The sequence below is a fragment of the Paenibacillus agricola genome (assembly GCF_011440305.1).
Lineage (GTDB): Bacteria > Bacillota > Bacilli > Paenibacillales > NBRC-103111 > Paenibacillus_S > Paenibacillus_S agricola.
The window spans coordinates 230,132-287,802 of the sequence record NZ_JAAOIW010000010.1 but is presented as its reverse complement, the minus strand read 5'-3'; the positions used below and the strand labels follow the sequence as shown (position 1 = coordinate 287,802).

Below are 57,671 nucleotides of genomic sequence, written 5' to 3'. Positions count from 1 at the left end.
GCCGTGGCTGAGCCTAACGAAGCTGTTTTCGAAGCATCAGCGTACACTTTGATGAGATCTCCTGCTTGCAGCCCGAGTACCGCAACGGTATCATTGGTGCCTGTTGGCTTGTTGGTAACACGGATGGATGACGCAGCTGGAGCTACAGATAAGGGCTCTGCCAAATAGGATTTAACAATACGCCGGCTCTCCGAATATGTCGGCTGGGTGGCTGTAACATAAATATGGCCCGCTGCTACACCCAATTGATTGATCGCAATGGCCACACTATGGGCTCCACCGCTAACCACAGCGCTTCCTAATGCTACTGCTGTACCTCCGTCGGTGTACACCCTCACGGTATCTCCAGGGGCAAGCCCGGTTACAGTCACGACATCCGCGGTTCCCAACAGCTTATTATCGACATGAATCATGCTAGGGGCAGGCGGAACCGATGCGGCTGCGAAAGCCGGGTGCACCATCGTTGTCAGCAAAGCGGCGACAATGGCGCTAACTATGCAGCATTTTGCAAAGCTTATTTTTAGTAGCCTAAACGTTTGCAATATACACACACCTTTCTTAAAATTCAGTTCACTTTTTTTGAAATTCAATTCATATATAGCGGATATTCATAAATAACCGTTTTATACACATACCCGTCATAGGATAACTGGCTACTGCGCGGCATTTTTACCTTAACCCTGTAAATCACCGCCGGTCCCTTCAGCACCTGGAAAATAGACTCATTTTCCCTAATATAGCTATAAGGAAACAGGACGCCAGGTGTGCTGTCATCCACATAATCCTCAAATACGATGATCGGCTTGTCCGACAGCAGGCTCCCCTCATAAGGCGATCCATCTACACGCAGCTGCAAATTGTGCCTAAGCCCCGCTTCAAAAGCAGCCCATGCATTCGGGCGATCAAACACCACCAGCCCCTCCGCCAGCCAATCCTTGCTAATTTGCAAAGCCGCATCATGGCCGCCCCGGTTTAAAGCAAATTTCAAACGGTTGTGCGTCGTGCTCGCCACATAACGGTCTGCCTCGAAGCTCGTTGTATACATAAACATCAACACCACAAACAACAACAGCAACGCCCGATTCATAGACCATTCACCGCACCATCGCCTCGCTCATCTGCTTGGCATAACGCACAATCTGCGGAGGCTCACGGTCAGCACTTCCAAACATGTTGTGGAACAACCAACGGGGTGTGCTTTTTACAAACAGCTTGCCTTCAATATATTCACCTCTTGGAGTAAGCACAGTCGTTCCGGTAAATCCGATATCACTGCTATCCAGCAAAAACGTATGCTCCAATGTGTATCTCATCTCATCAATAATCTCCGGTGTAAACCGCCCATTATCTGCATTTGCAGCTTTCTGGATGGCGCTGTCGAGCACCATCTCCACAGCATTGGCGCGAGTTGAATAGATATCATGCAAAATCGGTTGGAACAACAACAGCAGCAAAACATAGACGCTCAGCATCTCGACCAAAGCTGCCTTCATGAGGGTATAGAATAGATGATGCCTGTATGGCTTTGCCTATCGAAGCCCCCCTGCACCCCACCCACAAATGCAGGTGTATGGATAATTGAAGTGGGAACCGAAGTATTGTTAAAAAGATCATCCATTTGCATCTTTTTATCCTTGATCGAGCTCCACATTGCCACAAAAATAAACAATCCGATTGCCGCTAACGTAGCAGCGATAAGTAAAAATTTTTCCAAAGCTGGTTTCACCGTGCATCCACTCCCCATTTTTTTCCACTTATCCAACTATCCAGCTTTCCAACTTTCCAACTTTCCAGCTTTCCAATTTACCCAAAATGATTTGTGCTTCGAGCCAAATCCGTTACATATTGCTGGGCAATATTAAGTGCATTCCACAAGTAGATCAACAACGGGCTAAAAGCTGCCGCATAGGCAAGGCTCCCAAAAAACTTCCGCCTTCGCCGCCGATTCTCACGCAGCAGCTGAGTATAGCTCTCTTCCCTCGCTTCTACGAGCGCCGAAATATCCTCAGGTGGCGCCATCTCCAAATCAGCCAGCAGCTTGCACAGCTCCTTCGCTTCTTTAGTGCCAATATCTTCGCCTATCGCTTGCAGGGCAACCGCAGCCCCTTCATCAAAAATCCGCAAGCCTTTATTCAAGGAAGGCTTAATCCTCACCGTATAATCGCGCAGCTTGGTCAGCATGGTATGCAGGTTCAATCGGCGGCGGCCAATGCCCTTGAGCTCGTCAGCAATCATGCTGTAAATCATGAACAGCTCCCGATTTTTCTCGCCATCGTCGATCTCCCGCCATTTTTTCAGGAAGTAAGTGAGCAGCGATGCCTTTGTATTGGTCGCGAGCAATAGTACAACCGGCCCCCATAATTGCAGCAATACAGCTGGGAGGGACTGCATGTCCCAGTGAAAAGAAAACTCATAGAGGCTATTAAGCAGCCAAAGCAGGGCACCCCCGTAACGGATAGACTGGATTTTCAATGCATTTAAGCCCAATGGATATCCCGTTCGCCCTAATTGCTGATCCAGCTCAGGATGCTGCAGCCATGTCTTCAATCGGATATATTGCAGCCGGGACATATATTTTACCGATAGCGGGGTACGCAATCGACGGTGGACAAGATAAGCAGCACCAGCATAGAGAAGACATATAAAAATACCAAGAAACCCGCCAAGCACGGCATATAAATCGAAATATTTCCCTATAGTGCCTTCAGCTCCTTCCATTAATAATCATTAGGCGGCCGACGAAACCAGGTTGCCAGAAGCAAGGAGCCAACAATAAAAATTACAGTAACCGTCAGCCAAAAGCGCCCCTGCTCCGTTCCTAGCTGATAATGTACTGTGCTGGTGTAACCCATAAATACGACCATCATTAACAGCAGTAATGGAAACAGCAGCACATGCAGCCAGCTTAGCTGCAGCACCTCGGAGCTGGAATCCCCTTCATCCCGCAACATATCAATCTGTTTATGAATATTTTTATCAATCGCCATCAAAGTACTCTCTACATTCTCGTTGCGAAGCAGCCCTTTTAGCACAGTTAAGCCAAGCTGCTTGGCAAACGATGTTTGTATACTGTAAATAAATTCCTCAACCGCCTTCTCCATTTCACGCGAGTCAATATAATTCAGCTCCTCCCTAATTAGATTCATAAAATGGCTGCGGATCGTGCTGGATGTGATTTCATGGCAGGAAAGCTGCAGTGCTAACCGCATATTACCGCGAGTAACCTTATATTTACTGCTCAATATCCCAATCGTTTCGGCGAGGTCATAGCCGCTTTGAATTTGTAGGCTGCGCAGCTTCAGGCGCTGGTAAGCAACAAAAGCCATAAAGGATACTACGGCCATAAATAGGCTGAACCGTGCATCATACGCCATCACATAGGAAACCATTCCTGTCGATAAGGAGCTGGACGCTGATAATAAAAGAAAACGCTGCACGGATAATTCGTTAAAATGCTCCCCCTGCGTCGCTTTTAACAGCAGCTCCAGCTCCCGGCGAAGCCGCTGGTAAACAACAGCAAGCTGGCTTGCCTTCCCGTATCCGGCTTGTTTGCGGGTAAGCTGCTTCATGCTTGACCGATGCCGGCGTTCTGTCTGCAAAAGCTTGCCCAAATAGCGAAGCGTAGGCTTTAGCCCCAAATACAAACCCTGCGTAAACAAATACGCCGAAAGGAACAACAGCAGAATCATAAGGATTGGATACAAGGACAATGGTTACCCCTCCTAAGAGTTTGCGAGGCAAATTAGCTTCGCAAGTGTCTGCTTTAGAGTTTGCGAAGCAAACTGGCTTCGCAAGCCTCTGCTTGATTCTATCCAGGCGAGTGCGCCATAGCTTCCAGAGACACACTCATTCGGTGTAATGGGTTGGCTTGGACAGGATTGTAAACGACAATCCCCTCTCCTTCTTGGATAGGTGCAGCTTTCGCAAGCTGCTTCAATGTATGGAATACCCGCTCTGCCTCCTCGCCGTTCACCTCCCGCATTTCCTTACGTAAGCTCTCGCTTATATCATCACGATATGACCAAGTATCGGTGGCCTCCTCCCAATGCATCAGCTCATGGGTACTGATTTCTTTGGTGCTGCGGTTGTATCTAAGCTCCATCACGCTTTTAATTCGTTTGCGCGTGCGGCTTGCGTCCTGCGTTTGTACGATCAGGATATCGATATTTTCAGCCACCCGCTTTTCTTCCTCCTCAAAACGGGCGCCAGCATTCAGGTTGCACAGCAGCCTTGCGAACTGGGATGGAACCGTTTCGGGCTTCCATGTGTGATATGTGCTGCCAAAGCCTTTAAGCAGCCTCTCGCAAGCAAGCATCGCCCCTTCCGCTTCAACCCTACGCACCTCCCCGATAATCGCGTAGTCCACATCAAAGCGGAGCACTTGGTCCATTGCATGATGAAAGGTGCCTTCATGCGTAATACGCTCAATCAGCTTTTTCTCTGGAAAATCGCGGCTTGCTGCCAACTCATAATGCTTTTCAATAATGGCACCTGTATAATGGTTTGCCCGCTCAGACAAAAGCGCCTTGAGTGTCGTAGACTTTCCTGTGCCCGGCGGTCCAATAATTAAGTGATTGCAATGTGTTTTGGAGATGCCTTGCAGCAAGGCGACCGCTTCTACCGGAATGGTCCGCCGCCTATCATCTGCCAAGTCCTCCACCGTAACACGTCCAATCAAAAAACGCCGGAACGTGATCACATCATGCCTTACATCAGGCTTTACTGTAAGGGTGACTCGTTCTCCAGTATATAAATCCACCTCCAGCGTTGTGTTGTATAGATTCACGATAGCGTCCTCCTTTTGCCTGGTGAGCGCCCGTATCATTTTATCAACCTCCTGTGTAGAGGAAAATTGGAAGGGCATCCGTTCGTGGCGCCCATTATGGTGTATCCATATAGAGGTTCCGATGATTTGTGCTGCATAGCTATCCGGATACGTTTGCCAGCAAGCTAATGCCTTAAAGCCGTAAATTTCATGGAACATCGCATGTGTAGCATCACCATAGCATCGCTGCTCCTCTTTGGCATAATGCCTGAGATTCACATAATAATCAGGAAGCTCCATCTGGTGAAGCCCATGCCGATCAACATGGGATTGGATTTGCTCCATGATGGCTGTTACCGTGTCCGGCACCCCAATAATCGCTTTATTTTCCATTTCTACAAAAGCTTCCGCATCATCTCCACCGACTCCATTTGCCAGCGCCCTCCCCGATCCCTGATGCATCGCTCCGGCAAACCGCACAGTAACCATCTCCTTATAGTCACGACAGGCTTGCTCGAACAACATCCTGCTCCCGTTAGCTACGGGCAAGTATTCATGTATGCCTGCGGCTGGAAACGGGCTGGATCGTTCATGAACCTCCGGCTTCGAATGGAACTTCCCAATATGAAATTTTGGCTGGCTGCCCATAACCAATCAAGCCTCCTTGACGGCGGGCTTCATCCAACGTAACCATGAGCCCCTAAAAGATCCGGTTCCACTCTCGGACACTCTTGCTTCTTCCATCAAAGTAACACTTGTTACTGGTAGGTTATAGTAATGTAAAATCGCCTTGGACACTTTCTGCAGCTCCTTATTATATTCTTGGCTTTGTGGGTTGGCCCATCCTCCCTCTGCCTCCCCACGGTAAAAAGTTGGTACATAGGGGAAGCTTCCCACATAGGGCATGCCCAGCTGGCGGGATAATTGTTTTTCATTCTCTACATCTGGGGAATGGTACATTTTATTAAACAATAGCATCGATTGCCGCTGCTCCCACTGGAACACAGGCTGTAAAATATGGTCGCACATCCGCCTCCACTGAATCTTGGCTTGCTGGCTTTGATTCATATGGACGAGCAATAAATCCGAGGCATAAATGCTTTGCGCTGCCAATGCATGGTCGGGGTAGCTACCCGCATCCAGCAAAATCAGGTCGAAGCATTCACGGGCCTTCTCAATCAGCCAGGAGACGCCATCTGTCTGGTAATAGTAAAGCTTCTTCAAGTCACGGTTGCCAGCCATATAGTAAACGTTTGGTGCCAGCAGCTGCATTTTATTAGGAAGCTCTGTAGCTTGGAGCTGCTTTCCTTGCAGGCTACCCCACAGCTCATCTACATATTTACCGGTATATGCTAAACCACTGTCCCCTGGATTCCACCCATTTAAACCAAAAATCCCTACCCTAACGCCAGACAAAGCTGCCAAGCTGGAACCAATTGCCAATAAGCTCGACGTAACTCCTAGCTGCGGAAGTGCTCCTATCGACGCAATGACTTTGCTGGTTGGACTTTCTTTGGCTAAGCAAATTCTACCTGCCTGCTCTGCTACTTGTTCGGGTGTATGGTACGGAGAAACATAGTCAATACCTTGAGCCGCACAAAGGCTTTGGGTCGTCCTCATAGTCTGGGGATCAAGCTCATTGCTGAGCAAATAAATAATTCTGTTACTTGGATATCGGCTGCGCAATGCGAACACCTCATAGAGATCAAGCAGCCCATCACTTACAATCCAAGCATCCCCAGGCAAAAGTAGAACCTCTGGATGATAAGCAGACGGAAATGCCGTCCCTTCTATCGAGAGTATCGATACCATATCCTTGGAAACAGAAGCTACAGATCCATAATCACCTGACAACCTGAGTGCTTCAAGCAGTCGCCTGTCATTCGATACCACATAAACATTCAAAAATGAATTCCCTCCCATAATAAGTGATATTTCAAAATTTCCATATTCCCTGCCTGCTTAACACTGACTAACGATATACAACAAGGAATTGATAGCCCTTTGTTCCGTATTTTCGGATAAGCTCCTTTTGGTTATTGTCTACAATCAACTCAATGGTGCTGACCATACCCGTTGGTTTTTTGCGGTCATCTGAGGAACCGATCTCTTGGTTATTCGTGCCTTTCGCATAGCTGACTACAATTTCCTGCAGCATTCCTTCCTCCTCGTAGGGAATATTCAATTGATCCAGATTATCACGCGTCAGTTCTTGGTTAGCCGTCTTTTCATCGGCTTTTTTGCCTTCCTCCTTCTGGACAAGCAGCAGTGAAACCCGGTCGCCCCGCAGTAAGCTGCCGGGTGGCTTGCCGAACATCCATTCCGCAGGAAGCGGCATATTCCATTCATTAGGCGAGGGAATCAAATGCGCTGTATTCAGCATATCCTCCGTTATTTGTTCATTTAAACGCACCGTTCTTGTCGTTTCCTGACGAAGCGCATCTGGCAAATTCACCAGAGCGCCAGCTACAAGCTGCTCCTTTTTCACTTTGACAGTTTTAAGATCCGCAGCCGCCAACCGTGCCCCACGTTCTATCGGTCGTGATGCTTGAACAACATCCACGGTGCCCCAATTGGGCTCCACCACCCATTTCCAGCCTACTAATAAGGCAGGACCTGACAAGCACAAACCAATAACTAACAAATAGTACATGCATTTATACCAAACATTCATCGAACTGGCACCTCCGGTTTTCTGGTTAGCCAGCCACGCAACCAATTCCCCATCGACTTTTCCAATTGAGACTTCACTCTGGGACGATCCTGCACGAGCACACCCAACCAGCTAGCCTCGGCAATCCTTGTGTAATCAACGGCAGGAAGCATGCATACAGGCGGTTCGGGCAGTACACTTAGCCACTGTCCAGTATGGCTGGATGCTACCGCTTTATTCGCGATGCCAAACACAGGCTTGCCAGCTGAGCGAAGTTCCTCAAGAAGCTTCATATTATGTCTTGCCGAAGCTGATTCCAGCTTATGGAGCAAAGGATCGATTACATATACAAGCTCGGATGCAAGCTCTATCAGCTCACGGGCAAGCGGAGCTTGCCACTCAGAGCCAATGTCTACCAATACAAACGGTCTCTCTATTTCCTCCAGCAGCTGCCACCATAAATTGGCACGGTGATTCTGGTGGTTATGGTGGTTATGGCTGCCACCGCTGCCGATGTGACCCAACCCTGAAGGCTTTGGAGGATGCCTGCCTCCCGCAGCACCAGCTTGCAAAGAATGGGAGGCCTGCCAAGCCTCGTAGAGCTCATATCCCGTTCCCGACTCCAACAAATTTGCAAAGGCTTGTGGTGTTCCAGCTATCGGCAACGAGGAGCCATACTGTAAAGATACATCGCTTGCTCTTGAGGAAGGTATCGTCGGAAAAGCTGTACCGACCAGGCTGTTATCATAAGCCGCCGCCGTGTCGCCTGGATAGGGCGATGCAGGCAGCCATAACGTGCAGCCATCCTCCCATGCCGTCGGCATCTGTCCCCGTTGGGCTACCGCCGCTTCGTTGTAGCAACGGTAGCCTGCTGGCGCGTGCTTCTCGCCAAACAGCAGCGCATGCAGCTCCGGCTGCTGCGTCGGCGCCTCCAGCACAGCATGCTTCACACCCAGCCCGTGCAGCACACGGGCCAGCGCTAGCGCGGCGAATGTCGCGCCCGCTCCGGCGTAAAGCCCCGCCACCGCGACTACGCGTGGCATTGGCTTCGCCATGCCCTCGCCCGTGGCGGCTGCGCCTGCCCCTACACTCGCGCCGCTTCGCCTCCGTCCTGCGCTGCTCCCCACGTCGCCCGGCTCCATACCTGCGGCTGCACTCGCGCCGCCTCGCCTCGGCTCCGCTGCGCTGCCGTAAGCTTCGCTATTACCTGCGCCCGCCGCTCCGCTCCACGTCCCGCCCGGCTCTGCTCGCTGCGGCTTCGCCAGCACGCGCTGCAGCTCGCCGTGCGCTTCCACCGCGCTCTGGCAGCGCGCGGCGGGCTCCGCATGCAGCAGCTTCTCCACGAGCGCCGACAGGCTCTCGGGAAGCGACGCGCTATGCTCGCGCAAAGACCGGCGGCTCGCGTAATAATAATGACCGCCGCTGAGCAAAAAATACAACAGCGCACCCAGCCCGAATAAATCGGTGCGCGCATCTGTCTGCCTCCCCTCGAATTGCTCAGGTGCAGCAAAACCAATCGTGCCGATGCGCACCGTATCTGCCGCTTGTCCCACCTTAAAGCTGCGCGCTATGCCAAAATCGATCAGCCTGATCCGCTCTTGCGTATCGATCATCAGATTGGCCGGCTTCACATCCCGGTATATAATAGGCTCCGGCTTTTGACTATGCAAATAATGAAAAACATCGCAAAGCTGCAGCGCATAATCAACAGCTTGCCTAACCGGCATTCTCCTCCCCTGCCTTTCAAAACGTTGCAGCAACGTCTCCCCATCAATATAATCCATCACCAAATAGCTGAAGCCTTGCTGGTTCCCTGGAAAATAATCGACGATATCCGGCAAATTCGGATGATTAAGCCTGACAAGCATCTCCGCCTCCGCCAGAAAGTCATATTCGGCTTGGATGCCCTGCCTTATCTCTTTTAACGCCCATCGCTTCCCTGAGAGCCGCAAATCCTCAGTCAAATATACAGTCGCCATGCCTCCGCTACCCAACACCGACACAATCCGATAACGCCCTCCTACTACATCACCAACATGCCTGCCCTGCTGCTCTTGCATGCTTGAACACCTCACCTTCTTGATCCCTTCCCCAACAAAAACAAAAAAACCGCCCCATCTACGCAATTAAGCGTAAAAGAGGCGGTTCTTCCGCAACTATTACCAAATATTTACTATAAATTACCACATATTTCATGATATTGCAACAAAAATTGCAACAAATTTTGGCAGCTATAAAATCTTAAGAAAAGAAACCACTGGTTCATGCTTGCCCTCACGATAGTCAGTCGGCGTATAACCAACGGTTCTCTTGAATACTTTTGTGAAATAACCAGCGTTATCGAAACTGGTCAAACGGGCAATTTCTGAAATCGGCAGCTCTGTGGCCGTCAGCAGCCTTGCTGCTTCCTCAACTCTTAGCCTGCTTAAGTATGCCATGGGAGAGAGACCTTTCTTTTTATGGAAATATTTGCAGAAATGATACTTCGATAAACCTTCACTATCCGCAAGCTCCTCCAAAGTAAGAGGCCTATGCAACTGGCTGCGCATAAATCGGATCGCTTGTTCATAGGATTGTGCCTTTGATTCCCCTGGTGCAACAGCTAGCTCATCCTTTACAGACTGGCTCCATACCGCTACCAGCCACTCGTAAATCCGTACAGACTGCTCCTGTACATCGTTAAGTTTTTGTCCCAGCACATCTCTGTACATTTTCCACAATAACTGGATCGGTGCAGAAGCGGCTTCGAAAGGCAGCACAGGACCATGCCCACCTATTTGTGCCCACAACGAATCAGATATATCGCCGCTAAAACGAAGCCAAATTAATTCCCAGGGCTCCTCGCTTGCTGGATCATAATAGTAGCGGTGCGTGCCTGGAATCGTCACCATAAAAGCACTATGCTTCGGTACCGCAAATAAACGGCCATTCACTTCGATATAGCCTTTTCCCGAAAGCGTGTATTGAAATAAATGCCCATGTGTATCCCGGTTCATACCATCATAGGTATAGCCTTCACCGGTTACCGTTTGGTAACCGATTGTTTGAATAACCAGCCATGACGAATCTTGCTTCGAGTAACGAAAGCCGTAAGAGCTGAGCACAATATTTTACCACTCCATCCCAAAATATTGTTGTATTGATTGTCTTTACTGCTTTATTTACAATTTGATTATAAGTGAAAGTAACAATATTGTAATATTAATTGATAGGGATGTGTGAAAAATGATTTTATCAGATTGTTATGCTTCATTAGAAAACCAGATTTTGACGGCTGGAAACACATTAATCGAACGTCAATGGAAGCTCACTCATGAAGGCTTATTCCCCTTATCTTTATTGGATAAACGCAAAGACACAGAGTGGTTGGAGCCAGGCGATGAAACTGCCGCCGCCTTTGCACACCCTATTGTCCCCGGAATAAACGCAGACTTTACCCTATCCGAAAGCATCGTAGAAAACGAAAATGGTTTTGCCCCTGCTCATCTGAAGGTTATTATCCATTGGAGCAGTCCAACTATAGATCTGGAGGCTACCATCCGCCTTTACCCCAATAAACCGGTTATTCGCCAATCCTTAAGCTACCGCATGAATAGTATTTTTGCGGAAAATGCCACTAATGCTAAACCATTCTCCCAAGCAGAGGCCTCCCCTTTGCCTCCAGCAGCCATACATATACCAAGCGTTACGCAGTTGCAGTTAGATAACAACCACAATAAGCTTACCTTGCCAAAGGATTTTCTTGATTTCATTCCGCTTGCGCCCTTGCATTGCAAATGGACATCGGTCAAGCTGCTCGATGTAACGGATACAAACAATAATCTGGTCAATCTTGAAGAAGGACTACTTTACCCTAATGAAAAACGAATGGTAGCAGGCAATTTCCTGATGCTGCACAACCAGCTTACTCGCGATGGTATCATTCTGGTCAAAGAGGGTCCAACCCCTCTCGCACATTTGCAGTATCCAGGTGGTGACTTTCAATTTATCGGCAAAAAGCTGTGGCTGTTAGGCTCGGGTATCGCCGAGAGCGATCTGCAAAGCAATGAATGGATCCATGCCTATGGAACAGCGGTAGGGGTATACCACGGCGAGGAGCTGGGACAAAATCAGTGGATTCATCAATATTACCAAAGCTTAAAGGTAACTGATCCTGCGAGGGACTTGTACATCATGAGCAACACTTGGGGGGATCGTTCCCGAGATGGCCGCGTTTCGGAAGCTTTTATAAGGATTGAGCTGGAGCATGCGGCGCGGCTAGGCATTACCCATGTACAAATTGATGACGGCTGGCAAAATGGGGCAACCATGAATTCCATCATTCCCGGCGGAACATGGGGGGACTACTATTCAAATGGGGATCAATTTTGGGACGTACATCCAGAACGATTTCCGAATGGGTTTGCCCCTATTGTCCAATATGCCCAAGAGCTCCACATCGAGCTGGGCTTATGGTTTTCTCCAGACTCCACAGATGATTTTACATATTGGGAGCAGGATGCAGCCACGTTGCTGCGATTGTGGAAGGAGCATGGTGTCCGCTACTTTAAGCTTGATGGGATTACACTTAGAAGCAAAATTGGCGAGAAAAGGTTTCTGCAAATGATGTCTATACTTGCTGAACTATCGGCAGGGAGTATCTATTTCAACCTTGATACTACGGCGCAAGTGAGGTTAGGCTATTTGTACCATACCGCTTATGGTGGTTTATTTTTGGAAAATCGTTATACCGATCGCGGCAGCTACTATCCGCACTGGACCTTGCGCAATTTGTGGAGGCTTTGCCCTTATGTTCCGGCTAATAAGCTGCAAATGGAATTTTTGAATGTAGACCGGAATCAACATATGTACGGGCAAGATCCACTTTCGCCAGCAGCTTGCGGAATTGCTTATGCCTTTGCGACAACCTTATTCGCTAGTCCTTTGGCATGGATGGAGCTCTCAGGGCTGGCCCAGCAGCACAGGGAGCCATTAGCCAAATTGATTGGCCTATACCAGCGGATTAAGGACGAGTTGGGATTGGGGCTTGTGCTTCCCATTGGTCAGGAGCCAAGTGGAGCCGGATGGACCGGGTTACAATGTATAACCAATGAAAAAAGCGGTTATTTATTGCTTTTCCGCGAATGGACGCATCAGCCTACAGGAGCATTCCGTTTATGGGGAGAACCAGGAGAAGCGTTGGGGGCAGAGCTGGAGATTGTCTGCCTTGTCAGATCACATGGACAGCATGGACTTGAAGTGCCTGAAGGCAATGTGGCTTTGTTGCCAATAGCAGGCTCCGATTCCTATGAATTCTCGCTACCGGAACGGCTTAGCTTTGGCTTATATCAGTACAAAAAATCTTCGAGAATATAGAAACTCTCTTACGGAGCGGAGACAGTGCCGGAATCAATACCGAAATCAGTACTTGACGATTATGGGTTTACTAAAGGATTAGAGCCTAGCCGTAACAAGGAAACGGACTGTAGAGCCCTTAAAGACGATTCCTACGGCTGTTTGGAAGGTTGGGAGGGGCCTCTCTGTCCACGAGTTGTCGATAACAGGCGATTTCAGACAAAATAGCGACCCCTGAGTCCGCTTAATCGCAGAACCTTTAACAACATCATGCCAGGTGCTGAGGCTGAGAATAGCAAGCCATAATCGCCTTTAGCACTTTTATCCTATTTTTGTCTGAACTGCTGAACTGCTGACCGTCAAGCGCTAACTTTGATTTTGATCCTCTTTTACTTTTACTTTTTCTTTTACTTTTACCTTTATTCTATTCTAATTTTATCTTTCTAATTTCTTCTTTTATTCATCTTATCATCCGGTCATCTGATGACTTTATTTATTAAAGTATAAGGATACCATCCATTTCTTGCATCCTACTTCCTGTATCCTGTATCCTATATCCTATATCCTATATCCTATATCTTGTATCTTACTTCCTGCCAGCTGTACCCTACTTCCTGCATCCTATATCTTGTATCTTACTTCCTGCCAGCTGTACCCTACTGCTATGTCTACTCCTGCCTACTATGTCTACTTCTCTACTTCTGCATCCCTATATCAGCCAAACGTGCTTCCCATCCTAAATTGCTGTATAATGAAAATAATTTGCAAGCAGCTTACTATTAGGAAGCTGAAGATGAACCTAGGATGGAGGCAGAAATCTATGAAGCTATTTTCGCCCTTTACTCTAAAAGGAATGACACTCAAAAACCGTATCGTGATGTCACCAATGTGCATGTACTCCTGCCCGGATCAATCAGGAAAGGTTAACGACTGGCATAAAGTCCATTACCCTACAAGGGCGGTCGGGCAGGTTGGCTTAATTATTGTCGAGGCTTCAGCCGTTACGGGGCAAGGGAGGATTTCCGCGCAGGATCTAGGTATTTGGAGTGATGCACATACCGATGGCCATAAAGAGCTGGTCAAGCTTGTTCAAGGGCAAGGAGCCAAGATTGGCATTCAGCTTGCCCACGCTGGACGTAAAGCCATGATAGAAGGTCCGATTATTGCTCCTTCAGCGATCCCATTTGACCAGAAATCGAAAACGCCGGAAGCGATGACACTCCAGCAGATCGAAGCCACCCAGCAAGCTTTTATCCAAGCTGCACGCAGAGCGGTAGAAGCTGGCTATGATTGCATCGAGTTGCATGGTGCCCATGGTTATTTAATTAACGAGTTCCTCTCTCCACTCAGCAACCATCGCAGCGATGCTTATGGCGGTGACCGTGATCGCAGGTATCATTTTTTGGAGGAAATTATCGATGGCATCCGCGCATTTTGGGAGGGTCCGTTGTTCGTCCGTATCTCTGCTGACGAGTATCACCCTGATGGCAATAAAATGGATGATTTTATTTATTATTCCGAAAAAATGAAAAACCAAGGCATTGATCTAATCGACTGCAGCTCCGGCGGTGTCGTGCCTGCCGCAATCGACTTATATCCTGGCTACCAAGTATCTTACGCCCACACGATCAAAACTACAGCACGTATCGCCACAGGTGCTGTAGGTAAAATCACTTCTCCTGAGCAAGCCGAGGATATACTGCGTAGTGATCGTGCCGACCTTATTTTTCTCGCCAGGGAGCTATTAAAAAATCCTTACTGGCCGAGAATCGCAGCCAAAGAATTAAATTATCCATTAGACCCTCCAAAGCAGTATGAACGCGGCTGGTAAGCCATAAAACTGTGCACCTCGTCCACATTACTATGTGGGTGAAGGTGCTTTTTTTATGCTTAAACGGGTAATCCTTGGGCAAATGGGAAAACTATCAGCGTCCAACTACATAAAAGGAGGCTGTGATCAACCATGCGGACTGTCTCCATCCCCATTTTGCTGGCAGCAGCGCTTTTACTTGCCGGATCTTCTCAGACTGATCTATCGACCACACCGAAAAAAGGACGCCCCTATTTTGAAAAGCGGGGAGAAGTCGTCTGGGAGGTACCTACCGAAGAAAAGGTTATCGCCTTTACCTTCGATGATGGCCCTGACCCTGAGGATACACCGCAAATACTTGATCTCTTGCAGCTATATGGAGCAAAAGCCACATTCTTCATTATTGGTGAAAAGGCTGCCCGTTATCCAGAGCTTGTAAAGCGGGAAGCCGCAGAAGGACATGAATTAGCTAATCATACCTACAAGCATACTTACTTTAACGGTTCCATTGATGAGAGCAATGTTCGAGATGAACTGACCCGTACGGAGGATATTATCTATACGCTTACGGGGCAAAAGTCCCTTTTGTTTCGTCCACCAGGTGGATACTACAGCGAACCATTGGTTCGAATTGCTAGGCAGGAGGGCTATTTGGTAGTAATGTGGTCTTGGCATATCAATACCATGGATTGGAATACGCCTGGCGTGGACCGCATCACAAAAAAAGTGCTGGATAATGCACGTAACGGGGATATTGTATTATTCCACGATTATGTAGAGGGCAAGACTCAAACCATTGAAGCGTTAAAGCGTATTTTACCCGAGCTCCAAAGCCGCGGCTACCGATTCGTTAGTGTTAGCGACCTGCTTACCTATCGTAGAGCCAGACCTGTTAAACAATTGCATGAGCTCCCAAGCCAATAAGCCCTTGCTCTTAGTTCCTTTTTCAAAAAAAAAGCAGCCTACCGTCTCCTTAGAGACTGTAGGCTGCTTTTTTAAGACGCCAAAGAAACCTACGCCGCTAATGATGACCGGCAATATAAAAAGCACCAGAATGGCACCAGTTGTTGTGCCTAACCCTACGCCTGCTGCGCTCAATAGAATCATACTGAGCCTATTTTACGCCTCTTCCAAAATCCAGACACCCTTAGCGGCAATTTGTATATTGCCACTAATTAACTGACCACTTAACAGATCCTTATGAGTGCTTGAGCCAAGCTCCACGTACGCTTCCATATCGTTGTGATTTAGCACCATGGTGTACGACTTGCCGTCCTTTACACGCTTGGTAGCTTCAACTCCAGGAGGAGCGGACAATACGGACTCAAGACCTGCTTGTTTGGCTAGCAGCTTGACGAAATCAGCAAGGAATTCCCCATCTGGACTTGACGCCAGGTACCAGGCCTCGCCTTGGCCATAGGCATTACAAGTAACCACAGGCATCCCCCGATAAAATTCATCGCCATATTCCGCCCATACCTCAGCACCTTCCACATGCAGAAGATCACATAATAAATTGCAGGTGTACTTCTTCTTGAAGCCTTCCAGCTCTCGCCCTTCAGCCATAACGATTCGATTGACCATATGCGGGAATAGCGCATCGGTTTCTTCGACCCAAATACCAAGCAGCTTGCGAAGCTCTCCTGGATAGCCACCTAGTGTAACCAAATCGTTTTCATTGACAATACCACTAAAGAAAGTAGTAACAAAGCGACCGCCGCGTTCTACAAACTGCTCGATTTTCCGGGCAAATCCCGGCTTTACCATGTAAAGGACTGGGGCGATTACGACATCGTAGCCGGTTAAATCCGCTTCAACCGAAACCATATCCACGGCAATATTTTGCCCATAAAAAGCATCATAGAACTTGGCGAGCTCATTCATATAGGATAAATCGATGGTTGGTCCCGAGGAAAACTCCATTGCCCACCAGTTGTCCCAATCAATAATCATCGCCACTTTGGCATGGATCCGCGAGCCTAACAGCTTGTCCCCCAGCTCTTGAAGCTCACTGCCTAATGCTGCACATTCTCTAAAAACACGGGTATGCTCATGTCCAACATGCTCAATAACAGCACCATGGTACTTCTCGCAAGCACCGATTGATCGCCGCAGCTGGAAGAACATCACCGTATCTGCGCCATGGGCTACCGCCTGATAGCTCCAAAGACGCATAACGCCTGGGCGCTTTAGACCATTGTAGGGCTGCCAGTTTTGTTGACTTGGCGTCTGCTCCATGAGCATGAATGGCTGGCCATCCTTCAGCCCGCGCATAACATCATGCCACATCGCCACATGGCTAAGCGGTGTCTCATTGGATGGATAGCTATCCCATGACACGACATCGACGTATTGAGCCCATTTGGCGTAATCCAGCTGCTTGAACATAAACATCATATTCGTTGTGACCGGGATATCAGGTGTTGCCGCCTTCAGTTCATTATATTCCAGCAAATAACAATCCAGCAGTCCATCCGAGTTGAAGCGCTGGTAATCCAGTGAAATCCCTTGGAAGCTCGTCCGTGTCTCTGCCGAGTGCTCACTTAAAATATTGGGCGGCACGATCTCATCCCAATCATAAAATGTGTGCCCCCAGAAGCGAGTGTTCCATGCCTTATTCAGCTTATCCAATGTCCCGTAGCGCTCCTGTAGCCATACCCGGAAAGCTTTGGCACAATTATCGCAATAACAGATGCCGCCATATTCATTGTTAACATGCCAGATAGCGAGTGCAGGATGATCCTTGTACCGTTCTGCCAATTTGCGTGCCAATCGCGCTGCATGAAGCCTGTAGGTTGGGCTATTGGGACATGAATTGTGGCGTTGCCCGAAGGTATGCTTGCGCCCCTCAAAATCAACCCGCAGCACATCCGGGTACCGAGTCGCCATCCATGCCGGGTGCGCACCTGTGCTTGTAGCCAAACATGCGTAAACACCGTTTTCGTGGAGCTTATCCATAATCTCATCAAGCCATTCGAATTGGTAGGTTTCCTCATCCGGCTGCATCAGCGACCAGGAAAAAACAGCTACCGTAGCTATATCGATACCCGCCAGCTTAAACATTCTCATATCCTCAGTCATAATTTCCTCTGGCCATTGCTCTGGGCTGTAATCGCCCCCATAAGCCATTTTATTCAATTTGGGACTAACCAATGGTGGGACCTCCTCTGTTAGGATAAAACAGAACACAGAGGCTATTTGCTTCTGTGTTCTGTTTATGTAGCTTATTTGACATCAATAGAAGGCTTACTGTGAAAGCATTCTTCTTATTTATAACCCATTTTGTGCAGGTTAGCTAAACTGATGGCCAAGCTGTCAAACGGATTACGATCATAGCAATTATCCTGTTCAACGGCTCCCCATTCAACACCAATATCATCGCAAGCCTTTAAGATTTCAGGAAAATTCATCGTGCCTTCTCCAACCTCGGCAAAACGGCGTTCTCTATCGCTAGTAACCGCCCAGTCCTTCAGATGTACAACCTTCATACGACCCTCGACTTTACGAATCCACTCCACAGGATTAGCACCGCCAGCTTGAACCCAATGCAAGTCCAACTCGAAATCAAAAACTTCCGGATCAGACTCTTCGAATAATATATCCATCCCCGTACGCCCATCAAATTTAACAAATTCAAATTCATGGTTATGGTAAATGAATTTCAAGCCTGCTGCCTGCAGCTTGCGTCCGATTTCAGAAAATTCCTTAGCGAACGCCGCATAGCCTTCCTTGCTCGTCCGATATTCCGGTGGCAAGCCACCTAAGCCGACATATTTACAATCCCAAATCTGGTGTTTTTTAATAACTTCATCGATATTAGCAAATTCCGGATACCCAATGTGAGTAGCGCAAATTGTTAGTTGCTCTTGATCTGCAAGCGCCTTCAAATCTGCACTGTCAATCGGTCCTACGCCAGATACTTGAACGGAATCATAACCCATTTGCTTAACCTTTTTTAAGGTAGCTGCTATATCCTCTGGGGTTTTCAAAAAATCCCTAAGTGTATAAAGCTGTGCTGCAATTTTCAACGTCAATCGCTCCTTTGTTTCAAGTTTGGTTCACCTTCATTTTACACGAATCGGAGATATACAGCTACGCCGTCTTTCAAAACATCTTAAAAAGACGGTGGCCTGGTTTTATGATGAGGCTGGAGCGAACAGCTTAAACTCACTGTAACCCTCTAATTCAAATGGCTTGCTCGCAATTGCCCAAGGAACATCCAGTTCCGAGAATAGCAAACCTTTAGCCGCGGCTTCAGCAATAGTGTTTTTAATATCCTTAATCCCTGTGAATGTCGTGCTGCTCTCATCCGTCTTAGTCAAATGTGGTTCAGCAATTTGATGTGTCTCTTGGCTTGACTCGAATGCCCCGTTGACAGCCAAGACAAAGTTTCGGCACATTTCGAGCGAGCTGTACAGAGCTACATTTTGATCACGAATAGCAGCGAATAGATTCAGGTACATATTCCTGACATAATCTTCAGTAGGAGAAGTATGTAGACTATGCTCTGAACCGATTCGAATGTCCAGCGTATTGTCATATTTCCAAATAAGCTCGCCAAGCGTGCCTTTGACCGTGATGCCCGGAGTCTCTTCTTTTTCATTGCATAAGCTAGCATAAAAATGAACGATGGCTCCGCTTTGAGTATAAATACGCAAGCAGGAGGTATCATCCCCTTCAATAGGGTTCGCATGGTAAAGCTCTGCTTGCACATTGAGCGGCTTTCCTTGTTCGACGACCCCGCCGCCTGCCGCCAATAGGCAGTTATTGAGTAAATGGGCCAACGGATTGTTGATTGTGCCGTCCAGCACATAATTGCCTTTGAACACAAGCTTGCCTGCCCAACCGGTTCGATTATAATATGCTTGAGTTCTTTTCCAAAGCCCGGTTCCCGTCACATGAAGGACATCACCGATCTGGCCGCTGTGAATGGTATCCAGCAGCTTCCGGAAGGCTCCACCTGAGGTGTTTTGAAAATCCACTTGGCATAAGGAGGTTGTCCCTTTTTGAGCATTTAGCATTTCATCCAAATCCTGAATCGTAACGGCAGGAGGCTTCTCAAGCAATACATGTATCCCACGTTTAAAAACCTCGATAGCCATTTCTTTATGCATCGGAATAGGCGAGGCGATCACGACCAGATCAAGCTCAGGGTGGCTGTCCAGCATAGTCCGGTAATCCGTATAAGGGGTTCCACCGCTTGCAAGCAGCCGCTCCCAGCCCTCTTTGTTGACGTCTGGATTAATGTCGCTAAACGCGGTTATTTCCAGCTGGCCCAAAGCGGACAATTCGAGAAAATGCCGCACATGTATTTTGCCGAATCCGCCTACACCTATTAAGGCTGCACGTATTATTTTCATGGAGGATATTCCCTTCTCTCATATACTTAGAAGGCTTCCGGACAGCCAACGAATAAACAATCGCTGGTCCAGCCGAAAAGCCTTCTGTATGGTATTTCGATATCGAATATTAGACTTCTAGCAATGCTCCAAGTAACGCTTTTTCATTTCTGCCAACACGTCATCACCAGGACGATCCCAAATCTCCTGATTGAATATTTCCACTTCAATCGGGCCTTGGTAGCCAGCAGCCTCAACAGCTTGGCGAATGCGGCTAATCTCAATCATGCCATCGCCCATCATGCCTCTGCCTAGCAGCATATCCGGTGTCGGTACGATCCAATCGGATACATGAAAGCCCAGAATACGGCCGCTGGCGCGTGCGATTTGCTTATAAAGCTCAGGATCCCACCAAACGTGGAATACGTCAACCACAACACCTACCTGCTGGGGCGTGTAGCCCTCAGCAATCGTTGTTGCTTGTGCAAGCGTGTTAATCACGGAACGCTCTGCTGCATACATAGGATGCAGCGGCTCGATGCCAAGGATCACGCTGCGTTCTTGGGCATAAGGCACCAATTCTGCGATGGCATCCTCAACCATATTCCGTGCACCCAATATATCACGGTCTGGAGCCGGTCCGCAGACCAATACAAGCACTTCTGCGCCTAGCTCGGCGGCTTCATCGATAGCTCGCTTGTTATCCTCAATGCGCACAGCTCGCTCTGCCGCTGTTGCCGCCGGGAACATGCCGCCGCGGCATAAGCTGGACACTTTTAAGCCTGCATCATTGATGAATCGCTTGCTTTGGGCTAGGCCCGCTTCCTCTACCTTGTTCCGCCATAAGGCGATCCATGGAACCTCCGCTCTGGCGCAGCCTTCTGCTGCCTCCTGCAGACTCCAATTATTGGTCGTAATTTGATTTAAGCTTAAACGTCCAAAATCCGTTAATGGTGCCAAACTTAACCCCTCCAGTCTTTGGGAAAGCTGTCTATTCAATACCAGATAAAGCCAATACCCGTTTCATACGTTGAACCGCAAGCTCAGGCTGAACCAACAAGCCTGCTTTATCCGCTAATACGAATAGCTCAGACAGATGAACGATTGAACGCGAGCTTTCTGCTCCGGCAATCATCCGGAAATGCTTCTGGTGCCCGTTCAAATAAGCCATAAATACAATACCTGTTTTGTAGGCATAGGTCGGCTTTTGGAAAATGTGGCGGGACAAAGCAATCGTCGGCTCAAACAAAGCATCATATTGAGCCATATCGCCACGATCTAATGCTTCCAATGCTGCAGCAGCAACTGGAGCAATCGCATCGAAAATACCTAACAGCGCATGGCTATAGCCTTGCTCGTCGCCACGAATCAATTCCGGGTAATTAAAATCATCACCTGTATACATCACAACACCCTCAGGCAGCAATCGGCGCATCTGGATTTCCTTGTCGGCATCCAGCAATGAGATTTTAATGCCATCGACTTTATCCGGATTAGCGCGAATTACGCGCAAGCAGGTTTCCATCGCTTCGTTAAAATCAGAGCTGCCCCAGTATCCGGCAAGCGCTGGATCGAACATTTCGCCCAGCCAATGAAGTATAACCGGCTTGGACGTTTGGCGAAGAATGCGGCCATATACACGTTCATAATCGTCCGCCGTTTTGGCGCAAGCCGCCAAGGCGCGGCTAGCCATCAGAATGATCTGGCCGCCATGCCCTTCAATAAAGCTGCACTGCTCTTCGTAAGCAGCCTCAACATCCTCAAGCGTAACATTAGGCCCTGGTGCCAAATGATCCGTACCCGCACCGCTGGCAACCTTGCCGCCAACCGAATTAGCTTCAGCTAATGAGCGTTTAATGAGCTCCTTCGCTTGCTCCCATTTAAGCCCCATGCCGCGTTGTGCTGTGTCCATCGCTTCCGCGACAGACAAACCCAGCGACCATAGATGGCGGCGGTACGCTAGCGTATCGTCCCAATCAATAGCAGGATGGTTCAATGGATCCGTACCCGCGAACGGGTCGCACACCACGTGCGCCGCGGAGAAGGCAATCCGACTAGTAAACGAGCCTTTTGGAGCTACAATTGGTGCCGTTGTTCCTGCTACATAATCGTAAAGCGCCCCGCCAGCCTTCGGTAGTATTAATTTATCAGCCATGATCCTGGTCTCCTTAAATTACAGTTTCAGATCCGGTACATCAACCCAACGGCGTTCTTTCCATGATTGAATCCCAAGATCGGAGGTTTGAGTTCCTTTAGCGCCTTCAAGTAAATCCCAAGGGAATGGAGTATCGATCACAATATGCTTAAGGAATAGCTCCCATTGCACTTTAAAGCCATTGTCGTAATCCTGGTTGGCAGGAACATCAACCCATTGCTCTGTGAACGCGAATGGATTCTCAATATCCGGGTTCCATGTTGGCTTCGGCGTATTGACGCGGTGTTGGGTTTTGCAATCACGCAAGCCCGCTACTGCACTGCCTTCTGTACCGTCTACTTGGATGGTCAACAAATCATCACGGTCTACACGCACTGCCCATGAAGAATTCGCTTGAACAACAATATCGCCTTCCAGCAGGAAAGTCGCATAAGCTGAATCATCAGCCGTTGCTGTGTAACGCTCACCTTGCTCATCGAAACGCTCTGCAATATGAGTGGCACCCAAGCAAGAAATCGATTTTACAGCGCCGAACAGGTTGTCCAGCACATAACGCCAGTGAGCGAACATATCTACGATGATACCGCCGCCATCTTCACTGCGGTAGTTCCATGAAGGACGTTGGCCAGGCTGCCAGTCACCCTCAAATACCCAATAGCCGAACTCCATACGTACGGATAAAATTTTACCGAAAAAGCCGGAATCGATAAGGCGTTTCAGCTTCAGCAAGCCAGGCAGGAACAATTTATCTTGAACCACACCATGCTTAACTCCAGCTTCTTTAGCCAAACGAGCAAGCTCCAGAGAGCCTTCAAGGCTAGTATCGGTAGGTTTTTCGCAATAGATCGCTTTTCCAGCGGCAATTGCTTTTTTGATGCTGGCTGCGCGAAGTACAGTGGTTTGGGAGTCAAAATATATTTGATTGGCGGAATCCGCTAGGCAAGCGTCAAGATCTGTGCTCCAGCGAGTTAAGCCATGTTTTTCAGCTAATGCTTTTATTTTATGCTCTTGTCTACCTACAAGAATCGGATCAGGCATAATGACATCTCCATTAGGAAGGACAACGCCGCCTTGCTTACGGATTGCCAGAATCGAACGAATAAGATGCTGGTTCGTCCCCATTCTTCCTGTAACTCCATTCATAATGATTCCTAATGTGTGCAAAGTCATATTGGTGGCTCCTCTTCAATTTATAATAGTGTTGCTTCCTTTTCGGATAACTACAGCATATCGATAATTCAAGCAGAAGTCTTATCAGTTCGGAACAAAATTCTCAAATATGGAAGCGTTATTTTAAATCATCGACACAGCTTAATCTATCCCAAAGGAGGGAATTTCACTTATTCGCCGGAATTGCGGTGCTGCTGACGGTATTGGTTAGGAGCGAGCTTCACATAATTTTTAAAGGTACGGTAAAAGGTTGGCAGCGACTCATAGCCTACCTCAAAGCTGATCGACACAATATCTTTATCCGATTCGGCCAGCAGCTTCTTGGCAATGCTCATCCGTACCTCTGTCAAATATTGCAGCAGCGTCAGCTGATACTGGTCTTTGAAAATTTGGGCGGCATGGCGTGAGCTAATACCCAGCTTCTGTGCAAGCTCACCCGACATTAACGGCTCGAAATAATGGGAATCGATATAGGAGCGGATCCAGTCTGCCCGCAAGCCATTGGCATCCGTAATTTGCGAGCTTTGTTGGGCGCGGGCAAGTAGCAGCAGCACCTCCAGCAGATGGATTTGCATCGACCATTGGCTTAATGCGTCCTCCTGCTTCTGCTCGAACAGCAGCTTGCGCAGCAACAGCCGCAGCTCGTTACCGCTGACCGAATTCAAGCGGAGCAGCATCGAATGGTCGATTGCATCCTCCTTCCACCTAGAGGCAAAGGCATCGTTCATCAACGCTGTGTCGAACTCCATGACCAGCAGTGTCATATGCGAATCCGAGGAAACCGCATGATCCGTACGGGGGAAGATGACCGCGGCACATTCCTGCTCAATCGCATGCTTGATTCCATCCAGCTGAATGAAGCCTTCCCCTTCTATTGCATATAAAATTTGGTAGTTGCTATGATGATGGACATTCACTACGTAGCTTTCCCGATGCTTACTTTCGTAGAGATGAATTCCGCTCATTGCACACAATCCTTTCACTTCACGGCAAGCTGAAAAGCTATGCTCCGTATCCATTGTGCCCGCTGCCTATAATTAATTTCAATGTTTCCGCATCCTCCAGAAATTGCTGAGGTGCATCCTCTTTAACAAATTCAAGCATCGCGTGACGTCTACCGTGAGCTTCTCGGGCGATCGCGACATATTCCGTCCATTCGGATGTACCCTGCTGCAAAGGATGTCGGAGGCCTGGCTCCCACTGATACACATGGAGATTGGCAAGCCAAGGTAAAACTGCCCTTAATCCTTGCTTGCGCTCTTCGACGGTTAAATTCATTAGTGGCTGCCAATTGCAGCGGATATTCGGATGGTCAATCTGCTCCAGCAAGCGAATGGCCGATTCACTTGAATCTGTGAGCGTACCTTTGTGGTATTCAAAATCCACAGTAATGCCTACCGCTTGGGCCAGACCTGCAATTCGCGCGGCATCGGCGGCTACGCCGCTGCGCCATGCTTCATCAGCCGACTCCGAGCCTTGGTCGCCTGCCCATACCCGAATAGCTGGAGCCTGCAAGGCAACTGCTGATGCCAGTACTTGGTCAAACGTCAAATTGTTTTTATTGATGCTGCCAACCCGGTAGTAGGAGCCATAGGAAGCCACTTCAATACCTGCTGCTATTGTCCATTCCCTGACTTGCTTAGCGCGTTCCACATCCCCATGTGGCACATGGATATCGCCGCCCCATTCAATCGCTTGCAGCCCTGCCTGGGAAGCCAGCTTAATGATTTCCCCAGGATCTAGCTGACGAAACGTCACCGATAACAATCCCGTTTGCATGTTTGTCCCTCCTAAAAGTTTTGCTTTAGCAAAACAGTATTTGTTGAGTTTTGCTTTAGCGAAACTTACTTCGTAAGCATGTTAAGCCATAGTCTCCAGCATTTTCAAAGTGACTCCGTACTTTAATGGAAGACCTGCGCAATAACGTTCACATTCCGCAGCAGCATAATGCCCCATTCTGGCAACCTCATTACCTATGCTTCCAGCAATATGAGGAGTTAGGATCACGTTCTCCAAATGGATAAAGGGACTATCCTCCGCAACAGGCTCGGGGTGAGTAACATCCAGCAAAGCAGTACGGGTCGAATCTTCACGTAAAGCGTGGATCAAATCCGCTTCAACCAATTGGGCACCTCGGCCTGTGTTAATAAACGTTGAATGTGGCTTCATTAAGTTAAAATGCTGTTTATTCAGTATCCCTACTGTCGTAGGCAGATTGGCCAAATGGTTGGAGATCACATCGCAATTAGCGAAAATATCGTGCAAATCCGTTTTACGGACACCTAGCTCCGCCGCTGCTGCATCAGGCAAGAAGGGATCAAATACATCAACCTGTAGCTCATATGGGCGCAGCATTTCGATTACCAGCCTGCCGATCATCCCTGCACCAAGAATGCCAATTTTCGCCTCATAGTTGCCCGGGAATACTTTAGATAACTCTTTTGATGCTTTATAGCTGCTTTTGTAAAGGGGGGCAGTTTGATAAAAGCCTTTATTGGCAAGCACAATTTGCGCTACTGTATATTCAGCTACCGGTACGGCATTTGCAGCCCAAGTGCTGACGACTATGCAATCACGGGCAATGTAATCTCTAGCAAATCGTTGCACAGTGCCTGCCGCATAAAATAGTGCTTTTAGATTGGGCAAATAAGCCTTGAGCTCATCTACAGTAAATAATGGCAGTCCCCAGGTTGAGAAAGCGATTTCCACATCAGCAAGCTCGTTGATGTAGCTATTGGCGTTCCCTGGATGGATCCACTCTGGGAATAATTGAACTTGGCTATTTAACCGCCCCATAACCGTTTCATCGAATACCCTACTGATATTCTTGTTATCGGGGTCCGCCAAAAATACAGCTTTTTTCAACATTTCTTAAAATCCTCCTTAGAGTGGCTTTTACCTAATATCTATAGAACATCATAAACCCGTTTGTTACGGATTTCCACTAGTTCAAGTATTTTAATCAGCTGTCTAAACATTCTTGTATAGAATCCAAAAATTATTAAGCTTACTGAGATGATCATTGCAACATATAACCTCCATTAAATCAATAAATAAAAATGATATAGTATATTAAAATCAATAAATTTACTTTATAGTTTTAAAGGTTTATAATTTATTTAAAATCAAAAGGGTGTGATTACGATGGCAAAAGTAACAGGTTTGGATGGAATCGTAGCAGCAGATACTGATATTAGCTTAGTTGATGGTACACAAGGGCATTTGGTTTATCGAGGATTTTGGGCCAAGGACCTGGCTGTTCAGTATGAATATGAAGAAGTTGCTTATCTTTTATGTAATGGAGTGCTTCCCGATCAGGCACAAAATCAGCAGTTTACAAAAAACTTAACAGAAAGCCGACAGCTACCCGAAGCCCTCAAGCGATTACTCGACATTATTCCCCGGGAAATGCCAATAATGGGTGTTCTACAAACAGCAATCGCTATGCTGTCTGGCGGTATTTTCATCTGGCCTCCTACTAAAGAGCAGGCGATTCGTATAACCGCAATCCTACCAACCATTATTGCCTACAGATATCGAATGCAAAATGGACTATCGGTTATTGAGCCCAAACCCGAATTAGGGCATACGGCCAACTTCCTGTATATGCTCACAGGCGAGCTGCCAAAGCCTGCTCATGTGAAGGCACTTGGCGCTTATTTGATTTTGGGCATGGAGCACGGTATGAATGCTTCCACATTCGCTTCAAGAGTTGTGTTATCCACACAATCGGATATGGCTTCCGCTATCAGCGCTGCTATAGGCGCGATGAAGGGTCCGCTTCACGGTGGGGCACCAACCGAGGTTATTGCTATGCTTGATGCTATAGGAAGCAAGGAGCATGCAGAGCCTTGGATTCGTGAGTCCTTGGAACGCGGGGATAGGCTGATGGGCTTTGGGCATCGCATTTACAAAACCAAGGACCCGCGGGCTGAAGCACTTCGTGAGGTGACAGAAGCCTTGTCCGGCAATGACCCTTGGTTTGATCTTGCGGTTCATGTAGAAAAGACGGCTGTGCGCCTGCTTGCAGAATATAAACCAGGTCGGCATCTGTATGCCAATGTCGAATTTTTTGCTGCCTCCATTATGCGTGCAATTGCGCTGCCTACGGAGCTGTTTACGCCAACCTTTACGGCGGCAAGGGTAGTCGGTTGGTCCGCACATCTATTGGAGCAGGCTGAGGTCAATCGTATTTTTCGACCACAATCGGTGTATACGGGGCCGATGCCGGGATAGAAGTTTCATTCAAAGGACAGGACTTCAGGAACGGCTGGAATATGCCTGTCCTCGCCCACGCACCACAGCGGGAGGTTACAACAACAATAAAGAACCGTCAGGATTCCCTGGCGGTTTTCCTTATCAATTGAGGTAGTTCGGGCTACGGTTTAACTGATCAGAGCCTTATTGCTTTCTTTTAGTTGGCCATTAGCAAAAAAGCGACTATGGAGGAGGATATATCCTCTCTTCATAGTCGCTTTAGTCAATATGGTTATTAAAAGATATTTAACATCGTGGCTCTGCACCTGTGCCTTTAAAATGCTTTTGCACAATCGTGTAGGCCCATTAAAACAATCTTGCCCATCAGCTGGAATTGGCTTGCAAATTCTTGCTGTGGCGACCTTTTCGCAGAAGCCGCAAAAAAACAGCCCTCCCCCAAGCTCGGGAAAGGCTGCTTATTAACGGCAATATCGATTTATTTGTTAAGCTTATGGCGCTGTTACTGTATTTTGATCCAAAGTGATTCCAGTCTGAGCTAATAACCGACCTTTGATGGATGCATTCGTTTTCATCGTAATATCGGTTTTGCTCAATACATTCCCTTCAAAATGTGCTCCCGTTCCAATCGAAACGGTACCCGCTGCCTGCCAAAAGACATTTTTAGCTTGGGCTCCGCCTGTAAGAATAACTTTAACGCCACTAGCTTCGGAAATTTTGCCTGCTGATTGGAAAATCCAAACATCATTGGCTCCACCATTAAGCGTAACATCGGAGTTAATGTTCACATCGGTACTCCATTTGTAAGTACCGCCTGTAAGTGTCCGACCGCTAATGTCTCCACTATACAGCTCCAAATGATCGGCTGGTCTTCCAGTGGCATCAACAAACGCTGTTTCCATATTGCTTATAGCTGTAGTCAGATTGCTAGGAGTAGGAGACGCGTTATTGGCACCGAATACTTTGCCATTAATTTGTGGCGAACGTGAAAATTCATTAGTTGCATCCGCGATTAGGGAAAATCCAGTAATAGCCGTCCAACCAATCGGGCTGACTCCTATATCTCCAGTAATCGCAGAGGTGGGAACATTGGTAATCCCTGCTTTTGACAAGATTACAAAATTGCCTGATATGCCAAGTTCTACTATAGCAGGTCCAACTGGCGGGATGCTAACCGTCAAGGCTCCCTCAGATGCCAAGGATGTGCCTGCTGCATTTACTAAGAACAATTTATAAATACCCACTGCTGCCGGTGCAGCAATCGTAGTTGCCGTCCCATTGCCTACAAGCCTTGTCATCGTAGTCGAGGGAGTAAATAGGGTTGTACCTGCTGGCGCTAACCATGCTGTAACTCCTGTTATGGGAGCGCTGATCGTTATGTTGGCTTCAGGCGTTACATTAGCTGTCGCTAAAACTGGCTGGGAAGGTGCTATTAGCGGTGTAGCTGTTGGCGTTGCACTCGCCACATTCGAATACATACTAACTGTCCCCGTGTTAGCTGCAGTTGTTTTGAAATAATAAGTCGTCCCATTAGTTAACCCGGTCACATTGTAAGTGGCCGTAGTTACAGTAGCAGGGTCGCTAATTTTAGTATAAGTTGAATTATCTAGTGACTGATACAGATTATAATAAGTAGCTCCTGTTACAGACAGCCAAGCTAATTGAATCTGTGTATCACCAGCAGATGCCGTGAAATTCGCTGGAGCGGAAAGAACTACGGGAGTTACCACCGTATTTCCATCAGAATCTGAACCGCTACCTGAGTTACTACCTGAATCACTGCCACTGCCACTGCCGTTGCTTCCACTACCGGAATTACCGCTGCCGTTGCTTCCACTGCCGGAATTACCGCTGCCTGTATTTCCACTACTGGAGCCTACATTACTTTGGGAATTAGCTCCAATTACCGTAATACCTGTGTCACTGCCCAAATACATAAGCTTGTAAACCGTCCCAAGTGTTTGCATACTTGTCGTTAATACAACTACATTGGAGGTGCCTGCCTTTAATTCAGCTCTGGTCGCCTCTAAATTATTATCAAAAGCGAAATCATTCAGAGCTACTTTAGTTACAGGTGAAGTAAAGGTGACTTCTATCGTTGAATTGTTTATTGCTATCGCTGAACTAACTTTTGGACTATTATTCATAAGCTCCTTCGCTTTATTAATGTAGGTGTTTTTGTTATGCATGAACTCATATGCCAAACGAGCTACGGCTTGTCTCTCTGAATTATCCTTAGGGCTGAATCTAGTAGTTCCATCCGGATTATCGATCCCTTGCGTGAAGCCTGTTTTAAAAGCCAAAGACACATGTGGTTGTGCCCAGCTCGATACTGTGGCCAGATCAGATAGCTTGGCATCGACTGCTACGTTGCCTGTTGTTTCCTCGAGACCTAATGCACGAATAAAGAAAATCGCAACCTCTTCTCTCGTTACTTTAGCTTCAGGAGCAAACGTTGTAGCTGAGGTTCCCTGTGTAATATTGGAGGCAACCAAAGCGCCAACAAAACCTCGGTACCAGCTATCCTTGCCTACATCCGTGAACGCCGCTGCTTGCTCTGGATTTTCTTTCAATCCAATCGACAACACGATAATTTTGGCTAGCTCGGCGCGGGTAATAGTTTTACGTGGCTGGAAGCTTCCATCCTCATACCCACTAATAATCCCATTATCCACTAAATTATTAATTTCTCTTTGTGCATATGAATCAACAATGTCGGTCAATTGTACAGGTGAAGGTGCAGCTGCGGATCCGATTGCTGAAGTTAATGAAAATACTAACATACTCACCAGTAAAAAAGATGAAAATAGCTTTTTGAATGATCTGTTCGTCATGTTTCTGCTCCTTCTGTTGCTTGCTTTTTTTAAAAAAACCATCACTTTACAAAAACCGGGAAGCTATAGTCACACTTCCATCTATTTCTTTTAACCAGTATTAGGTCTTTCGAACCTTTTATGTCTTATTTACTTTTAAGAACCGACATGAATTTCTCCGTCGACTCTGGATTATTTGAGTATAAGGTCTTATTCCATATGATTTTTCCGGTATCGCTGGGATCAATGATCGCCTACACCAGAACAACAAAAAACCGGGATCGCTGTGGAAGCAAATCCCGGTTTACATGCAAGCTAGCTTGTGCAATGCTTATTGCCAAGCGGTAATCACTAGTGACGCTAACGTCTTGTTACATGACGATTATGGAGCCACTTGCACCTTTTCCTTATCCTTCAATTGGTTCTGACCTGAAATGACCAATTTCTCGCCTTCGTTTACACCTGATATGACTTCCTGAAAGGTCTCATTAAGTCGACCAAGCTCTATTTTACGTTTTTCAACCAAATCACCTGCAAGGACAAACACGAAGGTTTCCCCATTCTCCCGGACTATACTTAACGAAGGAACCGTGATCACTACCTGATCTTGCTCTTCGGCGAGCTGGATCTGTGCCTTCATTCCCGGCTTAAGCTTGCGGTCTGGATTAGGAATCTGCAGCTCCAGTGAGTAAGACTGGGAGCTTGCGCTCATGATATCAGATAAATAACTCACTTTTGCTTTCTCTTTGTCCACTTTGCCTGGGACGTAATAAGTCAATTCTTCCTTGCCACGTATCAGATCCGCCGCTTCCTCGGTGAGCTCAGCCTTGATTTTAATCGGATCCAGCTGTTGAATTTGGGCAACCCGGAATCCTGCCGTTATCGTCATCCCTTCTTCAACAGGCAGGTCAGTCAATACCCCGCTTACGCTAGAATTCACGGTCATATTATCGATAGTCCGATCCGCTTCGCGAATTGATACACTAGCCATTTGCAGACCCTGCTCCAATTGAGCCAAGGAATTCGTGCTATCCAACGTCTTTAGCTTGCTTCGATTGGTTTCCAAATCAAGCTTCATGCCGTTAAGCTGGGTTTCAAGCAATTCGAGCTGATTCTTGGTTGCCAGCCCCAAATCATAGTCATTGCGCAGCTTGCTGTAGCTTTTCTCGGTATCCTTCAATGCAGCTTCGAGCTTGATTATGCCATTACTCAGCTCTTGTTTACCATTGTTTACATCCTCAAGCGCTTTTCCCATCTGCTGCTGGGTGCCTGACACGGTTATATTCGCCTTCTCCTTTTGGATCAAGATATCAGTGGGGTCTAGCCGCAGGATAACCTCGCCTTTCTCAATGTTATCGCCACGTTTCTTTGCAATTTCCATAATATCGCCACCTGCCTTGGTCACAATATCAATCTGTAAGGATGCAGCTACATCCGCCACCTGCTCTAAAGGCTCGCTTATTTTTTTCTTCTCGATGGGTGCCGTCTTAATCAATTTTAACTGCGATTCGTTCGTACTAGCTTCTTTCGGTGCGGCTTGCGGCTGCTCCGTGCACCCAACCAGCAGGGCGGCACTGATTACAATAGCTCCTGCCAGCTTAATACCCTGATAGACGGCTTGATTAGGTTTCATAAATGTTGCTCCTTCTATATGGATTATAAGATTATATTTATTTCGTTCATGGAGTAGCAGAGGCTGCATTGGAATCGGTAAGGGTAACATCCTTGCTTTTAAACAACCGTGAAATCCGTCTGTTCATCCCATCTATAAGCTGGTACATAACAGGAACCACAACCAACGTTAATATAGTAGAGGTTGTCAATCCACCAATAACGACGACAGCCATTCCCTTAGAGATTAATGAACCCTCTGCAAACCCAAGTGCCATGGGAAGCTGCGAAAGCACTGTCGCTGCTGCCGTCATGATGATCGGGCGCAAGCGCGTCACCCCTGCCTCCAATAAAGCATCCTTCACCGTTGCACCCTCCTCGCGCAATTGCTGTACTCTGTCTATTAGCACAATTGCGTTTGTAACTACAATCCCGATCAGCATCAGAAATCCGATCAGTGAAGTAATATTAATCGACTCATTCGTAATAAATAATCCGAGGAAGCCACCAATAGCAGCGAGCGGTAGCGAGAACATAATAACAAAAGGAGCGCTCGCGTTACCGAATGCAATAACCATAACCACATAGACAATAATAACAGCGGCAACCATCGCTAATGCCATTTGGCCAAAGCTATCCTCGATATCATCATTAACCCCTTGAACCTGGGTGCGTATTCCATCTGGAAGACCTACAGCCTTCAAATCCTCAGCCACTCTTGTGCTTACACCACCCTTATCCGTACTATTGATTTTGGCGGAAATCTTCACATACTGCTGTTGCATTTGCCGGCTAATCGTAGCAGGTGCATCCACCTGGCGAACTCTCGCCACTTCATTCAGGCTAATCGTTGCGCCGGTTGGGGCTGTGATACGGATTCGCCCGATTTGGTCTACCGAATTTTTGAATTTGTCATCTACCATAATTCGCGTATTATAATTGACGTTATCGAATTTCACTTCACCAATCTCAGTTTCAGTAAGCCATTGGCTCACCGCTTGTGTAATTTGGGCAGAAGACAATCCATATAGCCGTGCTTTATTCTGATCTGCACTTACAGTGACCTGCTGCTTCTTCTCGCTCAGGTTATCTTTAACTTCTTCGAGCTCTGGATATTCCGCGAGTTTCTTCTTAATGACTTCTGCACCGACAGCCAATTGGCCCAGATCATCACCCAAGAGCAGATAAGCGAAATCCTCTGTGCTTCCCCCTACCGCTGCTGTCAGCAAGGCACCCTCAACCTCTGAGCCTTTAGGTACCATATAAAGCATGATTTCCTTATATTGTTTGGCAACCTCCTTGGCATCCTGGCTCTCTGATACAGCCGCCATCAGCGTTGCTTTATTATTGGTCCGTTGCCCGCTGTTATTATTCTGGTCGTATCCGACCATCGATTCAAAGTACTCGAATACCGGTTGCCCATTGGCATCCTTGGCTTCGGCCATCATGGCTTCTATTTCCTTCATCTTCGTATCCAACGCTTCAAAGGATGTTTCGCTAGGCAGCTTTAACGTGAATTGAAGCTGCTTATCCGCAGCATTCTCCGGCATAAAGGCTGTAGCCAGAAAAGGGACAGTTCCGCCTATGGAAACTACAAAGACCAGTACTGAGGCAATCAGGATTTTCATGGGGTTACCTAAGGAATAGGCCAACACTTTCTTATACTGACGAGCCGTCCAACCAATTTTTTCCTCATGGTGCAGGTTTTTGCCCCCATTTAGAACAAGCAACTTGGCTAATATGGGAATGATCGTAAGCGCAACTATCAATGAAGCCAGCATAGCGACAACAATCGTTATGGCAAATGGCCTGAATATATCACCGATGATGCCACTAACGAACGTAATGGGCAAAAATACAGCAGCAGTTGCAAGTGTAGATGAAGTGATCGCTGATGCAACCTTCGAGGTTGCCAGCATGATCACAGACTCGTTGCGCTCTCGCGCCTTCTGAAGCTCGGCAAAAATGTTCTCGATGACCACGATACTGTCATCGACCACACGCCCGACTGCAACAGTCAAGCCGCCCAACGTCATAATGTTCAAGCTGAAATCCAATGAAGCCATGACCACTAACGTGATCATAATCGACAATGGGATCGACACGAGCACGATCAGTGTCATTCGGAAGTTACGCAGGAACAATAGAATCATAAGGCAGGCAAGAATAGACCCGAGTCCACCTTCCTCTAACATGCCGTGAATCGACTTCTTGACGTCTGTTGCCGAGTTGTACACACTTGTAAAGTCGATGTTCGGATAATCCTGCTTCCATACATTCATCATACGTTCCACTTCATCCGCGAATTCAACGGTGTTGGCGTCCTTGCTTTTATATAAGGTAATTCCGATAGCGGGAGCTGAGTTAAGGCGAGTAATTGTCTCCGATTCGGATATAGCTTCGACCTTGGAAAGCTCCTTGAGCAATACGGTCTGGCCCGTAGGAGCCGTAATTTTCATGTTTTGCAAATTATAGATCGTATTCAAGTCGCTTTCGACTCTGACAGACTGGGTGGTTCCATTCAAATCAGCCGTGCCAGCCGGACTTGTCACCAAAGCCGATTGAATACTTTGCGTAATCTGTGCTGGTGTTAAACCATATGTATGTAGCGCGTTGATATCAAGCTTCAGCTTCAATGTAGCTTCCTGCTCACCTACCGAATCAACATGATCGATCCCTTTCATTGCGCTTAATTCAGGCTCAATGATGTTCTTGTAGAGACGGTTCAGCTCTTCCTGATTCATATTTCCCTTGCCATGCAAGGCGGCGAAATAAACAGGAAATTCGTTACTGCCAAACTTCGATACTTTCGGTTTTCCTGCCTTTGCTGGCAAAACAATATCCGATAGGGCATCTTCTATATCGAGCTTGGCATCATCAGGGCTTCGCCCATTAACCAACTGGACAGTGATTGCCGACACACTGTCTACAGATGTTGAATTGATTTTTTTCAATCCCTCAACACCCACTATCCGTTTTTCAAGCTTTTTCGTAACATCCTCCATAACATCGTGTGGTGTGGCAGGATATATAGTCGTAACGAATACCACAGGCAATGAAATGTCAGGCATGCTTTCCTGCTTTAACGTCGTCGCAGAAAAACCGCCAGCTACGAACAGAATAATACTTATTATTAGAATTGCTGCAACGTTCTTCAAAGAAAAACGGGTTAACTGGTTCATCTCTCTTCCTCCCCTATCATCATCAACCCTTTATGCCTAGAGACCTCTACCGCCCCATTCTTCCTGTAAGCCCTCAAGCTTTTGTAGCAATAGGCTGTAACAACAAGATAAATCTTCGACCCTATGCTTAAAAGCAGTGAACGAGTCCTTTTCAATCGATTCTACTTGGCCCATCGTCTTCAGAGAGTTTAAAGTTGCATAGAATGAGCTATGAATTTTTTTGACCTTTTCCAGCTCATTTTGGATCACTGCTGAACACATCTCTTCAGAAATACAATAGTAATCTCTACGATCCCGGCTGGCAGGAATTTTTCTGCAAATTCCACTCCTCAATAAGGTACGGACCTGGACGCTTACCGCAGCCTTGGAAACCTTGAGGTTGTCGCACATATCCTGCAAGCTTAAAGGCTCGGGAGCAAACAGCAACAAGGAAAATATTTGGCCGACAATCGGGCTGTATCCGAAGGACTCATAAATAAGTGAAAATTGATTAAGCACGTCCTTTTGAAGCTGCGGTAAAGATGTTGGATCTCCTTTCATGTATCAGCTCCCCGTTCTTTACTTTCGTAGTGTTGCGAATATGATTGATGATAATCGCACAAAATGACTAGTCAGTCATATTATTATGACCAATAAGTCAGACATAAATATACCTTATATTTCCTCCATTTTCAATCAATAATACAGAAATAATTTCAATTATGACCGCTCGGTCACAACCTTGACGAATATAATGATAACCTTTAGAATGAGTTGTGCACGTATATTTGGCTCATTCGAAATTAATCAACGGGATGTGAAATGGCCCAATGAACAATAAAAAGGAATTATTAGTACAAGCTGCTATTAAATTATTCGGTGAACGCGATTATCATTCAACCTCAGTGCAGGACATTGTCAGCCTTGCTGGTGTGTCCAAAGGTGCCTTCTACCAGCAATTCCAATCAAAAGAAGAGCTGCTTGTATTTATTTTCAACCATAATTATTACGAAAAAGTGCGTAATGAACTCCATATGGTTACGCAGAACCAACTGCTCTCTCCCACCGAACGTATCATGAAGGGGATTGAAATTCAGTGCCAGATTGTATTGGAGAATAAAGATTTCCTGGCTATGATGATTAAGGGAGTTGCATTTACCGAGAAAACGATCAGTGAAGCCATGACAAGGGAGACCATCTCCTATGTTCATTGGTTTCGGGAACGGATTGAGGAACAATATGGCTCAGATTCAGATATTAAGCCTCATTCGATGGATTTGGCGAGCATACTTGCTGGCTCGTTAAAAGAATTTTTTTTCTATCATATCTTTTGTGACTATGCGGTCAATCCTGTCGTGCTTTCCCAATATCTTATCGAAAGACTGGAGGATTTGGTGGAGGGGATTATACGGAGGCAAAACACGGCTAGGCAAACTACCCCTATGCTCCGCGCATCTGAATTAAGATTGAACCCAGATGTGGTTCCTGTTAAGACTTTTGCTTCCAGTGTTGAAGAAATAATGGAATGGATTCAACAGCATATTGCTGATCCTCATAAGCTTGAAGAAATGCTCAGATCCTTACAAGCGGTAGCAGATGAAATGGATAAGCAGCCCTGCAACCCTACCATCATTCAGGGGATGTATGTGTACCTTTTGTCTTTAGCCAAAGATGATAAATCGCTGATTTATCAGTTAGAGCAAGCGTTCTCGCTCAGGAAACCATAAATGTTGCGACAATTTCCACCCTAAAGATAGCGACCATGTTGGGCGCAATACAAAGGGACGGTGACCATATGGCCACCGTCCCTTTTATTCATTTGCGTCATCACTTGATACGATTTGCCTTTACCTCTACTCTTTATCCAGCCCCTGCCCATTCAGGTAGCTCTTGATGTCCAGGCGTGAAGGTGCTTTCAGCTTGTTTCTCATATCCTCCGACCAACCGTTACTTCTTTTCCCGCCTGTACGCTTCATTATGTAATCCATCATCGTGTTATCGTAATCCGTGATTTGCTCCACCACCCCATCGGTTTGGTAAGTATTATGGTGCAATATTGCTTGCTGCGGCAATCGGGGCTTTTGCCCAGGATTCTGGTTGGGATAGCCTATGCACATGCCAAAAAGTGGACTTGTATATGCAGGCAGCCCTAACAGTTCGGACACAGCCTCGATCCGGTTGCGAATCGCTCCAATGTAGACGATCCCCATGCCTAAGGATTCGGCTGCGATAGCCGCATTTTGTGCAGCCAGTGCAGCATCAACGGTCGCGACGATCCAATTCTCCGTCGTGCCCAGGTATGCCTGCCCAGGATCTTCATGCATACTGTAGGCTTCCCTTAGCCGGTACAGATCTGCGCACCATACAAGAAAAACCGGACTTTTACTAATATGCGCCTGGTTGTCTGCCCACTCCGCAATCTGCTTTCTTTTGTCCTCATCTGTTATATGAATCACGCTATACGCCTGTACATTGCTGGAGCTGGAAGCCCTTTGCGCTGCTGATATGATGGTTTGAAGCTGCTCCTGTGTGACAGGTTGCTCAGTAAAGTTACGAATTGATTGGTGACTGTTCAGAAGCCGGATGGTCTCGTTCATGTCCTCATTCCTCTCGCTTTCAAGTATCCCTCTAAACCAGGAGCTTAATTCAAGCTTCTATATAGGTATTATAGGAATACTAGCTTACTTTTTGCAAGTGGATTCCCGTATGATAATTGTTATGAATGGAGCTTTTGAGGCTAAACTGGAGCTCCTAGGAAAGACCCCATACCCCGGGTAGGATATTTATAAAGGGTCTTTCCTTTAGGAACAAGGAGGCAAAGATACATTATACCTGCTAATCGAGTGGGTTGGCGGGGTTGCCTATCCCATCAGCCATTCCGTGCCCTCATGCACCATTCCACATGGTTATTTCCAAACACTACGCAGAATAATAGCAAGCAAAATGTACAGGACCAGAATCGAACCGGCTGACGACCATCCCCCTGCTGGTTTATGGCAAGGAACGGGCTGATGGCAAGGTACGGGATGATGGTGGTATACGGGTTTTTTTTGCTCGTAAATATTAATTTCTTCATAGCTGGCATGCACATTAATCGGCTGCATATAGCTGCTCGGCATTGCAGACGTCATTGGTTTGGGCATCGGCGCTGGCGCGGTATATGGCATCTGGGTATTGTACGTAGGCATAGGCTGATATTTTTCCATTCGGGACACCTCCATAAAGTGTAGGGCATGTAACTAGGGTACACAACAACAGTCTATGGAGCTTCACCCATGGGGAGCACGGTGTTCACCCATACAAGCAAAAATAGACGGTAGCCCGTCTAAGGGTTAGCCGCCTGTTTGATCTGTATTTTTAGGTTTGGATAAGTCACTTGTGAACCCAGTTGTGCTCAGGCGTTGGATAATTCATTCCAAGTTGGCAACGATACCTGCGCGCCATGCCTGGTCACGGTAATCGCAGCGGCCTTCTGGGCCTGTGCAATGGCTGCCGCCATGTCGTGGTGCTGCACATATCCGGCTACAAAACCGCCGATAAAGCTGTCGCCCGCGGCCGTCGTATCCACTGCCTGTACCTTGGCTGTCGGGTACATCGTGAACCCGTCATGGTCGATGTAGCAGCAGCCTGCTGCGCCTAGCGTCACAAGCAACGCCTGTACACCTTGCCCAAGCAGGGCAATCGCCGCTTGTTTCAGCGAGGCCTCATCGATAACCTCGATGCCGGACAGGCTTTGCAGCTCATGCTCATTAGGAACGAGCAAATCGACATATTGCAGCAATTCCTTGCTCAGTGGCTGGGCGGGAGCCGGATTCAAGATCGTGGTTTTGCCCAACTCTTTGGCCAACTTAAGCGTATAAACCACCGTAGCCATCGGAACCTCCAGCTGTAAAACCACGATCTCACATTGCTCGATAGCTGCCCGCTGCTGTTCAATATCCGCCACAGCCAGCTCGAAGTTGGCGCCCGGCACCACGATAATATGATTGCTGCCATGCCCGTCTACGGTTACAAGGGCAATACCTGTCGGCGTTGTGGATTCCATCAAATATTGCGTGTCCACACCTGCCTGCTGCAAAGAGTCCAATAATCGGGCGCCATGGGCATCCTTGCCGACTCTGCCTATCATGCTGACCGATGCTTGCAGCTTGCCAATAGCGACGGCCTGGTTAGCACCCTTGCCTCCCGGATTTTCCGACATTGCGATCCCGAGCAGTGTTTCTCCTTCTTTGGGCAGCTCCTGAACCTGGACCACAAGATCCATATTTAAGCTCCCTACTACTATAATTTTTGCATTCATTCCAGCTTTCCCCTTTTCGTAGATTGCCTGACAACCAGGCTGACCTCCAATTCATGTACCTGGTCCAAGTCATCACTTCCCGCTATTTTCCCCAGCAAAATTTTCACAGCCAAGGCCCCCATCTCATAGATGGGCTGTGCGATCGTCGTTAATTCAGGCTCGATCACCTCAGTGAGAAAAATCCCGTCGAAGCCACAAATCGCCACCTGTTCAGGAACCTTAATCCCCATCCGCAGCAAGGCTTTCAAAGCGCCTACCGCCATCAGGTCGTTACCGGCAAAAATCCCGTCGATATCGGGATGCCGCTCCATTAATTGCTTGGCCGCCTCCATTCCACCCTCCAGCTGGAAATCACCAGGAACCATCAGCTCAGGGCGATACCAATCATAGGCCTGTACGGAATCCATATACCCCTGCCTTCGCTCACTAGCTGTGAAGATTTCCGGTGGACCGTAAATATGGGCAATCTGCCGGCAGCCTGAATCTAGCAAATGCCTGACCGCAAGCTTGGCCCCTTCATAATTGCGAGAGCGAACCACACTGTATTGCCGGGTTGGCGCCCTATCCAAAACGACAAAAGGTATTTGATGCTTGTTTAAATAATCGATATCCTGGGGCTCTAAAGCATGTGTAGCAAAAATAATGCCGCCAATATAAGCCTGGCGGAGCAACTCGATATACGATTTGGGTTCACCAAGATGGTCATCCGCATTGCATAATATAACGGAATAGCCGTAGGCTCTTGCGACATTCTCCACTGCCTTGGAGAGCAATGGAAAATACGGGTTCGTTATATCAGGCAGAATCAAGGCAAGCGTCATGGTTTTCTGGTTGGCCAAGCCTCTGGCAACAGCGTTAGGCTCATAGTCCAGCCTCTGGATCGCATCGGCTACCTTGTTCTCAGTTTCTGTATGGACATAGCCATTCTTATTCAGTACTCGGGAAACCGTTGAAACCGAAACCCCCGCCAATTTGGCCACATCTCGAATAGTTGCCATATCAATTCCGCCTCTGCATACATATGTGCTGATAATCGCATTGATAACGATAATCCTATCTATTACAGTAACGCGCCTGCTAAATATGGTACCGGTACCACATCTGATATCATTTACTTTACCCTGAACTCAAAATGCTGTCAATAATAAGTAAATAATTGGTGGATATCGCTAAACGAACGGGTACGATAGTTAAATGGGGTAGACCGCCGCTGTGGTCTTTTTTTCATTGATGGGCTAATATCGTTTTGAATGAATTGACATTTTGTCAGAAGCGTCTATTGACAAGGAAAAGTATATAGTTTAATATTTCGATATATATAAATGTATAAATCAATGAAGGGAGGGCAACAGATGAGCACTGAACAAGCACATAATGAAGCCGTTAAGATCTTCAAGGCACTCGGGGAGCCAACCCGGTTAAATATTGTAAAGCTCTTATGTAAGCATAAAGAATTAAGTTGTACTGAGATGGGGGAGCGTCTGAATTTTAAAGGTTCCACCCTTTCACATCATCTTAAGCAACTCGTCGACTGCGGGGTTTTAAGGTTATCACGCAAGGAAGGGACTTACCATTATTATCAAATCAACCAGGATACATTAAAGAGTCATGTTATGCTTGGGACAGAGCAAGATTAATTTTTTTGGTTTATATTTCGATAAGAATAAATATATAAAATTATAAAGATATGAATGATCTGAAATACTGTCTGTTTGGCAGTATATTTTTCACTTAATAAATCGATAAGTTTAAATGCATCGAATTAATAAAGCGCCGGCTGAAACAAGAATTCCAGTCTTGCGCTGGGACTCAGCAGTCCAATGGCTTCAGCTTGTAATGGTAATTTAATTTGAGAGCTGTGTTGTACTTTTTTTCGTAAACAGAAACAAACCCGTATTGTCTAATTAAACAAGGCCATGAAAATGCGAAAGGAGGGGATGCCTGAGCAATTGACTCTCGAGAAACAGCCTGACATTGAGTAACCCGGCAGAGCAACGTCGCGAAGAGGTGATATTCTACTGGACACGCGAATTCAACTCGGGTGCATGGGTAGTCGAAGCCCTAAGGTAGCTCCACGCTCGATCATTGGTATTTTCAGAATCACTGCAACAACCATCTATTTAAACATCGGGCTGCTTTAATGAACGAAAAGTGAACTGCCGTATGCAATACAAACTTATAGTGGGGTGTGAAAGGAGGTCAGAGTATCAAACATAGGCAAACAATTGGTAAGTTGGTCCGGAGAGCTTAATTCGCAAAAGAGGCCACTCGCACAATATGGGCCAGAAATGCTTGAAGATCTCAAATTTGAAGCACTGTTATGGTCTCGATCAAAAATTATAACCTAATTAGACAACCCTTGCCTGTAAGCGGAGTTGATATTTGATGAGTGCAAACAGATTTAAAGGATTGGCTCTACTCTTCCTGGCTGTATCTCAGTTAATGATGGCGCTCGATTACACCATTACTTTCGTCGCCATGCCGTCCCTTGGCGAAGAGCAGAGCTTCTCCGCGAACATCTTCAATGGGTAGTCAGCGCTTATTCTCTATCTTATGGCGGATTTCTGTAAATCGACGGACGATTATCCGACTAGTTGGGAAGACGTCTACATTAAATAATTGCACATCGATGCAAAAAGGAGAGTATCACTATGCAGAACAAACCCGTCGCCTTGGTAACCGGGGCTAACAAAGGAATTGGTCTTCAAATCGCGAGGGATCTTGCGGGGCACGGATTCACCGTGCTCGTGGGGTCGCGCAATCTCGAACATGGGGAGACGGCCGCGAAGAGCATCGGCGCGGATGCCCGAGCACTCCAACTCGACGTCACAAGCCAGGCTTCCATCGCCGCAGCGGCGGACCGCATCCGAAGCGAGTTCGGTCGGCTCGACGTGCTCGTGAACAACGCGGGCATATCGCACGCGGGTGAGCCGGGCAGGTCGATCGCGGAGATCGCGAATTCGGGCCGTCCGAGTGTCGCGTCTCTCGACGAGGTACGCGCGGTGTTCGAGACGAATGTGTTCGGCGTGATCGCCGTCACGCAAGCGTTGCTGCCGCTCCTACGTGAAGCGCCGGCGGCACGCATCGTCAACCTATCGAGCGACTTAGGTTCGCTGTCAATGAACGCAGATCCAAGCTTTCCGCCTCGTGCGGTGTTCGGTGCCGTTTACAGCCCGTCGAAGACCGCCCTCAACGCGATCACACTCGCCTTAGCCATTGAACTCGAGTCAACAGGCATCAAGGTCAATGCTGTGTGCCCGGGCTTTACCGGGACGGACCTCAACAATTTCGAGGGCACGCGCACCGTCCAAGAGGCTGCAAGCCAGCCCGTGCGCCTCGCGCTTCTCGACGAGAACGGCCCGACGGGCACGTTCTCGAACGAAGACGGCCCGCTTCCGTGGTGACGTAGTCTAGAGCGTGTGATCAAAGGGCTTCTCCCATATTACAATAGGGAGTGTGTCATCAATTGGAATACGTAAAACTTGGACGCACTGCTTGGACGTACTGAAACTATGCCTTGGATGATGCATGAGCCTCGACGTACCTTAACGCGGCAACACCGCATGGTCGCTTAAGGTGAGAAATGGTTCTAGGCTCTGCATCAGCAAGGCTGGCTCAACATTCCGACAATCCTGATCCTGATCACGAGGTTTAGCCGTTATAGCGTGTAAGGTGAACCCTACCATAATGACGGCTAAATTTTGAGATTCTAAGATTTCTTGGACGATTGACAGTCCGAAGCCGATTCCATCGCCTTTTCTCCCTCCGTCAACACAATAGAACCGTTCAAAGACGCGCTCGCAATCCTAAGGCGCGATTCCTCTTCCACGATCTTTGACGGTAATGTATACTTCCTCTTCCGTTAATACGATTCCGAGTAATACGATTCCGAGGAAATGCCCTTCGTTTCCGTATCGAATGGCATTGTCTAGCAAGTTGCGAAAGGCTCGTTCGTTCGATAAGAGACTGATTGATATCAATCACCGCGTCTCTATCGGGTATGCCTACTTCGATTGTGAAGTCCTGGCCATCCAAAATCAACAGGTAATCCGATACAATCTTCCGCATCATTTCGGACAAGTTATACGGAGCAAAATGGAGTTCGAGTAAATCCTCATCCTGCTGCGAGATGTCCAACAGTTGATCCAGTAAATTGTCCATGTGGCGGGATCGCTGCAGAATGATTTTCGCACCGGACTGAAGCTCTTCCTCGTATAAATGACCTTGGACGAGCGCGCATAGAAGAAGTATTGCCCTTTTTGCATCGCTTCGCTTGCAAACTTAAGAGCAAATAATAGGACCGCGTATTATGGTTAAGGGAATAAACGAACGTTATCGGTTCGTAGGCGCCCCACAGGTTGTTCGGCATATTTGCCATACGACCCACCAATTGCCTGAAGTCTAACGCCCCATTTCGCCGGAAGTATCGTAGATTACCGTCCCGTCAGAAGCGATCCATTCCAAGTAGATCCGGATTGCGGCTATGAACGGAATCCAGCACCTGCTGAAGGTTATTCTTGTCGAAAGCGATTTGCCTCTCGATTAAATTCAGTGTCTCTTACGAAATCGAGTTCAACTTGTCCAAATTGTAGCCTTTGGCCCAAAAACAGAATCAAACTGCTTACAGAGCTGATCAGCATGATGAGTCATAGCTTTGTGCGATTGTTCATCGTCCATCTCCCGAGAAACGATATCCAATTCCACGTACGGTATGAAGGTGAAGCGGGGAATCAGCAGTGTTTTCGAGCATCGTACGGAGCCGGTTGATAAATACACTCAAGTTATTGTTGTTACAATTTTCATGCTTCCAGATATGTTGGTAGATGTCTCTCCTGGTCAGCGTGCGATCGGGATTTGTCATAAATAATTGTAGAAGCTCGCATTCAATCTCGGTTAATGGGTGCCGTATCCCGCCATTGTGAAGAATTAAATTGTCTACATCGAGAACCAGGTTATTCAATCGAATGATCTCGGACTGATGCGATGTATGAGAAGTATATCTCCTTAATTGAGCCTGAACACGGGCAATCAGCTCCATCGGGCTAAATGGCTTCGTGATATAATCGTCCGCCCCCAAGCCGAGCGTGTCCACTTTATCCTGTACCTCTCTTCTGGCACTAAGCGCGACAACGAGCGTTTTTGAACTGGTTTTGCGCAAATAGTGAAGCACCTCGAAGCCATTCCCATCGTCCATCATGATGTCCAAGATTATTAATTCAATGGGATGCTCCTGGATCCGCTCGATCGCCTGCCGCCCCGACTCGGCTTCGATGATTTGCAAGCCCGCACGCTCTAGGTGAATACGAATCAGCGCGCGAATGTCAGGCTCGTCATCGACTATTAAAATTTGACTCATGTTGTCGCCCACTCTCTGCAAGAATAATTGTTTTTTAATCATACCAAACCTATCAAGGAAAAAACACAAGAATACTGTCTCGATATGTCGAAAAATGTCATGGTCTTGGAAACCCATTAAGATTTCATTAAGATTCAGTCGAAAGATAAGCTTTATACTTGTAGTACAAATGATTTATTAGGAAGGCTGAGAAGGCATAGGATACGTAGAACTTTTCAGTAAAGAAGGCGGCGATCAGCAGCAGCTGGACTTCCGATTCATCATCATGCATTTCGTGCGAAGTTCGCCGTGCTCACTTCGTTTCCTTCAGGAGCTACTGCTGCCTCTTGCGAACCAATCATTATATTTTCATTAATTGAACGACCAAAAAGGAGACTCTCAATGTTATTTACTATTAATCGTACAAAATGGCTGAATGTTGCACTCGTTTCGTTACTATTACTGACCATCTGCTCTCCCTTTAGTGTGGCGGCCGAATCTCCGAAGCCGCAGGTAAGCCAGGAGGGATCTGCTACTTCTGCCCAACCCATGAAGAACGTGCAACGCTTTTCGGATGTACCAGATACAGCATGGTACGCAGAGGCGGTTAACGCTTGGATTATGCTGGGAATTCTTAATCCAAAGCAAGGAGATAACCTGAGTCCCCAGCTTGTTATGACACGTGGTGATTTTGCTAAGTTTCTTGCGATCTCATTAGGTCTGTCCCCATCCAAAAGCACCTTACCGTTTAAGGATATGTCTGTTGGCGGTGATTTAACCGGGTATGTTACTGCCCTCCATAATGAGGGGCTGGTGGCAGGTTACGAAGATGGCACGTTCCGTCAGGACATAGAGATTACAAGGGCTGAAGTGGCGAGCTTGATTGTTACGGCCAAGAAGCTGAAGCCAGAGCCGCAAGTCGGCAGCGGATTCCGTGATGTTCCGCAGAATAGCTGGTATGCTGGCGCAATAGGCGCCTTGACGAAAGCGGGTATTGCGAACGGGAAATCGAAGGATAACTTCGATCCAAGCGCAAACATTGTGCTGGCAGAAGGGATAACGCTGCTTTATCGCTCCTTCTACAGTCCGTCTATCATTCAAGACATTGGCAATAACGGCACAATTCAGATTGATGGCCAGACCTATCACGCGGGTGCATCGGTACAGGGCATTTTTCAACCATCGAACAAAGCTGCTTTGCACAATGCGGCGATTCAGTTCACCTCTGCTGGGGATACGATAAAGTCTGTTGAAGGGCTGATTATCGGATACAAAGACGCATTAACAGGAACGGATGCACCTATACTATTCGATGCCCAACGTGACGCGGTCATCGGAAGCGTAATCGTGAACTCCAATCACGTTGTGTTGGCTAACTTGGAGATTAAAGAGGATTTAAATTTGACATCGGCAGTTCAGTCCGATTTCTTTGCCTACAATGTGCTCGTTAAAGGCAAAACGGTCTTCTTGAAAGATAACGATCGTCTTGAATCTCAGATCACCAATATATGGTTCGACAATAGCGATTTCGGTCAATTATATTTGTACAACAGCGCGCTATTGAAAAAGGTAGAAATCAGTACGGACAAGATGTCCAAATCAAGCTCCAAGTCAAAGGGAGAAGTCCGCACCTTGGCAATTGCCACCACAAGCCAAGTTACAACCGTCAGCAATCTTTATACTGCTCTCTTTAACCGCGCCCCAGACACCGCGGGCCTTAATTTTTGGGCAAATGCCTTAAATAATGCCTCAAATAATACCGGAACTGGTCCCGTCAGTATAACGACGGTTACCCAAGGCTTTTTGACGGCTCCGGAAGGAACTTCTTCTTACCCATCGTCTACTAATGCCGAAGCTTTTGTAACAAGTTTTTACCAGAAAACGTTTGGAAGAGCACCAGATGCGGGAGGTTTAGCGTTCTGGGTAGCAGCACTGAACAACGCTGGAGGCGCAAACAGTGAGACTGCGAAGACGAGCGTCACCTCGCAGATAATTAATGTTGTAGGCACACCCATCGGCACGTTTACAGCAAAGGTAGATACCGACCTCAACGTCGATGAGTCGTCTTCGCTTGATACACTCAACGTTCAGTCTGGCGTTAAAGCGAATTATTTTGGTCAAACGTCAATCCCTACGGTGAACCTCGGTGATTCGGCTGCGACCGACGCTAAACTACCCGGCAGCACCTCCCTCACCGCTTCAGTGGACATCGGTCAGATGACCGTACACGACAATGCCGGAGCAGTTAACCTGAATGTGCAAGGGATGATCGGAAGTCTTCAGATAACTGGAGCCAATTCTCAACTTGTTCTGGGAGCCGGCACTTCTATCGGTAATCTGAACGTTTCATCGGGAGTAGATCCTGCAACGATTTTCGTAAATAGCGCTGACCTTGCTAGTGTGAGGTCTATCAATGGGCAATCAACTGCACCAGTATCAAACACGAACTCGAAGTCGAACTGGAAGCCGGACCCGGACCCGAACCCGGTCACGCTGATCGGTGTGCCGAGCGTCCCAACGAATGTAACGGCGATCGCAGGAAACGGAACGGCAACGGTTAGCTTCGACGCACCGTTGAGTGATGGTGGGAGTGCGATAACGGGCTATACGGTTACGTCCAGTCCAGGAGGATTCACAGGAACGGGTACAACCGCGAGTCCGATCACGGTCACGGGATTGATGTATGGCACGGCGTATACGTTCACGGTAGTCGCCACGAATATTGTAGGTGACTCCGCGGCATCATTGGCATCAGGGAGTGTGACACCCGTCGCGCCGATCGGTGTGCCGAGCGTCCCAACGAATGTAACGGCGATCGCAGGAAACGGAACGGCAACGGCAACGGTTAGCTTCGACGCACCGTTGAGTGATGGTGGGAGTGCGATAACGGGCTATACGGTTATGTCCAGTCCAGGAGGATCCACAGGAACGGGTACAACCGCGAGTCCGATCACGGTCACGGGATTGACGTATGGCACGGCGTATACGTTCACGGTAATCGCCACGAATATTGCAGGTGACTCCGCGGCATCATTGGCATCAGGGAGTGTCACACCCGTCGCGCCGATCGGTGTGCCGAGCGCTCCGACGAATGTAACGGCGATCGCAGGAAACGGAGCAACGGTTAGCTTCGACGCACCGTTGAGTGATGGTGGGAGTGCGATAACGGGCTATACGGTTACGTCCAGTCCAGGAGGATTCACAGGAACGGGTACAACCGCGAGTCCGATCACAGTCACGGGATTGACGTATGGCACGGTATATACGTTTACGGTGGTTGCAACGAATGGCGTGGGATCAAGCCCTGCTTCTTCCCCCAGCAACCCAGTCACGCAGTGAAGCAAGGGATTGTTGAAGGCTATCCTGAAGGGACGTTTAAGCCAAATGCCCTAATTACGCGTGCGGAATTCGTCATGATGCTTATGAATGCACTGAAGCTTACAAGTGAAGACGCAACGTTAAGCTTCACCGATACGCAAAGGATCCCCGATTGGGCGAAGAACGTGATCACGCAGTCTGTAGAAGCTGGGATCGTGTCCGGTTATGACGATGGAAGCTTCCGCCCATTCGCGAATATTACGCGGATGGAAGTGGCGGTAATGATAGCTAAGGCATACGGTAGAACACCAAATAAGAGAATTTGGTGCAAGGAGACCTTTAGTCATAGGGTCTCCTTTTTTTGATGGGTAAGGCTGTATTTGTTCTTTACTTAGGCAGTCTGATTTGGAACGCCGTTTCTTGATACGGAATGCTCGACATTTCAACACTGCCCTGATGCGCTTCAGCAACATCCTTCACAATGGAGAGACCCATACCGAGTCCTTGGCCTACTCTTCCGCCGCTGCGATAAAAGCGATCGAAAATGTAATCTCGATCCTCGGGATTGACCCCCTTACCTTTGTCAGTAATCGTAATGATCGCAGTTTCTTCCTCCTCAGTTAATTGGACACCGAGATAACGGCCTTCGTTTCCGTAACGAAGGGCATTGTCTAGCAAATTTCGTAGGGCTCGCTCTATCAGCAAAACATCCATGGGCACTACCAACTCGGTTTCAGGGATATTAAAATCAAGGTTGAGGTTGTCCTCGTCGATAATTAATAAATAATCGGCTACTACTTTTCGAATAAGTTCGGATAGATCTTCGTGGACAAAACGAATATTCCGCACATCAACACCCTGCCTAGAGACATCCAAAATTTGATTGAGCAAACTTTCCATGTACCTGGAATGCTGCAGGATGATTTTCACGCTTGATTTCAGCTCTCTCGTATCTTTATAATGTTCTACGCGAATGGTCTCGGCGTATCCAAGGATCATTGTTAATGGGGTACGCAGGTCATGGGACAAGTTGGACAGAAGCACCTTACGCCTGCTCTCGAACTGTTCGATCTGAGTGATCTGCATCCGAATTCTTCGGGTCATCTGATTGTAATGCATGTTAAGTTGACTGATTTCATCTTTGGCGTTATCTTGTAATTCGATATCTTCGCTTTGCAGATTGACCCGATTGAGTGCGACGTTCAGCTTGCGCAGGCGCCGATTCATAGAGGAAAAAAACCATAAGGAAAGTAAGTAAGGTGTTAAAAAGGCAAGAAGGAGCGGCAAAGCTAGTGTGAATAGAATCTTGTAGGTTCGCATGAAAAAATAAAACTGCCCTGGCTCCATCGCTTCACTTGGCAGACTGACCAACAAATAATAGGATTGCCCGTCTTTGTCCGTAGAAGCTGCTAATGTAATCTGTTCTCCGTCGGTCCATAGATTTGTAGGCAAGTGAGTAACCCGATCTGCCAGTTCTTTGAAGCTGTAAGGTATCGATTGGCCGGAGGTGTCATAGATCGGTATGCCATCCGAAGCGATCCACTCGAATCGCAGCTGGGGATCTTGCTGGTGAGCATTGTCTAGAATGGGCTGCACTCTATCTTTAGCGAAAGCTTGCTCATCCTGCATTTGTCTGATCGTAGTGCTAATGATATTATCTAGCGAGTTCAGACTGTACCCTTGGTTATACTTTTGTCCAATCCAAACGGAAAGAACTATGAACAGGGTTAAGCTTAGGACGATGCTAGTAACAACGAGCAACCATAGCTTCGTGCGTAGCTTCATATCCCATCACCTGAAAATCGGTAGCCGATTCCCCGAATGGTTTGAAAATGATTAATGGGCGAAGAGGGGTTATCTAGCATTTTTCGTAATCGATTCATATAAACTCTTAAGTTATTTTCGTTGTAATTATCGTGATTCCATATTTGTCGGTAAATTCCCCTTTTTGTAAAGACGCGATCAGGATTTCGCATAAATAAATGGAGTAGCTCAAATTCCATGCCTGTTAAAGTATATATTTCCCCGTAGCAGTGGAGGCTGTAATTGTTCAAATCGAGAACGATACCGTTCAGCTCGGAATGGCTCTTGGCAATGGGAATAAACCGCCTGATATTGGCTTGGACTCTGGCAATCAGCTCCAGTGGACTGAAAGGTTTCGTGACGTAATCGTCGGCACCCAAACCTAACGTGATGATTTTGTCCTGTTCTTGCCTTCTTGCGCTTAGGATGATGACAAGCATTTCTAATCGGTTTTCCCGCAAATAGTTCAGCACTTCGAAGCCGTTGCCGTCGTCCATCATCAGATCAAGAATCATCAGTTCAAAGCTACGATCTTGAAGCAGTTCGATGGCTTCCCTACCGGTTGCGGCTTCTTCCGCTTGCATTCCGGCTTGTTCGATATGCAGACGAATTAATCGGCGAATATCAACTTCATCATCCACGATGAGAATTCGTTCCATTATATCCAATCACACTCCGAATTTATTGGTTTCCTTCAATAGTAGCATACGGGCTTGCAAAATATGCGATAATTCTGCACGAGTTACTAGGCTTTTTCGGTAGTCTTATTGAAGGCAAAACGTCGTAGTAGTTTAGCCGTTATAGCGTGTAAGGTGAAACATATCATAAATAGGACGAAAAGCCGACCGCATTGGGTTGGTTTTTTTTCATACTTTAGTTGCGCATGACGATCAAAACAGCATATCCGAAACATAAGTGGTTAACTTCATATAAGCATCTTGAAGTATCTTGTGGATACGAATGTCTTCAGGTGGAAATAGGGTTATCCTTCAAGCCATTTATCGCTCGAGGGATAACCCTATTCAATGATTCTTTTTATATCAGGCCAGACTTTTGCAGCAACCGCTCCACAATCGCTGCAACCTCAGCTCTCGTAATGTTAGCTTTTGGTGCAAGTGCCGTACTACTTCTTCCTGATATAATACCTGCCTGCAAGACGTCAGCCATGCTGGTTAGTGCCCAACTGGACGCATCCGCTACATCTGTGTATGAACGAAGCATTAGGTCTGACGCATGAACGGAAAGCTTGGCTTTTAGTTCTGTAATCATCATCGCTTTAGCAATAATCACCATAGCTTGTTCTCGGGTAATTCTGTCATTTGGACGGAAGGTACCGTCTTCAAATCCATTGATAAGTTGGTAGGAGTAAGCCGTATTGATTGCGCTACTATACCAATCCGATGTCCCTACATCCGAAAATGTGGTTGCTCCGTTATTCAACTTAAGCCCCAGTCCACGAACGACAATCGCTGCAAACTCAGCGCGAGTAATGTCTTGATCCGGATTGAATAGATCATTGCCAATGCCGCCTACGACCATCCGTGAGCCCATGTTGTTCACAGCACCCTTTGCCCAATGCTGGGCGACATCCTTGAATTCAAGTGAATGCCAAACAATGGAGTACGTACTGTTCGTCAAGCTGCTTACTACAGCGTAATACTTGCCATCCACAATGACAATCCTCGTTGGCACATGGCGAACGGTTCCGTCTGCGTCAATCACTACGCCGGTTGTGATCTTGTTAGGATCTACACCGTCTGGTATAGGGAAAGTCCTTTCCACATAGGCATTGAATGTGGATACTTCTTTCGTTATATCCCCATAAATAGCTCTAACTGTGAAGTGAAGCGGTGGGACCACAATCATGAACTCTCCCTTAACGGCTGAGCTTTCTACGACCTGCAAGGTATCCGCTAACGGTGTAGCGATTTCGATCTGAATCTTAATGTCTTGAAGCGCTACGTTCTCGCCGAACTGTTTGGATAATGAATCGATATTGATTTGTTGCGCAGGCATGGAATAGGTGGCTTTCTCCGTTTTGATTTCCACAATGGTCTGCTTTTGCGCCATATATTGTACCAATTGACCGTTAAACTCTCCAGCTACAACATCGGACTCGGTATTGACCGGAATCGTAATCACCGCACCTTGGCCTTCCGCCGCAAGCTTGTCCTCTAGCTTTTTCTGGTCAATTATTACTATGGTAACGCTCTGGTTTCTGACTGTTGTTGTTGTTGTAGCAGTACCTAGGTTCTCAATCTTGCCATTGACAAGAACAATAACTCCTATGTTTATCGGTTCCTGAACACTTGAAGATGTTGAGTCCGATGATGAAGACTCATAGTAACTGGTTGTTAGTGAATATGGTATTACAGCATTAGAGACATGAGAAAATTCGCTGTTGCCTTCGCTATTGATCGCTTTTACCGTGAACGTATAGGTCAGTCCGTTCGACAGTCCCGTTATTGTAATCGGGCTGGTTGTCCCTGTGACCACAATATTTCCAGGAGAAGATGTGATCTCATAACCCGTGACTGGACTTCCCCCATCATCAATTGGAGCCGTAAATGTAATGGCTGCTTGTCCATTTCCTGCTGTTGCCGTTACTTCCGTAGGTACTGTTGGAACGGTTTTAGGGGTTGTGCTCACTTCGTTTGAATTTGTACTCTCCAAGCTTCCTTTAACAGCCTTAACCACGAAGTAATACGTTGTTCCATTTACAAGTCCTGTTATATCGCTACTATGTACCGATCCACTTAGTGTTGCTGCTGCCGCCCCATAATTATTGGGGGTCGTGCTATTGAATATTTTATAACTTGTCGAACCGTCTACTAAATTCCAAGTGAGACTGACTTTGGCATTTCCTGCTACTGCACTGACTATAGTCGACGCTTCCAGTGCGCTATTCACTGTCAAGATTGCGCTATTCGATGTAGCTTCTGGTAAGACACTTCCGCTCGCGATTACCTGATACACGTAACCATTCAAGCCTGTTGTAGCACCTGTAATTGTTAGCGTCGCTGTTGTCACACCGCTGTATGGAGCACCATCGCTAATATTCGTGAAGCCCGAACCTGTATTCACCTGCCATTGATACGAGGTTACATGGGATGCCGTCACCGAGAAGGTTGTATTTCCACCCTGATCTACCGTTGCATTACTCGGTTGGCTAGTGATTACCGGCGAAGGCTGAGCACCAATGATCGTTACCGAGCTTCCGTCTGTAGTTGCTTCCACCGTTAAGGAGTAGATCCCTCCCGCATTCTTTACGTTGATTTGGAAGGTGGCTGGCGCTCCTGTCACCAGGTCTCCTGAATCGACGAGATGGGTTGCCGTATAGGCATTGCCTACATTCGTGAACGTATCCGGATTGCTGCCATTGATCTTAAAGTTGCCTAATTTGGTGACCGACTCATCGGTAGTAAAGGTGAGCGTGATCGTATCGCCAATCGTGGCTTTTGTGGCATCCCCTGCATGATTCGATACGATGCTTACATCGGTTATGATGGGTTCACCGCCGGCAGCATTTGCTGTTAGTACTAGCCCTGGTACCATACTTATGATCAAGCACAGAGTTAAAAAGACTACTGATATTTTATGTAAGTAACTATGCATACGAGTCCTCCTCATTCTGAATAAGAAAATACAATTATAAGTTCTAAAGCCGTCATTACTTCCTATATTTGCAATACGAAGGATCAATTGATACCTTTTTCATACTGCTTGCTTGCCATTCCTTTTGTATTCTCTCTCCTTCTGATCTCTCAATATTTCACTCCCAATTATCCTATTACATTCCTTGCCACCTTTCCAGAATATCAACAAACAAGAACCCACTTAAGAAGTTTACTGGTCACCAAAATGGAGTACTTAACCAGTAAGACAACCCAAAGGTGGCGTTAACGATACGGGGGATCAAGATAAGCAAAAGCCGTCGCGACAATCACCAATACATCTTCGTTTCATCCCAAATCTTCCAGCATCGCCATGAGGTCATAATATCAGCAAACTTGGTGACATCAACCAATTATCTGACCAATTAACAAAATACGACACTCCTCCTATTTGATTTAAAGTGTAACAGAGCGCAATGAAAGAATTCTGAAAGAAACTTACCCTTGCTAAATAAGTCAGCGTAGCACAAGAAGCTTTGCTTCAAGACAGTTCCATTGAATCGGCTATCGAGCTTGAACTTCAACAATATCAATGAAGAAGTAGTAGGCATCGTTGAAATCACTTTCAGCGCAGAGGGTAACCGAAACGGCAACAGATATCATACGTGTGAAGGGGGATGCCTGCCGGTATTTTTGTCGCAATGGGTTGGGAGCCCGATAAATTCGCCCTATAGATGATATGCTGATGCGTATCTCCCATAGTGGTAAAGCGAAAAGTAGAGTTACGAGTAGAATCAGTAGTATTAAATTAAACGGGCAGTTTAATTTGAACATGTTGTGTGGAATAATTTTGCAACCTATTTGGGAAATTAAAGGAGTGATAAAATTACCGGTGAAGGAGTTAGAACCATTATGAAGCCCAAAGCAGTAGAATTGATACCTTTTGCTCAAATATTAGGAGGAACGGATACGAATAATTTCCATAATCCATTCCCTTGGTTTGAGAAAAAAAGAAAAGAATCGCCTATTTATTTTCATGAAGAAACGGGTACATGGAATGCATTTCAGTATGAGGATGTTAAAAGGCTAGCGGATGATAAGGAAAAATTCTCCGTCGTTTTTCCGCAAATGCCAGGTAATACATTGAAAAATAGTATAATTGCTTTGGATCCTCCTAGGCATACCCAGATTCGTTCAATTGTCAGTCATGCCTTCACACCAAGAGTCATGAAGGAATGGGAACCGCGCATCCTTGAAATTACAGAGCAGCTTCTAAATAGTGTCAGTGGAAGTGAAGAAATCGATATTGTGAAGGATTTCTCCTATCCTCTCCCTATGGTGGTGATTGCAGAGATGTTGGGTGTCCCTTCCCAGAACATGGATAAATTTAAAGAATGGTCTGATATCTTAGTTGGTTCTCCAAAGAGCAGTAGAAAAGAGGATGTGGATGAAAACATAAACATTAGGCTGAAGACTGATGAAGCATTAGCCGAATTTTTCCATGAGATAATTGAGGAGAAAAGGGGGGATTTAGGTAATGATATCATTTCCATACTCATAAAGGCGGGAGAAGAGGGAGTTAAGATATCCGAAGAGGATTTAATTCCATTCTGTCGTCTCCTGCTAGTCGCAGGAAATGAAACGACAACGAATTTGATTGCGAATGCGGTATATTGCCTATTGGAAAACCCGGATGTTTACAAAGAACTTAGAAGTGATCTCTCCCTTGTGCCACAAATGATGGAAGAGACTTTGCGCTACCGCGGACCTGCTCATATCTTGAGGCGGATTGTAGCTCAGGATACAGAATTAAACGGTCAACGTTTACGAAAAGGTGAGATTGTGATCGGTTGGCTGGCTTCAGCGAATCGGGATGAAAGTAAATTTGAAAATGCGTCAAAATATGATATTCATCGCAGCCCAAACCGTCATATTGCTTTCGGGCACGGCATTCATTTCTGTTTAGGGGCGCCATTAGCACGTTTGGAAGCGAATATTGCCATAACTGAAATAATCGAAAGATATTCATCTATCTCATTTTCGAAGGACTTTACAATTGATCCGGTCAAAAATGGCGCAGTATTGGGTTTCAACAGTTTACTTGTCCGTGTTAGTCAATAATTTTTGGAAGAATAAAGGATTTACAGGTTGTTCGTTTGCGTATTTGTTGTAACACAACTATTTCTAACAACTAATTAAGTTAGTGAGTAGAGAAGTAAAAAGAGCCTTCCGCAAGGATTGGCTCTTGACGTTTTTCACAATTAGAGTGATACGGTGAACCGTGTCATAAGTAACGGCAAAGTTTTTTGACGGCGATCAGGAGAGATTACTTGTGGACTGGCACAAGTACAAAATTTTCATCTTCATGCAGAGCTACTGATGCAATTGACGCTTTTAAGGACTTAGATCGTGAGTGCGGCTTTGGAAGGAAGCTGTTGCTTGAGAAGAGCAAAGCCCCACCCACTTTAATGGTGGATAGGGCTAAGGCCAAATACTATTCAATTGTGTTTTTCATTGCCAAATACATATTTGCTACATGATCGTCGACTTTATCTCGTGACATGCGTAAACGATCCACAGAAGTACCGTATCCAATTTCCGCTTTACCCTCTTCTAATCCTTTAAAAATTCCATCTGCGAAGGCATCTAATGGTTCTCCATGCGTATGCAACCCCGCTCCGCCTAAATCTGTGCTCACTGCCGGTGGAGCAACCTCAATTACTTCTACAGACGTATCAGAAAGTTGGTGTCTTAGGCTCATTGTAAAAGAATGAAGCGCCGCCTTCGTTGATGAATAAATAGGAGCAATCGCAAATGGTGTAAAAGCTAACCCAGATGTCACATTAATGATTGTCGCGTCTTCCTTTGTTGCAAAAAACGGAGCGAACATCATAGACAGATGGAATGGTGCTTCAATGTTGGTTGTTAGTTCTTTACTGAAATAACTCCAATTGTTCTTCGCATCCGCTTTTAACACATTAAAGCGTTGTTGGATGCCTGCATTGTTGACTAACACATTGACCTCTGGATAGTTCGTTGTTGCCCAATCAAACAATGCTACACGCTCGGATTCAATATTCAAATCACTTACATGAGTGATAAGGCTAGGGAATCTTTCTTTCGCATCTTGAAGTACATTTTCACGTCGTCCGGTAACAATGACTTTGTTCCCGGCTTTTATAAAGCGTTCTGCAAAAGCTAAACCGATTCCAGCACTTCCGCCTGTAATAAGTATTGTATTTCCTGAAAGTTTCATATCAATCCCTCTTCTTCTTTATTTTTTTGGTTTATATAACGTGTAATTTTTACGTCAATTCCTTTTAAGGATTCTGTCATCAACGAAATTTCAGCTAGCACGGCTCGCTTGTGATTCTTCATCATTGCAAGTCGGAGTTCAATGGTGTCGTCTCCTTCTACTACCCAATCCATATATTGCTTAATACCACTTATCGGCATGTGTGTATTTTTTAAACAAACAACGGTTTCCAAGAGCGCAATTTGATCTTCTGAAAATAACCGCCTGCCCGCTTCATCACGCTCTATTAGTGGTAGTAGTCCTTTTTTTTCATAATAACGTATCGTGGATTCTGGAAGATTGAGTTTAGCTGCAGCTTCGCTGATAGAACAATACTTCATTTGGAGACCCCCAAGTAACTTTCTTGTCGACAAGACTTATGATACGACTTAAACCATGGTTTAAGTCAACAAAAAATATTTAAAAGAATAATAAATTGCTGTAAAGTATCGCTTTATTCTGCAAACGAGAGCTCATTCGATTTCAATTAAAGGGCCATCCCAAAAAGGACGGCCCTTTAATTTGCCGTTATAGACGGCGGAGAACCGTATCACAATTAAATGCAGCAAAATGGTGTGCAATGGGTACGATGTGGATTTATGCTGACTTATCAAGTAAAGGTCAGTTTCTTTCAGAATTCTTTCATTGCGATCTGTTAATATGCATATCGAAGGAACATTGCCAAATAATCTTTTGACTCTAGCTGTCTATTCTTGCAGTCGTTGGTGTTTGTCCAAGAGATAACCCCTTGATTGGGGAGACTCATTTTTTAGGTGCGATTGGAATATTAAATGAAATGGGGAATTTGTAATGAAAAAGAGGTTGGCGATATGTTTAACTACCCTGCTTGCGCTGTTGTCCTTAATAGGATTATGGCCTTTGAATGTTCAGGCAGCTTATAGCTTCAGTGGCGGGGGGGATGGAACCTCGGGAAATCCTTATATCATTAAAACGGCGGCGGATTTAGATCATATTCGGGA

The 57,671-nt window shown here is 46.7% G+C and carries 47 protein-coding genes (2 of these 47 running past the window's edge); 12 read left to right on the top strand and 35 right to left on the bottom strand.

Annotated features, from left to right (window positions below; genetic code table 11):
- The 11 genes from G9U52_RS25145 to G9U52_RS25095 all read right to left on the bottom strand — a co-directional run.
- Nucleotides 1-542, bottom strand: partial view of a hypothetical protein gene (locus tag G9U52_RS25145; RefSeq protein ID WP_166153401.1) — the start only. The gene continues 1,297 nt to the left of window position 1, outside the view; the window shows 542 of its 1,839 coding nt (coding positions 1-542); it begins with the start codon at nt 540-542; the stop codon falls past the left edge of the window.
- 44 nt (nt 543-586) lie between these two features.
- On the bottom strand, nt 587-1,087 hold the full coding sequence (locus G9U52_RS25140) for a hypothetical protein (RefSeq protein WP_166153400.1): 501 nt from the start codon (nt 1,085-1,087) through the stop codon (nt 587-589).
- 7 nt (nt 1,088-1,094) lie between these two features.
- Complete coding sequence (locus G9U52_RS25135; protein WP_207953182.1) at nt 1,095-1,493, bottom strand: hypothetical protein; 399 nt, start codon at nt 1,491-1,493, stop codon at nt 1,095-1,097.
- Nucleotides 1,490-1,726: a hypothetical protein gene (locus tag G9U52_RS25130; protein ID WP_166153398.1), complete on the bottom strand. Its 237-nt coding sequence runs from the start codon at nt 1,724-1,726 to the stop codon at nt 1,490-1,492. Before G9U52_RS25130 ends, G9U52_RS25135 begins: the two co-directional genes overlap by 4 nt.
- A gap of 77 nt (nt 1,727-1,803) precedes the next feature.
- Nucleotides 1,804-2,718, bottom strand: a complete 915-nt coding sequence (locus G9U52_RS25125; RefSeq protein ID WP_166153397.1) for a hypothetical protein — start codon at nt 2,716-2,718, stop codon at nt 1,804-1,806.
- Entirely contained in the window at nt 2,718-3,710 is a 993-nt protein-coding gene (locus tag G9U52_RS25120; RefSeq protein WP_166153396.1) for a hypothetical protein, read from the bottom strand. Before G9U52_RS25120 ends, G9U52_RS25125 begins: the two co-directional genes overlap by 1 nt.
- Nucleotides 3,711-3,808: 98 nt before the next feature.
- On the bottom strand, nt 3,809-5,413 hold the full coding sequence (locus G9U52_RS25115) for an ATPase, T2SS/T4P/T4SS family (RefSeq protein ID WP_166153395.1): 1,605 nt from the start codon (nt 5,411-5,413) through the stop codon (nt 3,809-3,811).
- Between the two features lie 6 nt (nt 5,414-5,419).
- The gene (locus G9U52_RS25110; RefSeq protein ID WP_166153394.1) at nt 5,420-6,670 is read right to left on the bottom strand and encodes a P-loop NTPase family protein; all 1,251 of its coding nucleotides are present in this window, start codon (nt 6,668-6,670) and stop codon (nt 5,420-5,422) included.
- Between the two features lie 67 nt (nt 6,671-6,737).
- Nucleotides 6,738-7,439, bottom strand: a complete 702-nt coding sequence (locus tag G9U52_RS25105) for an SAF domain-containing protein (protein ID WP_166153393.1) — start codon at nt 7,437-7,439, stop codon at nt 6,738-6,740.
- Nucleotides 7,436-9,478, bottom strand: coding sequence for a serine/threonine protein kinase (locus G9U52_RS25100; RefSeq protein WP_166153392.1), 2,043 nt, complete (start codon nt 9,476-9,478; stop codon nt 7,436-7,438). Before G9U52_RS25100 ends, G9U52_RS25105 begins: the two co-directional genes overlap by 4 nt.
- A gap of 171 nt (nt 9,479-9,649) precedes the next feature.
- Entirely contained in the window at nt 9,650-10,522 is an 873-nt protein-coding gene (locus G9U52_RS25095) for a helix-turn-helix transcriptional regulator (protein WP_166153391.1), read from the bottom strand.
- Between the two features lie 121 nt (nt 10,523-10,643).
- Between G9U52_RS25095 and G9U52_RS25090 the strand changes: the two genes are divergently transcribed.
- The 3 genes from G9U52_RS25090 to G9U52_RS25080 all read left to right on the top strand — a co-directional run bounded on the left by G9U52_RS25090 (nt 10,644) and on the right by G9U52_RS25080 (nt 15,486).
- On the top strand, nt 10,644-12,773 hold the full coding sequence (locus G9U52_RS25090; RefSeq protein ID WP_166153390.1) for an alpha-galactosidase: 2,130 nt from the start codon (nt 10,644-10,646) through the stop codon (nt 12,771-12,773).
- A 799-nt stretch (nt 12,774-13,572) separates the two neighbouring features.
- Nucleotides 13,573-14,583 (top strand): NADPH dehydrogenase NamA, encoded by a 1,011-nt coding sequence (namA, locus tag G9U52_RS25085; protein ID WP_166153389.1) that lies wholly within the window; start codon nt 13,573-13,575, stop codon nt 14,581-14,583.
- A gap of 132 nt (nt 14,584-14,715) precedes the next feature.
- A complete protein-coding gene (locus G9U52_RS25080; protein ID WP_166153388.1) occupies nt 14,716-15,486 on the top strand; it encodes a polysaccharide deacetylase family protein in 771 nt (256 codons plus the stop codon).
- Between the two features lie 195 nt (nt 15,487-15,681).
- On the opposite strand, the gene G9U52_RS25075 is transcribed toward G9U52_RS25080, so the two are convergent.
- The 9 genes from G9U52_RS25075 to G9U52_RS25035 form a co-directional block, all read right to left on the bottom strand.
- Entirely contained in the window at nt 15,682-17,715 is a 2,034-nt protein-coding gene (locus tag G9U52_RS25075; protein ID WP_166153387.1) for a beta-galactosidase, read from the bottom strand.
- 113 nt (nt 17,716-17,828) lie between these two features.
- Entirely contained in the window at nt 17,829-18,590 is a 762-nt protein-coding gene (locus G9U52_RS25070; protein WP_243767536.1) for a sugar phosphate isomerase/epimerase family protein, read from the bottom strand.
- Nucleotides 18,591-18,698: 108 nt separating this feature from the next.
- The gene (locus G9U52_RS25065) at nt 18,699-19,922 is read right to left on the bottom strand and encodes a Gfo/Idh/MocA family protein (protein WP_166153385.1); all 1,224 of its coding nucleotides are present in this window, start codon (nt 19,920-19,922) and stop codon (nt 18,699-18,701) included.
- A gap of 117 nt (nt 19,923-20,039) precedes the next feature.
- On the bottom strand, nt 20,040-20,861 hold the full coding sequence (locus G9U52_RS25060; RefSeq protein WP_166153384.1) for a sugar phosphate isomerase/epimerase family protein: 822 nt from the start codon (nt 20,859-20,861) through the stop codon (nt 20,040-20,042).
- A gap of 31 nt (nt 20,862-20,892) precedes the next feature.
- Nucleotides 20,893-22,056 (bottom strand): dihydrodipicolinate synthase family protein, encoded by a 1,164-nt coding sequence (locus G9U52_RS25055; RefSeq protein ID WP_166153383.1) that lies wholly within the window; start codon nt 22,054-22,056, stop codon nt 20,893-20,895.
- An 18-nt stretch (nt 22,057-22,074) separates the two neighbouring features.
- Complete coding sequence (locus tag G9U52_RS25050) at nt 22,075-23,226, bottom strand: Gfo/Idh/MocA family protein (protein WP_166153382.1); 1,152 nt, start codon at nt 23,224-23,226, stop codon at nt 22,075-22,077.
- Nucleotides 23,227-23,396: 170 nt separating this feature from the next.
- Nucleotides 23,397-24,191, bottom strand: coding sequence for an AraC family transcriptional regulator (locus G9U52_RS25045; RefSeq protein WP_243767535.1), 795 nt, complete (start codon nt 24,189-24,191; stop codon nt 23,397-23,399).
- A 37-nt stretch (nt 24,192-24,228) separates the two neighbouring features.
- Complete coding sequence (locus G9U52_RS25040) at nt 24,229-25,005, bottom strand: sugar phosphate isomerase/epimerase family protein (protein WP_166153380.1); 777 nt, start codon at nt 25,003-25,005, stop codon at nt 24,229-24,231.
- Nucleotides 25,006-25,086: 81 nt separating this feature from the next.
- Nucleotides 25,087-26,094, bottom strand: a complete 1,008-nt coding sequence (locus G9U52_RS25035; RefSeq protein WP_166153379.1) for a hydroxyacid dehydrogenase — start codon at nt 26,092-26,094, stop codon at nt 25,087-25,089.
- A 276-nt stretch (nt 26,095-26,370) separates the two neighbouring features.
- On the opposite strand from G9U52_RS25035, the gene G9U52_RS25030 reads away from it, so the two are divergent.
- Nucleotides 26,371-27,462: a citrate synthase/methylcitrate synthase gene (locus G9U52_RS25030; protein ID WP_166153378.1), complete on the top strand. Its 1,092-nt coding sequence runs from the start codon at nt 26,371-26,373 to the stop codon at nt 27,460-27,462.
- A 470-nt stretch (nt 27,463-27,932) separates the two neighbouring features.
- On the opposite strand, the gene G9U52_RS25025 is transcribed toward G9U52_RS25030, so the two are convergent.
- The 4 genes from G9U52_RS25025 to G9U52_RS25010 all read right to left on the bottom strand — a co-directional run bounded on the left by G9U52_RS25025 (nt 27,933) and on the right by G9U52_RS25010 (nt 35,587).
- A complete protein-coding gene (locus tag G9U52_RS25025; RefSeq protein WP_166153377.1) occupies nt 27,933-30,275 on the bottom strand; it encodes an ice-binding family protein in 2,343 nt (780 codons plus the stop codon).
- A gap of 361 nt (nt 30,276-30,636) precedes the next feature.
- Nucleotides 30,637-31,887: an efflux RND transporter periplasmic adaptor subunit gene (locus G9U52_RS25020; protein WP_166153376.1), complete on the bottom strand. Its 1,251-nt coding sequence runs from the start codon at nt 31,885-31,887 to the stop codon at nt 30,637-30,639.
- A gap of 46 nt (nt 31,888-31,933) precedes the next feature.
- The gene (locus G9U52_RS25015; protein ID WP_166153375.1) at nt 31,934-35,047 is read right to left on the bottom strand and encodes an efflux RND transporter permease subunit; all 3,114 of its coding nucleotides are present in this window, start codon (nt 35,045-35,047) and stop codon (nt 31,934-31,936) included.
- Nucleotides 35,048-35,083: 36 nt separating this feature from the next.
- Nucleotides 35,084-35,587, bottom strand: coding sequence for a GbsR/MarR family transcriptional regulator (locus G9U52_RS25010; protein WP_166153374.1), 504 nt, complete (start codon nt 35,585-35,587; stop codon nt 35,084-35,086).
- A 269-nt stretch (nt 35,588-35,856) separates the two neighbouring features.
- On the opposite strand from G9U52_RS25010, the gene G9U52_RS25005 reads away from it, so the two are divergent.
- A complete protein-coding gene (locus G9U52_RS25005; protein WP_166153373.1) occupies nt 35,857-36,753 on the top strand; it encodes a TetR/AcrR family transcriptional regulator in 897 nt (298 codons plus the stop codon).
- Nucleotides 36,754-36,879: 126 nt separating this feature from the next.
- Here G9U52_RS25005 and nfsA read toward each other — a convergent pair whose 3' ends face one another.
- The 4 genes from nfsA to G9U52_RS24985 all read right to left on the bottom strand — a co-directional run bounded on the left by nfsA (nt 36,880) and on the right by G9U52_RS24985 (nt 40,324).
- On the bottom strand, nt 36,880-37,623 hold the full coding sequence (gene nfsA, locus G9U52_RS25000; RefSeq protein WP_166153372.1) for an oxygen-insensitive NADPH nitroreductase: 744 nt from the start codon (nt 37,621-37,623) through the stop codon (nt 36,880-36,882).
- A gap of 309 nt (nt 37,624-37,932) precedes the next feature.
- Nucleotides 37,933-38,232, bottom strand: a complete 300-nt coding sequence (locus G9U52_RS24995) for a hypothetical protein (RefSeq protein WP_166153371.1) — start codon at nt 38,230-38,232, stop codon at nt 37,933-37,935.
- A 188-nt stretch (nt 38,233-38,420) separates the two neighbouring features.
- Nucleotides 38,421-39,326 carry a ribokinase gene (gene rbsK / locus G9U52_RS24990; protein ID WP_166153370.1) on the bottom strand — a complete coding sequence of 302 codons (906 nt, stop codon included), beginning with the start codon at nt 39,324-39,326 and terminating at the stop codon, nt 38,421-38,423.
- Nucleotides 39,323-40,324, bottom strand: coding sequence for a LacI family DNA-binding transcriptional regulator (locus tag G9U52_RS24985; protein ID WP_166153369.1), 1,002 nt, complete (start codon nt 40,322-40,324; stop codon nt 39,323-39,325). The genes rbsK and G9U52_RS24985 overlap by 4 nt, the downstream gene beginning before the upstream one ends.
- A gap of 354 nt (nt 40,325-40,678) precedes the next feature.
- Here G9U52_RS24985 and G9U52_RS24980 point away from each other — a divergent pair, with 354 nt between their 5' ends.
- The 3 genes from G9U52_RS24980 to G9U52_RS24970 all read left to right on the top strand — a co-directional run bounded on the left by G9U52_RS24980 (nt 40,679) and on the right by G9U52_RS24970 (nt 42,730).
- Nucleotides 40,679-40,963, top strand: a complete 285-nt coding sequence (locus G9U52_RS24980) for an ArsR/SmtB family transcription factor (RefSeq protein ID WP_166153368.1) — start codon at nt 40,679-40,681, stop codon at nt 40,961-40,963.
- Nucleotides 40,964-41,711: 748 nt separating this feature from the next.
- The gene (locus G9U52_RS24975) at nt 41,712-41,858 is read left to right on the top strand and encodes a hypothetical protein (RefSeq protein ID WP_243767534.1); all 147 of its coding nucleotides are present in this window, start codon (nt 41,712-41,714) and stop codon (nt 41,856-41,858) included.
- A gap of 119 nt (nt 41,859-41,977) precedes the next feature.
- Nucleotides 41,978-42,730 carry an SDR family oxidoreductase gene (locus G9U52_RS24970; RefSeq protein ID WP_166153367.1) on the top strand — a complete coding sequence of 251 codons (753 nt, stop codon included), beginning with the start codon at nt 41,978-41,980 and terminating at the stop codon, nt 42,728-42,730.
- Nucleotides 42,731-43,112: 382 nt separating this feature from the next.
- On the opposite strand, the gene G9U52_RS42120 is transcribed toward G9U52_RS24970, so the two are convergent.
- Together G9U52_RS42120 and G9U52_RS24960 are read right to left on the bottom strand one after the other, a co-directional pair.
- Nucleotides 43,113-43,487: an ATP-binding protein gene (locus G9U52_RS42120; protein ID WP_243767533.1), complete on the bottom strand. Its 375-nt coding sequence runs from the start codon at nt 43,485-43,487 to the stop codon at nt 43,113-43,115.
- 505 nt (nt 43,488-43,992) lie between these two features.
- Nucleotides 43,993-44,682, bottom strand: coding sequence for a response regulator transcription factor (locus tag G9U52_RS24960; protein ID WP_166153365.1), 690 nt, complete (start codon nt 44,680-44,682; stop codon nt 43,993-43,995).
- Between the two features lie 381 nt (nt 44,683-45,063).
- Between G9U52_RS24960 and G9U52_RS24955 the strand changes: the two genes are divergently transcribed.
- Both G9U52_RS24955 and G9U52_RS24950 read left to right on the top strand, forming a co-directional pair.
- Nucleotides 45,064-48,000 (top strand): fibronectin type III domain-containing protein, encoded by a 2,937-nt coding sequence (locus G9U52_RS24955; protein ID WP_166153364.1) that lies wholly within the window; start codon nt 45,064-45,066, stop codon nt 47,998-48,000.
- Nucleotides 47,997-48,344: an S-layer homology domain-containing protein gene (locus G9U52_RS24950; protein ID WP_166153363.1), complete on the top strand. Its 348-nt coding sequence runs from the start codon at nt 47,997-47,999 to the stop codon at nt 48,342-48,344. Before G9U52_RS24955 ends, G9U52_RS24950 begins: the two co-directional genes overlap by 4 nt.
- A gap of 22 nt (nt 48,345-48,366) precedes the next feature.
- Here the strand turns inward: G9U52_RS24950 and G9U52_RS24945 are convergent, their stop codons facing one another.
- The 3 genes from G9U52_RS24945 to G9U52_RS24935 form a co-directional block, all read right to left on the bottom strand.
- A complete protein-coding gene (locus G9U52_RS24945) occupies nt 48,367-49,764 on the bottom strand; it encodes a HAMP domain-containing sensor histidine kinase (protein ID WP_166153362.1) in 1,398 nt (465 codons plus the stop codon).
- Nucleotides 49,761-50,441 (bottom strand): response regulator transcription factor, encoded by a 681-nt coding sequence (locus G9U52_RS24940; RefSeq protein ID WP_166153361.1) that lies wholly within the window; start codon nt 50,439-50,441, stop codon nt 49,761-49,763. Before G9U52_RS24940 ends, G9U52_RS24945 begins: the two co-directional genes overlap by 4 nt.
- A 376-nt stretch (nt 50,442-50,817) precedes the next feature.
- A complete protein-coding gene (locus G9U52_RS24935; protein WP_166153360.1) occupies nt 50,818-53,397 on the bottom strand; it encodes an S-layer homology domain-containing protein in 2,580 nt (859 codons plus the stop codon).
- 911 nt (nt 53,398-54,308) lie between these two features.
- Between G9U52_RS24935 and G9U52_RS24930 the strand changes: the two genes are divergently transcribed.
- Entirely contained in the window at nt 54,309-55,517 is a 1,209-nt protein-coding gene (locus tag G9U52_RS24930) for a cytochrome P450 (protein ID WP_166153359.1), read from the top strand.
- 373 nt (nt 55,518-55,890) lie between these two features.
- Here G9U52_RS24930 and G9U52_RS24925 read toward each other — a convergent pair whose 3' ends face one another.
- The gene (locus tag G9U52_RS24925) at nt 55,891-56,652 is read right to left on the bottom strand and encodes an SDR family oxidoreductase (protein WP_166153358.1); all 762 of its coding nucleotides are present in this window, start codon (nt 56,650-56,652) and stop codon (nt 55,891-55,893) included.
- Nucleotides 56,649-57,032 carry a MerR family transcriptional regulator gene (locus G9U52_RS24920; RefSeq protein ID WP_166153357.1) on the bottom strand — a complete coding sequence of 128 codons (384 nt, stop codon included), beginning with the start codon at nt 57,030-57,032 and terminating at the stop codon, nt 56,649-56,651. The genes G9U52_RS24925 and G9U52_RS24920 overlap by 4 nt, the downstream gene beginning before the upstream one ends.
- Nucleotides 57,033-57,501: 469 nt before the next feature.
- On the opposite strand from G9U52_RS24920, the gene G9U52_RS24915 reads away from it, so the two are divergent.
- Nucleotides 57,502-57,671: the start of an immunoglobulin-like domain-containing protein gene (locus G9U52_RS24915; protein WP_166153356.1), read on the top strand. 2,932 nt of this gene lie beyond the right edge of the window; the window shows 170 of its 3,102 coding nt (coding positions 1-170); its start codon is at nt 57,502-57,504; its stop codon lies off the right edge, out of view.

Excerpts from the sequence above, each read along its gene's own strand:
- G9U52_RS24940 (WP_166153361.1), bottom strand. The coding sequence starts at position 50,441 with ATGGAACGAATTCTCATCGTGGATGATGAAGTTGATATTCGCCGATTA.
- nfsA (WP_166153372.1), bottom strand. The coding sequence starts at position 37,623 with ATGAACGAGACCATCCGGCTTCTGAACAGTCACCAATCAATTCGTAAC.
- G9U52_RS24920 (WP_166153357.1), bottom strand. The coding sequence starts at position 57,032 with ATGAAGTATTGTTCTATCAGCGAAGCTGCAGCTAAACTCAATCTTCCA.
- G9U52_RS25055 (WP_166153383.1), bottom strand. The coding sequence starts at position 22,056 with ATGGCTGATAAATTAATACTACCGAAGGCTGGCGGGGCGCTTTACGAT.
- G9U52_RS25140 (WP_166153400.1), bottom strand. The coding sequence starts at position 1,087 with ATGAATCGGGCGTTGCTGTTGTTGTTTGTGGTGTTGATGTTTATGTAT.
- G9U52_RS42120 (WP_243767533.1), bottom strand. The coding sequence starts at position 43,487 with ATGGACAATTTACTGGATCAACTGTTGGACATCTCGCAGCAGGATGAG.
- G9U52_RS24930 (WP_166153359.1), top strand. The coding sequence starts at position 54,309 with ATGAAGCCCAAAGCAGTAGAATTGATACCTTTTGCTCAAATATTAGGA.
- G9U52_RS25050 (WP_166153382.1), bottom strand. The coding sequence starts at position 23,226 with ATGACTTTGCACACATTAGGAATCATTATGAATGGAGTTACAGGAAGA.
- G9U52_RS24975 (WP_243767534.1), top strand. The coding sequence starts at position 41,712 with ATGAGTGCAAACAGATTTAAAGGATTGGCTCTACTCTTCCTGGCTGTA.
- G9U52_RS24935 (WP_166153360.1), bottom strand. The coding sequence starts at position 53,397 with ATGCATAGTTACTTACATAAAATATCAGTAGTCTTTTTAACTCTGTGC.
- G9U52_RS25045 (WP_243767535.1), bottom strand. The coding sequence starts at position 24,191 with ATGAGCGGAATTCATCTCTACGAAAGTAAGCATCGGGAAAGCTACGTA.
- G9U52_RS25125 (WP_166153397.1), bottom strand. The coding sequence starts at position 2,718 with ATGGAAGGAGCTGAAGGCACTATAGGGAAATATTTCGATTTATATGCC.
- G9U52_RS24925 (WP_166153358.1), bottom strand. The coding sequence starts at position 56,652 with ATGAAACTTTCAGGAAATACAATACTTATTACAGGCGGAAGTGCTGGA.
- G9U52_RS25090 (WP_166153390.1), top strand. The coding sequence starts at position 10,644 with ATGATTTTATCAGATTGTTATGCTTCATTAGAAAACCAGATTTTGACG.
- G9U52_RS24960 (WP_166153365.1), bottom strand. The coding sequence starts at position 44,682 with ATGAGTCAAATTTTAATAGTCGATGACGAGCCTGACATTCGCGCGCTG.
- G9U52_RS25030 (WP_166153378.1), top strand. The coding sequence starts at position 26,371 with ATGGCAAAAGTAACAGGTTTGGATGGAATCGTAGCAGCAGATACTGAT.
- G9U52_RS24980 (WP_166153368.1), top strand. The coding sequence starts at position 40,679 with ATGAGCACTGAACAAGCACATAATGAAGCCGTTAAGATCTTCAAGGCA.
- G9U52_RS25100 (WP_166153392.1), bottom strand. The coding sequence starts at position 9,478 with ATGCAAGAGCAGCAGGGCAGGCATGTTGGTGATGTAGTAGGAGGGCGT.
- G9U52_RS25010 (WP_166153374.1), bottom strand. The coding sequence starts at position 35,587 with ATGAAAGGAGATCCAACATCTTTACCGCAGCTTCAAAAGGACGTGCTT.
- G9U52_RS24970 (WP_166153367.1), top strand. The coding sequence starts at position 41,978 with ATGCAGAACAAACCCGTCGCCTTGGTAACCGGGGCTAACAAAGGAATT.
- G9U52_RS25040 (WP_166153380.1), bottom strand. The coding sequence starts at position 25,005 with ATGCAAACGGGATTGTTATCGGTGACGTTTCGTCAGCTAGATCCTGGG.
- G9U52_RS25005 (WP_166153373.1), top strand. The coding sequence starts at position 35,857 with ATGAACAATAAAAAGGAATTATTAGTACAAGCTGCTATTAAATTATTC.
- G9U52_RS24995 (WP_166153371.1), bottom strand. The coding sequence starts at position 38,232 with ATGGAAAAATATCAGCCTATGCCTACGTACAATACCCAGATGCCATAT.
- rbsK (WP_166153370.1), bottom strand. The coding sequence starts at position 39,326 with ATGAATGCAAAAATTATAGTAGTAGGGAGCTTAAATATGGATCTTGTG.
- G9U52_RS25135 (WP_207953182.1), bottom strand. The coding sequence starts at position 1,493 with ATGAAGGCAGCTTTGGTCGAGATGCTGAGCGTCTATGTTTTGCTGCTG.
- namA (WP_166153389.1), top strand. The coding sequence starts at position 13,573 with ATGAAGCTATTTTCGCCCTTTACTCTAAAAGGAATGACACTCAAAAAC.
- G9U52_RS25015 (WP_166153375.1), bottom strand. The coding sequence starts at position 35,047 with ATGAACCAGTTAACCCGTTTTTCTTTGAAGAACGTTGCAGCAATTCTA.
- G9U52_RS25025 (WP_166153377.1), bottom strand. The coding sequence starts at position 30,275 with ATGACGAACAGATCATTCAAAAAGCTATTTTCATCTTTTTTACTGGTG.
- G9U52_RS24955 (WP_166153364.1), top strand. The coding sequence starts at position 45,064 with ATGTTATTTACTATTAATCGTACAAAATGGCTGAATGTTGCACTCGTT.
- G9U52_RS25080 (WP_166153388.1), top strand. The coding sequence starts at position 14,716 with ATGCGGACTGTCTCCATCCCCATTTTGCTGGCAGCAGCGCTTTTACTT.
- G9U52_RS25020 (WP_166153376.1), bottom strand. The coding sequence starts at position 31,887 with ATGAAACCTAATCAAGCCGTCTATCAGGGTATTAAGCTGGCAGGAGCT.
- G9U52_RS24985 (WP_166153369.1), bottom strand. The coding sequence starts at position 40,324 with ATGGCAACTATTCGAGATGTGGCCAAATTGGCGGGGGTTTCGGTTTCA.
- G9U52_RS25035 (WP_166153379.1), bottom strand. The coding sequence starts at position 26,094 with ATGTTGAAAAAAGCTGTATTTTTGGCGGACCCCGATAACAAGAATATC.
- G9U52_RS24945 (WP_166153362.1), bottom strand. The coding sequence starts at position 49,764 with ATGAAGCTACGCACGAAGCTATGGTTGCTCGTTGTTACTAGCATCGTC.
- G9U52_RS25115 (WP_166153395.1), bottom strand. The coding sequence starts at position 5,413 with ATGGGCAGCCAGCCAAAATTTCATATTGGGAAGTTCCATTCGAAGCCG.
- G9U52_RS25065 (WP_166153385.1), bottom strand. The coding sequence starts at position 19,922 with ATGAAAATAATACGTGCAGCCTTAATAGGTGTAGGCGGATTCGGCAAA.
- G9U52_RS25105 (WP_166153393.1), bottom strand. The coding sequence starts at position 7,439 with ATGAATGTTTGGTATAAATGCATGTACTATTTGTTAGTTATTGGTTTG.